Annotated in this window: 51 protein-coding genes and 1 tRNA gene (1 of these 52 only partly in view); 19 read left to right on the top strand and 33 right to left on the bottom strand. The window is 70.9% G+C overall.

Going from position 1 to position 56,757, the window contains the following annotated elements:
• Positions 1–234 carry the end of a hypothetical protein gene (locus L2C96_RS11975; RefSeq protein ID WP_237336196.1) on the top strand. Its footprint begins 693 nt before the window's first position, so 234 of the gene's 927 nt are visible here — the last part of the coding sequence; its start codon lies beyond the left edge, outside the window; it ends in the stop codon at positions 232–234.
• A gap of 3 nt (positions 235–237) precedes the next feature.
• On the opposite strand, the gene L2C96_RS44425 is transcribed toward L2C96_RS11975, so the two are convergent.
• The 3 genes from L2C96_RS44425 to L2C96_RS11960 are packed head-to-tail and all read right to left on the bottom strand — an operon-like array spanning position 238 to position 3,637.
• Positions 238–1,365, bottom strand: a complete 1,128-nt coding sequence (locus L2C96_RS44425) for a nucleotidyltransferase domain-containing protein (protein ID WP_272882427.1) — start codon at positions 1,363–1,365, stop codon at positions 238–240.
• A gap of 11 nt (positions 1,366–1,376) precedes the next feature.
• Positions 1,377–2,909 (bottom strand): right-handed parallel beta-helix repeat-containing protein, encoded by a 1,533-nt coding sequence (locus L2C96_RS11965; protein ID WP_237336195.1) that lies wholly within the window; start codon positions 2,907–2,909, stop codon positions 1,377–1,379.
• Between the two features lie 59 nt (positions 2,910–2,968).
• On the bottom strand, positions 2,969–3,637 hold the full coding sequence (locus L2C96_RS11960; RefSeq protein ID WP_237336194.1) for a phosphatase PAP2 family protein: 669 nt from the start codon (positions 3,635–3,637) through the stop codon (positions 2,969–2,971).
• A 393-nt stretch (positions 3,638–4,030) separates the two neighbouring features.
• Between L2C96_RS11960 and L2C96_RS11955 the strand changes: the two genes are divergently transcribed.
• Positions 4,031–4,837 (top strand): hypothetical protein, encoded by an 807-nt coding sequence (locus L2C96_RS11955; RefSeq protein ID WP_237336193.1) that lies wholly within the window; start codon positions 4,031–4,033, stop codon positions 4,835–4,837.
• On the opposite strand, the gene L2C96_RS11950 is transcribed toward L2C96_RS11955, so the two are convergent.
• The 16 genes from L2C96_RS11950 to L2C96_RS11875 all read right to left on the bottom strand — a co-directional run bounded on the left by L2C96_RS11950 (position 4,809) and on the right by L2C96_RS11875 (position 26,316).
• The gene (locus L2C96_RS11950) at positions 4,809–5,798 is read right to left on the bottom strand and encodes a GHMP family kinase ATP-binding protein (RefSeq protein WP_020417462.1); all 990 of its coding nucleotides are present in this window, start codon (positions 5,796–5,798) and stop codon (positions 4,809–4,811) included. The genes L2C96_RS11955 and L2C96_RS11950 overlap by 29 nt on opposite strands.
• The gene (locus tag L2C96_RS11945; protein WP_237336192.1) at positions 5,795–6,493 is read right to left on the bottom strand and encodes a nucleotidyltransferase family protein; all 699 of its coding nucleotides are present in this window, start codon (positions 6,491–6,493) and stop codon (positions 5,795–5,797) included. The genes L2C96_RS11950 and L2C96_RS11945 overlap by 4 nt, the downstream gene beginning before the upstream one ends.
• A complete protein-coding gene (locus tag L2C96_RS11940; RefSeq protein WP_237336191.1) occupies positions 6,490–7,602 on the bottom strand; it encodes an SDR family NAD(P)-dependent oxidoreductase in 1,113 nt (370 codons plus the stop codon). Before L2C96_RS11940 ends, L2C96_RS11945 begins: the two co-directional genes overlap by 4 nt.
• Complete coding sequence (locus L2C96_RS11935) at positions 7,599–8,729, bottom strand: glycosyltransferase family 4 protein (RefSeq protein WP_027932711.1); 1,131 nt, start codon at positions 8,727–8,729, stop codon at positions 7,599–7,601. Before L2C96_RS11935 ends, L2C96_RS11940 begins: the two co-directional genes overlap by 4 nt.
• Before the next feature lie 4 nt (positions 8,730–8,733).
• Entirely contained in the window at positions 8,734–9,921 is a 1,188-nt protein-coding gene (locus L2C96_RS11930) for an HAD-IIIA family hydrolase (protein WP_237336190.1), read from the bottom strand.
• Between the two features lie 67 nt (positions 9,922–9,988).
• A complete protein-coding gene (locus L2C96_RS11925) occupies positions 9,989–11,212 on the bottom strand; it encodes an O-antigen ligase family protein (RefSeq protein ID WP_237336189.1) in 1,224 nt (407 codons plus the stop codon).
• On the bottom strand, positions 11,212–12,693 hold the full coding sequence (locus L2C96_RS11920; RefSeq protein WP_237336277.1) for a right-handed parallel beta-helix repeat-containing protein: 1,482 nt from the start codon (positions 12,691–12,693) through the stop codon (positions 11,212–11,214). Before L2C96_RS11920 ends, L2C96_RS11925 begins: the two co-directional genes overlap by 1 nt.
• A 50-nt stretch (positions 12,694–12,743) precedes the next feature.
• Complete coding sequence (locus tag L2C96_RS11915) at positions 12,744–14,681, bottom strand: heparinase II/III family protein (RefSeq protein WP_237336276.1); 1,938 nt, start codon at positions 14,679–14,681, stop codon at positions 12,744–12,746.
• Positions 14,681–16,852 (bottom strand): bi-domain-containing oxidoreductase, encoded by a 2,172-nt coding sequence (locus tag L2C96_RS11910; RefSeq protein ID WP_237336188.1) that lies wholly within the window; start codon positions 16,850–16,852, stop codon positions 14,681–14,683. The genes L2C96_RS11915 and L2C96_RS11910 overlap by 1 nt, the downstream gene beginning before the upstream one ends.
• 9 nt (positions 16,853–16,861) lie before the next feature.
• On the bottom strand, positions 16,862–18,763 hold the full coding sequence (asnB, locus tag L2C96_RS11905) for an asparagine synthase (glutamine-hydrolyzing) (protein WP_020417471.1): 1,902 nt from the start codon (positions 18,761–18,763) through the stop codon (positions 16,862–16,864).
• Between the two features lie 2 nt (positions 18,764–18,765).
• On the bottom strand, positions 18,766–20,367 hold the full coding sequence (locus L2C96_RS11900; protein WP_237336187.1) for a Wzz/FepE/Etk N-terminal domain-containing protein: 1,602 nt from the start codon (positions 20,365–20,367) through the stop codon (positions 18,766–18,768).
• Positions 20,364–21,677 (bottom strand): YveK family protein, encoded by a 1,314-nt coding sequence (locus tag L2C96_RS11895; protein ID WP_237336186.1) that lies wholly within the window; start codon positions 21,675–21,677, stop codon positions 20,364–20,366. Before L2C96_RS11895 ends, L2C96_RS11900 begins: the two co-directional genes overlap by 4 nt.
• Positions 21,678–21,855: 178 nt before the next feature.
• Complete coding sequence (locus L2C96_RS11890; protein WP_237336185.1) at positions 21,856–23,034, bottom strand: glycosyltransferase family 4 protein; 1,179 nt, start codon at positions 23,032–23,034, stop codon at positions 21,856–21,858.
• Positions 23,024–24,340: a nucleotide sugar dehydrogenase gene (locus tag L2C96_RS11885; RefSeq protein ID WP_237336184.1), complete on the bottom strand. Its 1,317-nt coding sequence runs from the start codon at positions 24,338–24,340 to the stop codon at positions 23,024–23,026. The genes L2C96_RS11890 and L2C96_RS11885 overlap by 11 nt, the downstream gene beginning before the upstream one ends.
• A gap of 134 nt (positions 24,341–24,474) precedes the next feature.
• Positions 24,475–25,347 carry an LLM class F420-dependent oxidoreductase gene (locus tag L2C96_RS11880; protein ID WP_237336183.1) on the bottom strand — a complete coding sequence of 291 codons (873 nt, stop codon included), beginning with the start codon at positions 25,345–25,347 and terminating at the stop codon, positions 24,475–24,477.
• Between the two features lie 27 nt (positions 25,348–25,374).
• Complete coding sequence (locus L2C96_RS11875) at positions 25,375–26,316, bottom strand: YncE family protein (RefSeq protein WP_237336182.1); 942 nt, start codon at positions 26,314–26,316, stop codon at positions 25,375–25,377.
• Positions 26,317–26,458: 142 nt separating this feature from the next.
• On the opposite strand from L2C96_RS11875, the gene htpX reads away from it, so the two are divergent.
• Positions 26,459–27,325, top strand: coding sequence for a zinc metalloprotease HtpX (gene htpX / locus L2C96_RS11870; protein WP_020417478.1), 867 nt, complete (start codon positions 26,459–26,461; stop codon positions 27,323–27,325).
• A 160-nt stretch (positions 27,326–27,485) separates the two neighbouring features.
• Here htpX and L2C96_RS11865 read toward each other — a convergent pair whose 3' ends face one another.
• Positions 27,486–27,983: a hypothetical protein gene (locus tag L2C96_RS11865; RefSeq protein WP_237336181.1), complete on the bottom strand. Its 498-nt coding sequence runs from the start codon at positions 27,981–27,983 to the stop codon at positions 27,486–27,488.
• Positions 27,983–28,864, bottom strand: a complete 882-nt coding sequence (rfbA, locus tag L2C96_RS11860; protein WP_237336180.1) for a glucose-1-phosphate thymidylyltransferase RfbA — start codon at positions 28,862–28,864, stop codon at positions 27,983–27,985. The genes L2C96_RS11865 and rfbA overlap by 1 nt, the downstream gene beginning before the upstream one ends.
• 87 nt (positions 28,865–28,951) lie before the next feature.
• Here rfbA and L2C96_RS11855 point away from each other — a divergent pair, with 87 nt between their 5' ends.
• Genes L2C96_RS11855 through L2C96_RS11845 form a run of 3 tightly spaced genes read left to right on the top strand, consistent with a single transcriptional unit; the run spans position 28,952 to position 31,090 of the window.
• Positions 28,952–29,818 (top strand): alpha/beta fold hydrolase, encoded by an 867-nt coding sequence (locus L2C96_RS11855; RefSeq protein ID WP_237336179.1) that lies wholly within the window; start codon positions 28,952–28,954, stop codon positions 29,816–29,818.
• A 4-nt stretch (positions 29,819–29,822) separates the two neighbouring features.
• Positions 29,823–30,413: a TetR/AcrR family transcriptional regulator gene (locus L2C96_RS11850; protein WP_027935781.1), complete on the top strand. Its 591-nt coding sequence runs from the start codon at positions 29,823–29,825 to the stop codon at positions 30,411–30,413.
• An 11-nt stretch (positions 30,414–30,424) separates the two neighbouring features.
• Complete coding sequence (locus L2C96_RS11845; RefSeq protein ID WP_237336178.1) at positions 30,425–31,090, top strand: DsbA family oxidoreductase; 666 nt, start codon at positions 30,425–30,427, stop codon at positions 31,088–31,090.
• Here L2C96_RS11845 and L2C96_RS11840 read toward each other — a convergent pair.
• Positions 31,063–32,199: a sialidase family protein gene (locus L2C96_RS11840; RefSeq protein ID WP_237336177.1), complete on the bottom strand. Its 1,137-nt coding sequence runs from the start codon at positions 32,197–32,199 to the stop codon at positions 31,063–31,065. The genes L2C96_RS11845 and L2C96_RS11840 overlap by 28 nt on opposite strands.
• Before the next feature lie 197 nt (positions 32,200–32,396).
• On the opposite strand from L2C96_RS11840, the gene L2C96_RS44420 reads away from it, so the two are divergent.
• The 3 genes from L2C96_RS44420 to L2C96_RS11830 all read left to right on the top strand — a co-directional run bounded on the left by L2C96_RS44420 (position 32,397) and on the right by L2C96_RS11830 (position 36,741).
• Positions 32,397–32,525, top strand: coding sequence for a hypothetical protein (locus L2C96_RS44420; RefSeq protein WP_020417485.1), 129 nt, complete (start codon positions 32,397–32,399; stop codon positions 32,523–32,525).
• A 63-nt stretch (positions 32,526–32,588) separates the two neighbouring features.
• Positions 32,589–35,441 carry a lantibiotic dehydratase gene (locus tag L2C96_RS11835; protein WP_237336176.1) on the top strand — a complete coding sequence of 951 codons (2,853 nt, stop codon included), beginning with the start codon at positions 32,589–32,591 and terminating at the stop codon, positions 35,439–35,441.
• 148 nt (positions 35,442–35,589) lie between these two features.
• On the top strand, positions 35,590–36,741 hold the full coding sequence (locus L2C96_RS11830) for a lanthionine synthetase C family protein (RefSeq protein WP_237336175.1): 1,152 nt from the start codon (positions 35,590–35,592) through the stop codon (positions 36,739–36,741).
• 3 nt (positions 36,742–36,744) lie between these two features.
• On the opposite strand, the gene L2C96_RS11825 is transcribed toward L2C96_RS11830, so the two are convergent.
• Positions 36,745–37,236: a YajQ family cyclic di-GMP-binding protein gene (locus tag L2C96_RS11825; protein WP_017986513.1), complete on the bottom strand. Its 492-nt coding sequence runs from the start codon at positions 37,234–37,236 to the stop codon at positions 36,745–36,747.
• A gap of 116 nt (positions 37,237–37,352) precedes the next feature.
• Here L2C96_RS11825 and L2C96_RS11820 point away from each other — a divergent pair.
• A tRNA-Tyr gene (locus tag L2C96_RS11820) sits at positions 37,353–37,434 on the top strand.
• A 123-nt stretch (positions 37,435–37,557) separates the two neighbouring features.
• Here the strand turns inward: L2C96_RS11820 and L2C96_RS11815 are convergent.
• The 3 genes from L2C96_RS11815 to L2C96_RS11805 all read right to left on the bottom strand — a co-directional run bounded on the left by L2C96_RS11815 (position 37,558) and on the right by L2C96_RS11805 (position 39,685).
• Entirely contained in the window at positions 37,558–37,713 is a 156-nt protein-coding gene (locus tag L2C96_RS11815) for a hypothetical protein (RefSeq protein WP_237336174.1), read from the bottom strand.
• A 210-nt stretch (positions 37,714–37,923) separates the two neighbouring features.
• Positions 37,924–39,288 (bottom strand): AlbA family DNA-binding domain-containing protein, encoded by a 1,365-nt coding sequence (locus tag L2C96_RS11810; RefSeq protein ID WP_237336173.1) that lies wholly within the window; start codon positions 39,286–39,288, stop codon positions 37,924–37,926.
• 7 nt (positions 39,289–39,295) lie between these two features.
• Positions 39,296–39,685: a DUF262 domain-containing protein gene (locus L2C96_RS11805; protein WP_237336172.1), complete on the bottom strand. Its 390-nt coding sequence runs from the start codon at positions 39,683–39,685 to the stop codon at positions 39,296–39,298.
• 504 nt (positions 39,686–40,189) lie between these two features.
• Here L2C96_RS11805 and L2C96_RS11800 point away from each other — a divergent pair.
• The 3 genes from L2C96_RS11800 (at position 40,190) to L2C96_RS11790 (ending at position 43,030) form a co-directional block, all read left to right on the top strand.
• On the top strand, positions 40,190–41,707 hold the full coding sequence (locus L2C96_RS11800) for a molybdopterin-dependent oxidoreductase (RefSeq protein WP_237336171.1): 1,518 nt from the start codon (positions 40,190–40,192) through the stop codon (positions 41,705–41,707).
• A 114-nt stretch (positions 41,708–41,821) separates the two neighbouring features.
• The gene (locus L2C96_RS11795; protein ID WP_272882438.1) at positions 41,822–42,436 is read left to right on the top strand and encodes a fasciclin domain-containing protein; all 615 of its coding nucleotides are present in this window, start codon (positions 41,822–41,824) and stop codon (positions 42,434–42,436) included.
• A gap of 81 nt (positions 42,437–42,517) precedes the next feature.
• A complete protein-coding gene (locus L2C96_RS11790; protein WP_020417490.1) occupies positions 42,518–43,030 on the top strand; it encodes a F0F1 ATP synthase subunit B in 513 nt (170 codons plus the stop codon).
• Between the two features lie 532 nt (positions 43,031–43,562).
• On the opposite strand, the gene L2C96_RS11785 is transcribed toward L2C96_RS11790, so the two are convergent.
• The 4 genes from L2C96_RS11785 to L2C96_RS11770 form a co-directional block, all read right to left on the bottom strand.
• Entirely contained in the window at positions 43,563–44,150 is a 588-nt protein-coding gene (locus L2C96_RS11785) for a DUF3618 domain-containing protein (protein ID WP_237336169.1), read from the bottom strand.
• The gene (locus tag L2C96_RS11780; RefSeq protein ID WP_237336168.1) at positions 44,147–44,560 is read right to left on the bottom strand and encodes a phage holin family protein; all 414 of its coding nucleotides are present in this window, start codon (positions 44,558–44,560) and stop codon (positions 44,147–44,149) included. The genes L2C96_RS11785 and L2C96_RS11780 overlap by 4 nt, the downstream gene beginning before the upstream one ends.
• On the bottom strand, positions 44,557–45,195 hold the full coding sequence (locus tag L2C96_RS11775) for a hypothetical protein (protein ID WP_237336167.1): 639 nt from the start codon (positions 45,193–45,195) through the stop codon (positions 44,557–44,559). Before L2C96_RS11775 ends, L2C96_RS11780 begins: the two co-directional genes overlap by 4 nt.
• 241 nt (positions 45,196–45,436) lie before the next feature.
• Positions 45,437–46,636, bottom strand: a complete 1,200-nt coding sequence (locus tag L2C96_RS11770) for an IS110 family RNA-guided transposase (RefSeq protein WP_237336166.1) — start codon at positions 46,634–46,636, stop codon at positions 45,437–45,439.
• 874 nt (positions 46,637–47,510) lie between these two features.
• Here L2C96_RS11770 and L2C96_RS11765 point away from each other — a divergent pair.
• Both L2C96_RS11765 and L2C96_RS11760 read left to right on the top strand, forming a co-directional pair.
• Entirely contained in the window at positions 47,511–48,209 is a 699-nt protein-coding gene (locus tag L2C96_RS11765; RefSeq protein WP_237336165.1) for a phosphoethanolamine transferase CptA, read from the top strand.
• Entirely contained in the window at positions 48,206–50,245 is a 2,040-nt protein-coding gene (locus L2C96_RS11760; protein WP_237336164.1) for a bifunctional lysylphosphatidylglycerol flippase/synthetase MprF, read from the top strand. Before L2C96_RS11765 ends, L2C96_RS11760 begins: the two co-directional genes overlap by 4 nt.
• Here the strand turns inward: L2C96_RS11760 and L2C96_RS11755 are convergent.
• Positions 50,194–51,432, bottom strand: a complete 1,239-nt coding sequence (locus tag L2C96_RS11755) for a sensor histidine kinase (protein WP_237336163.1) — start codon at positions 51,430–51,432, stop codon at positions 50,194–50,196. The two genes, L2C96_RS11760 and L2C96_RS11755, sit on opposite strands and share 52 nt — an antisense overlap.
• The gene (locus tag L2C96_RS11750; RefSeq protein WP_020417498.1) at positions 51,429–52,085 is read right to left on the bottom strand and encodes a response regulator transcription factor; all 657 of its coding nucleotides are present in this window, start codon (positions 52,083–52,085) and stop codon (positions 51,429–51,431) included. Before L2C96_RS11750 ends, L2C96_RS11755 begins: the two co-directional genes overlap by 4 nt.
• Positions 52,086–52,202: 117 nt before the next feature.
• Between L2C96_RS11750 and L2C96_RS11745 the strand changes: the two genes are divergently transcribed.
• The 4 genes from L2C96_RS11745 to L2C96_RS11730 are packed head-to-tail and all read left to right on the top strand — an operon-like array spanning position 52,203 to position 55,634.
• Positions 52,203–52,709 (top strand): hypothetical protein, encoded by a 507-nt coding sequence (locus L2C96_RS11745; RefSeq protein ID WP_020417499.1) that lies wholly within the window; start codon positions 52,203–52,205, stop codon positions 52,707–52,709.
• Positions 52,706–53,776, top strand: a complete 1,071-nt coding sequence (locus L2C96_RS11740; protein WP_237336162.1) for an efflux RND transporter periplasmic adaptor subunit — start codon at positions 52,706–52,708, stop codon at positions 53,774–53,776. The genes L2C96_RS11745 and L2C96_RS11740 overlap by 4 nt, the downstream gene beginning before the upstream one ends.
• Positions 53,773–54,435 carry an ABC transporter ATP-binding protein gene (locus tag L2C96_RS11735; protein WP_237336161.1) on the top strand — a complete coding sequence of 221 codons (663 nt, stop codon included), beginning with the start codon at positions 53,773–53,775 and terminating at the stop codon, positions 54,433–54,435. Before L2C96_RS11740 ends, L2C96_RS11735 begins: the two co-directional genes overlap by 4 nt.
• Positions 54,432–55,634, top strand: coding sequence for an ABC transporter permease (locus L2C96_RS11730; protein ID WP_237336160.1), 1,203 nt, complete (start codon positions 54,432–54,434; stop codon positions 55,632–55,634). Before L2C96_RS11735 ends, L2C96_RS11730 begins: the two co-directional genes overlap by 4 nt.
• Before the next feature lie 45 nt (positions 55,635–55,679).
• Here L2C96_RS11730 and L2C96_RS11725 read toward each other — a convergent pair whose 3' ends face one another.
• Positions 55,680–56,621, bottom strand: a complete 942-nt coding sequence (locus tag L2C96_RS11725) for a threonine ammonia-lyase (RefSeq protein WP_237336159.1) — start codon at positions 56,619–56,621, stop codon at positions 55,680–55,682.
• Between the last annotated feature and the right edge of the window lie 136 nt (positions 56,622–56,757).

Here is a 56,757-nt window from a genome sequence, read left to right as displayed (position 1 = left end):
ATCGACGACTTCGACTTCACCGGCCGCGGCGACGAGATCCTCGCGGCGATCAACCAGGACAGCAAGCTCGTGCGGGTCGGCGCGGACGGCTCCGCGGAGACCCTCCTCGACGCCGGGGACGGCATGCAGGGCACCACGGCCGTCGTCGTGCGGGGAAGCCGGGTCTACGTGACCAACGGCGCCAACCTGGTGGGCGACGACTCGAACCTGCTGGTCGCCCGGCTGCGGCGCTGACCCTCAGCGCGTCCCGGTCGGCGAGCCCTTCCGAACCTCGCGCAGCGCGTAGGTGAAGCGGCTCAACGGGTTCCGGTGCCGGTCCGCCGTGTAGTCCGCGTCCGGGAAGACCAGCGCGCGCAGGTAGGCCGGCTTGTCGCGCCAGGGCAGGACCCGCAGGGTGGCCACGGCCTGCGCCGCGAACGTCTTGTCCGGCGTCGTGTGCAACCCCAGCCACGACTCGTCCCGCGGCGACGGCACGTAGGCCACCGCCCAGTGCGCCAGCGGGCCGGGGACCTTGATCCCCAGCAGGCGCACCGTGTCGGCCACCGCGGCGGCGACCACGGCCTCCGCGCCCCACGACCCGGCCAGCGCCAGCACCGGCCCCGGATCCACCACCCGCAGCATCTCCGCCACGTCCCGCAGTGAGCCGAGCCGCAGCGGCCAGTCGCCGAGGGCCGCGTGGTAGCAGGCGTGCAGGAACCGGTTCGGCGGCGACAGCGCCCGCACCGCTCGGCCGCCGATGGCGAACTCCTGCCCGCCGTCCCACACCGCGTCCAGGTCGACCCGCCGCCCCCACGGCCCGAGGACGAAGGTGCGGTGCAGGTCCAGCTCGTACCCGGCGGGCGGGCGCAACGTCATGCCCTTGTCGAAGCGCCGGTCGAACCCCGGCCGCGGCTCGGCGAGCGTGCGCTGGAACCCGGCCGTCCCCAGCACCGCGACGGTCCGGTCGATGTCCGCCGCGCGCACCATCACGTCCAGGTCGTTGAAGGACCGCAGCGCCGGATCGGGGTAGTCCAGGTGGGCCACCGCCGTGCCCTTGAGCACCCGCGCCTCGATGCCCGCCCCGTCGAGCAGGTCCAGGATCCGCAGCAGCTCGTGCTCCAGCACCAGCACGCGCATCTGGTTGGTGGCGTGCGCCGACTTCACCTCGCGTGCCTGCTCGCCGGTCGCCGGGAACGCGCCCGCGGTGATCGCCGCGGTCAGCAGCCCGGTCATCCGGTGCTTCCGCGCCGCCGCGAGCAGCCTCGGCCACTCCTCGGTGGCCACCGGTTCCGCCGGGAACGCCCGGTCACTCCCCGGCAGGCGGTACCCCGCCACGGCGAGCAGCGCCGCCGGGTACTCGCTCTCCGCGCACAACCTGCGTCCCATCCGCCCTCCGCTCATCCGAACGTGCTGCCCGCGTCCTGGTGGTACGGCGCCCCGGTCCACTGCGGGACCGGCACCGTCGTGCTCATGTCCGGGACCGTGAACCGCCACGGCCCGGTGTAGGTGTTGTCGTGCCAGCGGTTGCCCGCCGCGAACACGATGTGCCGCTGGATCACGTCGCCCTGGTACGGCGACCACTCCGGTGAGCTGCCGTAGTTGGACAGCAGCGCCATCCGCCCGCAGAACTCGACCGGGCATCCGCCGTCGACCGCGGCCGGGTCGAACCGGAAGGTGTTGCCGTGGATCTCCAGGTCCGAGGTCCACCAGCGGCAGTCGGTGTACAGCGGCTCGCGGGCGATCGCGGGCGGCGAGCAGACCGAGGTGTTCTCCGGGCCGACGATCAACGTGCAGTCGGCGGTGGTCGACGCGGACGAGTTGCAGAACCGGTCCGCGTTGGCCCAGGCCACGACGCCGCCCCAGTTGTTCTCCAGCAGGTTCCCGGTGACCTCGATCTTCGCGGTGCGGGCCGGGATCCGGGCGTCGCCGTCGGTCTCGGACAGGTAGATCGCGCCGGTCGGGAACGGGTCGCGCTCGCCGGCGAACTCGCGGCCGGTGCGCCACGCGTTGTCCCGCAACGTGTTGCCGCGGATCACCGCGTTGTAGGAGATCTCGTAGAAGATGCCGGTGCCGTCGTTGTCCTCGATGAGGTTGCCCTCGATGAGGAAGTCGTTGTTGTTCGTGTCGGCCCACACCGCGGTGCCGCGGTTGCCGTGGATCCAGTTGTCGCGCACGTCGGCGCCGTTGACCGCCCAGAACTTCATCGCGCCGGTGCAGCCGCAGCCGGGCAGCTGCGCCTCCCAGTCCTCGGTGTTGTTGCCGGTGAACTCGTTGCCCTCGACGACGAGATCGGTGATGCGGTTGCCGGACTGGTAGGCGTTCAGGCCGTACTGGCCGTTGTCCGCCAGGCAGTTCCCGGCGATGCGGTTACGCGCGCCCGCCATCAGCGCCGCGCCGCGGTTGCGGGTCAGGGTGTTGTGCTCGACGGTCCAGCCGTCGCCGGAGTCGTGGTTCACCACGCCCTCGTCGCGGGGCGCGACGAAGTTGCGGATCGTCAGGTGCCGGATCGTGACGCCGGTGGCGCGGCCGGTGATGGCGTACCGGTTGTCGCGGTTGCCGTCCAGCACCGCGCCGGGCCCGCCGAGCAGCGTCGCGCCCGCGCCGGGGCTGATCTGCGAGTACTCGCCGGGCGCGAGCGTGTGGACCCCGGGCGCGAACCAGTACGTCGCGCCCGGCGTGCTGAAGTCGAAGCCCGCGTTGCTGCCTGCCGGGACGACCACCGCGCCGGGCGGTGGCGAAGCCGGCCCGGCCAGCGCCGGGCTGCCGCAGACCGCGGCGGGCGGCGCGGGGGGAGCGGCCGGGGCGCCCTGCGCGGTCGGAACCACGGCCGGCGGGGCGGGATCGGTCGCGACGGCCGCGACGACGCCGGCGAGCGCGAGGACAGCCGCGGCGCCGAGCGCGAGCGGGATCGCCCGGCTCCTCGTGGTCATCACCCGCCCCCGTCCGTGAAGGTGTTCGTCTACGGAAGTCGCCGGGGCGAAAAGCGCCGTTACCCTCCGGCGTTCACACGATCGGCTACTCGATCGATCGCCAGCGCGGCGGCGACCACCACGGCCAGGGACGTGCAGAACCCGCCGACGGTGTCGGTGAGGTAGTGGACCCGGGACGCGGTCTGCGACCACGACATCGCCGCGCCGCACAGCACCGCCAGGCCGAGCACCAGCGGCAGCCCCGCGCGGCCGAGCCGGAACCGGTCGGCGAGCAGCAGCCCGACGACGATCCCGAGCGAGGTGACCAGCGCCGTGTGCCCGCTGGGGTAGGACAGGTGGTCACCGTTGATCGTCCGGTCCACCACGGGTTTCACCACCGTGGTGAGCACCCCCGTCGCGGCGGGCCCGGCGACGGCGAGCAGCGCGAGACGACGGCGTCGCGCGGCGAAGCAGATCACGGCGAGGACCACGACCAGCCCGGCGGCCCACCCGGGATCCCCCGCGGTGCCGACGGCCCACGAGACGTCGAACGACAACGACGGTTCGCGCACGCTGTCCCGCAACGCCTCGTACGCGCGCTGGTCGAGCGCGGTGCCGGTGACGTCACCGGTGAAGAGCACGCCGAGCACGACCGCCACGACCCCCGCGACAGCGGCGGCAGCCGCGAGCGGAACTCGCAGCGCGGGTGGGACGGCGGGCCGGGGGGTCTGCACGTTCGTCTGGTCCACGTGGGGAAGTCGCCGCCGATCGGCGGATTGTTTCCACCCGGCAGGCGGAAATGGTGAGCCGAATGCGTCACACGCCATTGTCGTAACATGGTTCAACGACCTTCCGACTTCTCCGCCGGGGAATGCGGAAAGCCTTCCGGGGCGCGGAGGGGTACTTCCTCGACTTCCGCGACACGGTCTGGACCCCTGGCCGTGACCTGCTCAGCGGCGAGAACCCGTACGATCCCGGCACCTACCTCGCGACGTACCCGTGGGCGCTGCCGATGTCGCTCTACATGCCGGCCTGGCTGACCCTCGCGGTTCCACTCGCGCCACTCCCTTACTTTTTTCGGTCGCCCTTTTCCAACTGCTGTCGATCGGTGTCGCCATTGTGATGCTGCGGATTCTGGCGAAATGGGCGCTGCCACACTTGGCTGGTATCCGGGTCGCGGCGCGATTTCCGTGCAACTGGGCAGCCTGCTCGGCGTGCTCGGCGCGGTGCTGATCCTCCGCTCACTGGCGACCGCGAAGCCCGGGGCAGGCTGGGGTGTCGCACTGGTCCTGATCAAGGTGCAGTTCGGCGTGTTCGCCCTGGCCGCGGCCGTCGGCGGGCGGCTGCGATCGGCCTGGCGCGGCGTGCTGTGGCTGGCCGTGGCGTCGGTTCCGGTGGTGGTCGCGTGCACCATCGCCGCCGGCGGTCCCGCCGGGTTCGTGCGGTCGGTTCTGCGTGACGTCGCGGTGCTCAGTTCCGATGCGGCGCCGACCGGGCTGAGCAACCCCGCCCAGCGGCGGTTCGACCTGCTCGGGCAGCTCGCGCGCTGGGGTCTGATCGAGCCGCCCGCGTGGTTGCAGATCGCGATTCCGCTGCTGGCGGTCGTGGCCGTCGTGTTCGTGGTGCGCGGCGCCAGGCGGCCGTTGACGGTGGCCGCGGGGACCACGACGGCGATGCTCATCGGCTTCTACCACGCGCCGTACGACCTGCTGGTGCTCTTCGTGCCGGTTGCGCTGGGCATCGGCATGGCGGTGCGCGGTGAGCTGACCCGCGCGACGGACCGCGTCGCGGTGGGCGCGCTCACGCTCGTCGTGCTGCACCTGCCCACCGTTTCGACGAAGCTGATCCCCGGCTTCGACGTGCGGCTCGCGGACGCCGTCGATCTGCTGCTCGTCGGTGTCGGGCTTGCCGCGGCCCTGGTCAGCTCCAGATGTCGCGGTGCACGTTGAAGATGATGCGGGACCCCAGCCGCTCCAGTTTGATCGGCAGTTCCTTCATCGTGGTGAGCCGGGCGCGCACCGCGTGCTGGTGTTCCAGCGGGCAGCTCACCAGCAGGAACCCGCCGCCGCCCGCGCCGGTCACCTTCGCCCCGGTCGCGCCCGCCGACAGCGCCGCGTCGACGGCCTCGTCGATCTGCTGGTTGGACACCCCGGACGCGAGCGAGCGCTTGGCCTCCCAGCTCTTGCGCAGCGCGGTGCCCAGCGCGGACAGCTCGCCGCCACGCAGGCCGTCCGCCGCTTCGCCCGCCAGGTCGCGCAGCTGCCCCAGCTGGGTGAGCTTGTTGCCGACGTTCGCGTTCTGCTCGCCCAGGATCGTGTTGGCGCTGCGGGTGATGCCGGTGAAGAACAACATCAGCTCGTCCTGCAGCTTCCGCCAGTCCGCGCGCGGCAGGTCGATCTGCTCGACCCCGACCGCGTCGCCCGGCCCGAACTGCAGGTCGCACAACCCGCCGAAGGCGGCCGCGTACTGGTCCTGCTTGCCGATCGGCTTGCGGCACCGGTCGATCTCGATCGCGCACGCCCGCTCGGCCAGCTCCTCGGCCGTCACCTGCCTGCCCTGGTAGGCGAACAACGCGTGCAGCAGCCCCACCGTCACCGACGACGACGACCCGAGCCCCGACCCGGCCGACGGGATGTCGGCGAGCGTGGTGATCTCCACGCCACTGCGCACCCCGGTCATGTGCATGGCCTCGCGCACCAGCTCGTGCTCGAGGTCCTCGACGCGGGAGACGATCTCCTTGCGCGAGTAGTTGACGTAGATCTCGTCGTCGAAGCGCTGCTTGACCACGACGTAGACGTACTTGTCGATGGCCGCGTTGAGCACCCGGCCGCCGTGTTCCCGGTAGTAGCTGGGCAGATCGGTCCCGCCACCGACGAGCCCGATGCGCAGCGGGGTCTGGGTGATGATCACGATGCTCGCCTGCCTTGCCAGACTTCGCGTGCCCTGGACAGGGCCGCGGGGGTGCCGATGTCGAGGAACCACGAGTCGCCGAGGGAGACCGCGCGGGCGCGCCCGACGAGCGCGGGCAGCAGGTCGTAGCCGATGTCCCGGGGCGGCGTGCCGATCAGGTCGAGCACGGCGGGGGAGAACGCGTACATCCCCGCGTTGGCCAGGTCGCCCGGCGGGTCGGCGGGCTTTTCCACGAACCCCGTCACCAGCCCGTCGTCGACCGTGAGGATTCCGCACTGCGTCGGATCGGGCGCCCGGAACACCGACAGCGTCGCGATGGCCCCGCCCGCGCGGTGCGCGTCGATGAGGACCCGCGGGTCGAAGTCGGTGAGGTTGTCCGCGTTCAGCGCCAGGAACATCTCCTCGCCCGCGACGAAGTCCCGGTTCGCCCGCAGCGTGCCCGCGCTGCCGAGCAGTTCCGGCTCCTCGACGGTGTGCACGACCGGACCGCCGTCGCGCCCGGCCAGGTGCCGCCGGACCAGCGGCGCGAGGTGGTGCAGGTTGACCAGCACCTCGTCCACCCCGGCGGCCGCGAGCGCGTCCAGCCAGATGTCCAGCATCGGACGGCCGCCGATCTCGACGAGGCACTTGGGGGTGTGGTCGGTCAGGGGCCGCAACCGCGTCCCCAGCCCGGCCGCGAGCAGGAACGCCTTCACGACCCCGCCTTGCGCACCACGCCGAGCGAGCGCATCTTGGCGTCCGCCTCGGCGAGGATTTCCGCCAGGCCCGGCATGTCCCGCAGCCACGCGGCGTACTCGGCGACCGAGTCCGCCGGGGTCCGCTTCGGGGACCAGCCCAGCTGCTTGAGCGCGTCGACGTCGGAGAGGATGTGCCGGGTGTCGCCGAAGCGGTACTCGCCGCTGATCCGCCCCGGCCGGTCCGAACCGTACTGCCGGCGCACCACCTCGGCGAACTCCTGCGTGGTGTATCCGGTCCCGCCGCCGACGTTGAACACGCGCCCTGCCGCGCGGTCGTCGGCGAGCACCAGCACGTTCGCGTCGACGACGTCGTGGATGTTGACGTAGTCGCGGATGTTCTGCCCGTCCTCGTACAGCGTCGGCGCGCCGCCGAGCAGGTAGTGCAGGTTGAAGATGCGGCACGCACCGGAGTAGGCGTTGTAGACCGACTGCCGCGGGCCCTGCACGATGCTGTAGCGCAGGGCGACGGTCGGGATGCCGTAGCGGCGCCCGAGGTTGACCGCCACGACCTCCTCGCCGTGCTTGGACATGCCGTAGGCGTTCTGCGGGTTGGCGACGCGTTCCGGCGTCGCCAGCACCTCGATCGGCTCGCCGCACACCGCGCAGCCGATGTCCCAGCGCGCGGCCCGCAGCGCGGACTCCGGGCGCATGTCCGGCGTCTGCTCGCCGTGCGCCGCGCACCGGTACAGCCCTTCGCCCATCGCGGCCTGCGAGGACGCCACGACGATCCGCTGCAGGTCGAGCTTCTCGGCGACCGCGATCTCGTAGATCATCGCGGTCGAGGTGACGTTGACGTCGGTGAACTTGGCGAAGTCCGGCAGGTAGTCCTGGTAGGCGGCGAAGTGGTAGACCGCGTCCACCCGGCGCAGCAGGTTGCGCACCAGGTCGCGGTTGCGCACGTCGCCCTCGTAGAACTCCACGCCGGGCGTGAGGTGGTTCGGCTTGCCGTCGCGGTGCACCGGCGCGGCCAGGACGTCCAGCACGATCACCTCGTGCCCCAGCTCGACGAGCCGGTCGCAGGTGTGCGAGCCGATGAACCCGGCACCGCCGGTGACCAGGATCCTCATCGGGCGTGCACCTCGCGGTACACGTCGAGCGTCCGCGCCGCGGTGGCCGCCCAGGTGAACTCGCCGGCGCGTTCCGGTCCGCGGGCGCGCAGCCGCTCGCCCTCCGGGCCGCAGGCCTTGACGATCTGGTCGGCGATCGAGTCCGCGTCCTTAGGGTCGGCCAGCAGCGCCGCCCCGCCCGCGGTTTCCGGCATCGCCGTCACGTTCGAGGTGACCACCGGGCACGCCGACGCCATGGCTTCCAGGATCGGCAGGCCGAACGTCTCGTTGTGCGACGGGTACACGAACACGTCCGCGGCGCGGTAGAAGTGCACCGTCTCCTCCAGCGGCACCCCGCCCACCCACACGATGTCGTCCGCCACGCCGAGCCGCGCGGCCAGCGCCTTGAGCTCGCCGACGTACTCGACGTCCCGGCCGGGTCCGACGACGACCAGCTGCCTGCCGCCGAGGTCGGACTTCGCCGCCGCGAACGCGCGGATCAGGCCCTCGCAGTTCTTGTACGGCCACAGCGACGACACGAACAACACGAAGTTCTCGCGCACCCCGTACCGCTTCGCGACGTGCGCGAACGCCTCGTCCCGGTCGCCGGGGTTGAACAGCTCGTGGTCGACCGCCTCCGGGATGAGCCGGATCTTCGCCGGATCCACCTTCAGGTACTGCTGCACCTCGTCGACCAGGCTGCGCGAGTTGAGGATGATCGCGTCGGCCAGCCGCGCGGTGCGCGGGTAGCTCAGCTGGCGGTACAGCCGCGCGGGCGGCGAGATCGCGTGCGGCGTCGTGTACGCGTGCAGTGTCTTGATGTGCACCACGAGTTTCGGCGCGGACTTCACGATCGGCGCCATCAACGTGTTCAGCACGTCGATCCCGCTCAGCGGCAGCCGCAGCGGCGAGTACAGGTGCTCCGACAGCGTGCGCAGGTTGCGCTTCTCGTTCGACCACGGGTAGGTGATGTAGCCGACGCTGCGGCCGTAATCGTGCGTCGGCCGCGACTTCGGGCTCACCATCAGGTGGAACGACTCGCCGTCGCGGAGCAGCCTGGTCATCTCGGGGATGACGCGGGTCCAGAACCAGTGCGCGCCCGACGGATTGAACGGGTCGTCGGTGAGCAGGTTGATCGCGACGCGCATGCGGTCAGAATGTCTGCGAGACAACGGCATCTGGGGTCATCCTCGACTGTCGGACGTACTGGGCCAGCAGGTGCATGCACGCCTGGTGGGCGTCTTCGACGACGCCGTAGTTGGCGGAGTCGACGTGGATGGAGACCTCGGCCCGGCGGCGGGCGGGCCCACCGGCGAAACCGGTGAGCGCGATGGTCGGCATTTCGTGCGCCGCCGCCCAGTCCAGCGCCCGCACGATGTTCGGCGAGCGGCCCGAGGACGAGATGACGATCAGCACGTCACCCGGCCGCGCCTGGGACTGCAACTGGTACTCGAAGACGTGCTCGTAGCCGAGGTCGTTGGCGATCGCGCTGAACAGCTCCACGTTGGTGCTCAGGCTCTGCACGCGCGTGGTGACGCCGGTGCCGTTGCGCACGCCCTTCACGTGGTCGCACTGCAGGTGGTTGGCGATCGACGCGGATCCGCCGTTGCCGCAGGCGAACACGGCCGAATCGCGGTCGTAGGCGGCGTTCAGGATCTTCGCCGCGCGGCTGACCTGCTCCAGGTCCACGGTGGCGAAGGCGCGCGCCAGCTCGGCGACGTAGGCGCCGCCGTAGGAGTCGGCCCGGTGGAACTTCGCGGCCGGGAACTTGGGCGCCTTTTGCTGCTCCGGCGCGGGTGCGGTGTCGCCGCCGAGGATGAACCGCACGGCGGCGGCGAGGTCGGGGAACGTGTCCACGCCCATCACGGCCGAGCCGGGCGGCCCGACGTGCAGCGGTTTCGCGCCGACGGCCCGCGCGAGCCCGACGTCGGCGGGGCTGTCCCCGACCACCCAGGACGCGGACAGGTCCAGGTCGAGCGCTTCCGCGGCGGCCAGCGCCATGCCCGGCCCCGGCTTGCGGTCGGCGCTGCGCCGGGCGAAGGCCTCCACGATGCCGTCCGGGTGGTAGGGGCAGAACAACCACAGGTCGACGTGCGCGCCGTGCCGCGCCATTTCGGCGATCATGTGCTTGTGGACCTGCTCCACGTCGGCGATGCCGTAGTACCCACGGGCGACGCCGGCCTGGTTGGTGACCACGGCGACCGGGATGCCGGCCCGGTTGAGCGCGGCGATCGCCGCGATGGACCCGTCGATGAACTCGACCCGGTCGACGGAGCCGACATACCCGCTGTCGACGATGATCGTGCCGTCGCGATCGAGCAGAACCCCTGGCTGGCTCACGGTTCGACCACCTCTCTGCGATGTCTTGAGGTCGCGCGCGGGCGCTGGTCCGTTACGGGTTCGCCGCTCACCGCGGTACCGTCCTTTGTGGAGTGCCGGCGAGCAGGCCCGCCGCGACCGCCAGGTGCAGCAGGTACGGGGAGGCGTCTCCGAGCCCGGCTTCGGTGTAGGAGGCCGCGAGGCAGTACGTGATCAGGAACAACGCGCACGCCCGCCCCGGCGACGGCGGGCGGGCGATGGCCACCACGACGAGGGTCACCAGGAACAACACGACGATCGTGGCGCCCAGGTAGCCCTGCTCGTGGTAGATGGCCAGCCAGCTGTTGTCGATGGGCAGGCCGTCGAAGGACTTGTTGGACAGCCCGGTCCCGAAGATCTCCTCGAACCAGGTGCGCGGGGTGGCCAGCAGCCGCTCCCACACCTTCGCGCGGCCGGTGAGGTTGCCGAAGTTCTCCGCGTCCTGACCGCGCAGGACCCAGGTCTGCAGCAGCGGCCCGAGCAGGACGGCGCCGATCCCGGCCACGGCGATGCCCCAGGCGAACGCCTTGCGCGCGCGCCCGCTGGTGAGCCACATCGACAGCATCGCGATGACGAGCCCGGCGACCAGGCCGAGGGTCGCCGTGCGGGTGTGGGTCAACACGAGCAGGACGATCGCCGGACCGGCGACCATGACCACGCTGCGCGTGTCGGTGAGCTTGTTGATCCACAGCAGCACGGCCAGCCCGGCGGCGATCGCCGCGTACTGCCCGATCTGCGTCGGCGTCAGCGGCCACAGCACGCCGGTGAGCCGGCCGTCGTTGAGTTCCGGCATCGCCAGGCCGGGGGAGATCACCAGGCCGACGGCGACGGAGACCAGCAGCGCGGTCAGCACCCTGATGTGCTGGCGGACGAACCAGATCGAGCCGTTCATCCACGGGCTGATCAGCCACAACGTCCCGACGAACAGCCCGAGCCGGGCGCACCGGAACAGCGAGCCGAGGCCGGACTCCATCCGCACGCTGCTCGCGAAGCTCGCCACCAGCAGCAGGCTGAGCAGCACCAGGAACGCGCTGGGCCGGATCTTCAGGCGCGGGTTGAGGATCAGGGCGAGCGCGAACGCGATGCCGACCGCGCTCATCGTGAGCGCCTGCGTGACCGGGCGCGGGATCGGGATGAGCGCCGAGACGCCCTGGGTGGCGAGGGTGTTGAAGATCAGCAGGGCCCAGATCGCGCCGAGGATCCGGAAGGTGCGCGGGCCGCGGGCGACGTCGTCCTCGTCGAGTGTCCATGGCCGGATTCCGGTGAGGCTCATCAGTTGCCGCCCCCTGCCGCGAAGGTGCTGCCGGCGTCCTGCCGGTAGGCCGGGCCCTGCCACTCGATCTGCTCGACCAGCCTGCTCGCGTCGTGCGCGACGAAGGTCCACGGCCCGACGTAGGTGTTGCCGGACCAGCGGTTGTTCTGGTCGAAGGTGATCGCCTGCGGGACCACGTCGCCCTGGTACGGCGACCAGTCCGGCGAGCTGCCGTAGTTGGACAGCAGCGCCATCCGCGCGCACATCGCCTGGCAGCCGATGTTGCGCGGGTTCACCTCGAACCGGTTGCCGTGGACCTGCACGTTCTGGGTCTTCCAGCGGCAGTCGGCGTGCAGCGGGTCCGTGTTGATGCCCGGCGGGGCGCACTTCGCGACGTCCCCGACGACGAGCGTGCAGGTGCCGGTGGACGTGTTGGCGGGGCTGTTGCAGAAGCGGTCCGCGTTCTCCCACAGCGTGACCCCGCCCCAGTTGTCCACCAAGTCGTTGTCGTAGATGTCGATCTTGTCGGTGCGGGCGGGCACGCGCGCGTCGCCGCCGGACTCGGAGATGTAGACGGCCGCGGCCGGGAAGTTGTCGTCGCGGTCGACGAACTCGCGCCCGCTGACCAGGTTGTTGCGCTTCAGCGTGTTGCCGCGGATGGTCGCGTTGTAGCTGGTCTCGTAGAAGATCGCGGTGCCGTCGTTGTTCTCGATGAGGTTGTTCTCGATCAGGAAGTCGTTGTTGTTGGTGTCGGCCCAGATGCCCGGCCCGCGGTTGTCGTGGATCCAGTTGCCGCGGATGTCGGCGCCGTCGACCTCCCAGAACTTCATCGCGCCGGTGCAGCCGCAGCCGTCGGGGTACTTGCTCTCCACGTCGTCGGCGTTGTTGCCGACGAACTCGTTGCCCTCCAGCACGAGATCGGTGACGTCGCCGCAGCAGGCGTTGAGCCCGTACTGCCCGTTGTCCTTGAGGCAGTTGCCCGTCATGACCTGGCGCGCGCCCGCCATCATCGCGGCGCCGCGGTTGTCGGTGAGCAGGTTCGACCGGATGACCCAGCCCGCGCCGGAGTCGTGGTTGACCACGCCCTCGTTGTCCGGCGCGTCGAACCCGGTCACCGTGAGGTGCTGGACGGTCACCCCGCTCGCCTTGCCGCTGAAGGCGTACCGGTTGGTGTGGCGCCCGTCGACGACCGCTCCCGGGGCGCCGGTGTAGGTGTTGCCGTCCTTCGGCGCGACCTGGTCGAACTCGTCGGTGCCGAGGGTGTGCGTGCCGGGCTGCAGCCAGAACGTGGTGCCCGGCGGGCTGGCCTTCGTCTTGGCCTGGAGGTCGCCCGGCACGGCGGCGTCGACGACGACCGCGCCGGCCGGCGGCTCCGCGGGGCCGGGCGGCAGGTTGCCGCACGCCCCGGAACCCGCGATTGCCGCGGTGGTGTCCGCCGGTTCCGGGGTGGGGGTGCACGCGAGCGCGGCCAGTGGCGCCAGGACGCCGAGGAACACCGCCACCCAGCGGGCTCGGGTCGTCGTTGGTGCGGGCACGGCGGGCAACCTCCCGGCTAGTCGGCGAAGCGCAGCAGTGTGGTGAGCGGGCCGGCGCGGCCGGTGAGCCCACTGCCGATCAGGGTCGTGGCCGGTTCGCGGCGGCCGTAGCCGGGCGAGTACCAGCCGAGCGGCGGGTCGGTCTGGCCGCGGTGCGCGGTCCAGGTGAGCGCCGCGGGAAGGTCGAGGATCGCCGCCCGGTCGCGGCCGCCCGCGGTCCACGTCAGCACCGCCGCGTTGCCGGTCAGCTCGGCGCTCACCCGCGGGCCGAGGTGGAACGCGAGCCGCGCCGGGTGGTGCCGGTCGTCGGTGATCTCGTCGGTGATCCGCAGTTCCCGTTCGGCCGGGTCGAGTTCGACGGTGCGCCGGTGCACGGCGGGCCGGTAGCCGTCGTGCTCGGCGGACCACCGCGCCACCCCGCCGCCGGGGCGGGCCAGCACGCGGGTGCGCGCGTGCCGCGTCCACAGGAACGGGCCGCCCGAAGTGGACTGGTCGGTGTCGTCCAGCTGCACCGTGTTGTGGCCGAGCGTGGACCGGAAGTACGCCCGCCACCCGGGTTCGCCGTGGTAGCAGTAGGTTCCCGGGTCGGCGAGAACGTCGACGCCGTCGTGCCGCACCTCGACCGACAACGCGTCGGCGTGCGCGTGCGCGGCGATGGACAGGAACCCGTGCGGGCCGCCGTCGCAGCGGCACCAGATCTCGCCGCGGCCGTCCCCGGCCGGGGTGCGCAGCAGGGTCAGCCCGGCGTCGGCGAAGTGGTCCGGTCGCGTGCGTGGCCGGTCCGCGGCCTCGAAGCGACGGGCGAGCGCGGTGAGCAGCGGCGTCCGGGCGTCCCCGCCGCGCGGGCTCGGCCACCAGTCCAGCCGTCCGAACAGGACGTCCCCGGTCGCCAGCAGCGACGACCACCGGTTGACCCCGGCGCCGTCGAGCACGAGCCCGTGCCCGTCGTCGCTGTCGCCCTGGCGCGGCGGGTGCAGCCGCACGTCGACGACGGCGGCGAGCGCGTCGGTCATCCGCAGCAGCGTCCGCCACAGCGAGTCCGGCGCCGCCGGGCCGGCCTCGATCGCCGCGGCCAGGCCCAGTTCCAGGACCAGGCCGTGGTACTCGGTGGCCAGCTCCCGGTTCAGGCCCGAGCCGAACGTGTTGGCCGCCAGGTGCTCGTCCAGCGAGCGCAGCGCCGCAGCCCGCCAGCCGGCCGATTCGGGGAACCACGGGAACGCGCAGGACGCGGCAAGCTGCCCGGCCGCCTCGGCGATGACGTGGTTGTTCGCCGATGACCCCCGGCTCGGGAAGGTGGCGAGCCACCGCTGGTGGTGCCAGATCTGGTGCAGCGCCTCGGGGTTGTCCTCGAACAGCCCGGGCGCGCCGGGCCAGCCGTCGAGCAGCCGCCGCACCCACACCCAGGACAGCAGCCGGATGCCCAGCTCGATCCCGCTGACCCAGTGCACGCTCGTCAGCGGCGCGTTCGCCGCCCACCACGACTTGAGGTGGTCGGCGACGCGCTCGGCGTAGCGGTCCTCACCGGTCAGCGCGTACGCGGTGGCCAGCACGGTGAGGTGCTGGTGCCGCGACGGCTCCCAGATCTGCTTGATGTCGCCGACGACGTCCTCGTGCCGGTAGGGGATGTCGAAGGCGAAGGTGTCGGCGGGCGCGTGCCGCCCGGTCTTCGGGTCGAACGACCAGTCCGGGCTCACCATGTCGTGCCGCCGCAGGCCGAAGTACTCGGCGCGGCCGTCGAGCAGCCGGTCCGCGGTCTCCAGCACGCGGGCCCGCGCGTCCGCCGGGACCTGCACGCCGTCGGGCAGCACGGCGGTGAACCGCCGGCCGGGCAGCGGCGCGGACGCCTCGGGCAGCGCGCGGCGCAGCTTGCGCCGGTTCAGCACGTCCGCCGCGCGGCCGGCGACCTCGCGCGGGCCCATCCGCGACAGCCGCCGCAGGTACCAGGCGGGGTCCATCATGACGTGGTTCCGATCTTGACCGGCACGCCGGTGGCCAGGCTGGTCTGCACCGCGAGCGTCGCGAGCGTGGTCGCGACCAGCGACTCCAGCGGCACCGGCATCGGCCCGCCCGAGGTCACCGCGGTGACGAACGCGTCCAGCTCGGCGTGCTGCCCCTTGTCGCGGCCCTTCGGCAGGCGCGAGCTGGTCCACCGCTTGCGCCCGTACACCGAGGCGCGCGCGAAGTCGTCGAACTTCAGCACCTTGCCATCGGCGACGACGTCCAGCGTCTCCTTGGGGAAGCTCGTCGAACCGCTGGTGGCGTAGCTGATGGTCGCGGTCGAGCCGTCCGGGTACCGCAGCACGACCTGCAGGTCCTGCTGGTCCGGCGTGGCGCAGGCGTAGACCGACACCGGGTCCGCGCCGAGCAGCCAGCTCACCGTGTCGATGAAGTGCCCGCCCTCGCCGGCGAACCGGGTGCCCTCGGAACCGGCCTGGTTGTACCAGCTGCCGTGCTCCAGGCGGCCCGCGTTCACCAGGTACCGCACCGACGCCGCGCCGATGCGCCTGCCGAACCGGCCGGTGGCCTCGTGCAGCAGCGGCGCGAACCGCCGGTTGAACCCGACCTGCAGCCGGTCGTTGCCGGACTCCTCGATCGCGCCGAGCACCTTGCCCAGCTCGGCTTCGCTGAGCGCCAGCGGCTTCTCCACGAACACCGCCTTGCCCGCCAGCAGCGCGCGGCGGGTCAGTTCGGCGTGCGAGCTGTGCCGGGTCACCACGAACACCGCGTCGATATCCGGGTCGGCGAGTGTGGCGTCCACATCGGTCGTGGCCCCGGCGAACCCGAACTTCCGCTTGGCGTTCGCGCCCGACAGCGCCGACGTTGTGACGACGCGGCGCAGCTCGACGTCCTCCCGTTCGGCCAGGTGCGGCAGCAGCATCGAGGACGCGTAGTTGCCCGCGCCGATGAACGCGGTCCGCACCTTGCCCATCCGCTGCGATGTGCGGATCGGCTCGCGCCGGGGGACTTCCGCGACGAGTGCGGGCTCCTCGGCGTCCTTGGCCACGTCGGGGTACCGGAAGAGAACGGCGACGGCCTTCAGCTCGCCCTCGTTGAGCCTGCGGTAGGTCTCCACGGCGGTCGAGAAGTCCGCGACGTGCGAGACCAGCGGCTCGACGTCGACCCGTCCGCGGGCGATCAGGTCGAGGAAGCACTCCAGGTTGCGGCGCTCGGTCCAGCGCACGTAACCGATCGGGTAGTCGCGGCCGTCCAGTTCGTACTCCGGGTCGTACCGGCCGGGGCCGTACGAGCGGGAGAACCGGACGTCGAGTTCCTTTTCGTAGTAGGCGTTCCACGGCAGGTCGAGGCGGCACTTGCCGATGTCGACCACCCGGCCGCGGTCGCGCGCCAGCTTCGCGGCCAGCTCGACCGGCTCGTTCGTGCTGCCGCCCGCGGCGAGGTACACCTGGTCGACGCCGTGCCCGCCGGTCAGCTCGCCGACCGCGATCTCCACGTCCCCGGAGCCGGGGTGGCCGCACACCGACGCGCCCAGCCGTTCGGCCAGCTTGCACCGCTCCTGGTCCGGATCCACGCCGACCACCCGCACGCCGGACGCGGCCAGCAGCTGCACGACCAGCTGCCCGATCAGGCCGAGCCCGATGACCAGCGCGACGTCGCCGAGCTGCGGCTCACCGCGCCGGACGCCTTGCATGGCGATCGCGCCGACGGTCGCGAAGGACGCGTGCCGCGGCGCGACCCCGGCGGGCACCCGCGTGTAGAGGTTCTTCGGCACCCAGTTCAGCTCGGAGTGCAGCGCGTGCTCGTTGCCCGCACAGGCGACGAGATCACCGACGGCGACGTCATCGATTCCGGGCCCGACCTCCTCGACCACACCGCACAGCGAGTAGCCGAGCGGGGTGTAGGAGTCGAGCCGGTTCATCACCTTGCGGTAGGTGGCGCCGACGCCGTTGGTCGCGACGCTCTGGACGACCTTCGCGACCTGGTCCGGCCGCGACCGCGCCTTGCCCAGCATCGACATGCTCGCCTCGGACACCTTCATCATCTCGGTGCCGGTGGAGATCAACGAGAACGCGGTCCGCACGAGCACGCCGCCCGGCTTGCACGCGGGCGCCTCGACGTCCAGCAGGGCCAGCTCGCCGCTCTTGTAGTTCTGTACGACCTGCTTCACCAGGGCTCCTTACGCTGCTCGCTCGGCCGCGCCGGCTTCGGTCGCGCTGCGGTACCAGTACTCCAGGGTCAAGACGTGCCAGAGGTGCTTGGACCGGTCCTCGCGGCCGGCGGCGTCCTCGTCGACCAGCCGCTGCAAGGCCTCGCGCCGCAGGAACCCGGACTTGACGAGGACACCGTCGTGCACGACCTCGCGCACCAGCGGCGCCAGATCGCGGCTCATCCACGCCCGCAGCGGGGCGCTGAACAGGCCCTTCGGCCGGTAGACGATCTCCTTCGGCAGGATCGACAGCGCGGCTTCCTTGAGCGCGGCCTTGCCCTGCCGCCCGGCGATCTTGCGGTTGCCGGGCAGGCTGAACGCGGCCTTGACCACCTCGACGTCCACGAACGGCACCCGCACCTCGGTGGAGGCGGCCATGGTGGAGCGGTCGGTGTAGGTCAGGTTCAGCCCCGGCAGGAACATCCGCGCGTCGGCGAGGCACATGCGGTTGACGAAGTCGTCGAGCAGGTTGTCGTGGTAGGTGTCGGCGTGCTCGGTGAGCACGTCGTCCACCGCGCCGGCGAGGTCGGGCGCGACCAGGCCGGCGAGCTCGTCCCGGTCGTACATCGTGTAGCTGCGCCGGAACGCGGTCTCCTCCGGCAGGGTCGCGAAGGACAGGAACCGCTTCGCGAAGCGGACCGACCGGAAGCCCCGCTTCGAGGTCGCCACCGGCAGCCGGTCCACAACGGACTCCAGCGGCGTGCGCACCGCGCCGGGGATCTTCTGGTAGCGCAACGCGATCAGGTTCGCCAGGTGCTTGCGGTAGCCGGCGAACAGCTCGTCCGCGCCCATCCCGGACAACATCACCTTCACGCCGGCCTCCCGCGCGGCCAGGCAGATCAGGTAGCTGTTGATGGCCGCCGGGTCGCCGATCGGCTCGTCCAGGTGGTAGGTCAGGTGCGGCAGCAGGTCCTGCACGTTCGGCGCGATCTCGATCTCGTGCAGGTCGACGCCGAAGCGGTCGGCCACGATCCGCGCGTACCGCAGGTCGTCCGGCATGGCTTCGAACTTCGCGTCCTCGGCGCGGAAACCGATGGTGTAGGCGGAGATCCCGGGGGAGTACTTGGCCGCCAGCGCGGTCAGGTAGCTGGAGTCCAGGCCGCCGGACAGGAACGTCGCCACCGGCACGTCGGAGAGCAGGTGCTTGCGGGTGGAGTCCTCGACGACCGCCGCCAGGTCGGCGGGCGGGCCGTGCCGGGCCTCGGTCGCGACGTCCCGCAGGATCCAGTACCGGCCGGTGTCCACCCGGCCGTTCGGGCGCATGCGCAGCCACGAGCCCGGCGGCAGCTTGCGTGCCTCGCGGAACGCGCACCGGCTGTCCGGCACCCAGTAGTAGAGCAGCGACGCGACCAGCGCGGTCTCGTCCACGTGCAGCCCGCCGATCTCGCCGGCGAGAGCTTTCAGCTCGGAGGAGAACGCGATCCCGTCGCCGCGGCGCACGTAGAACAGCGGCTTGATGCCGAGCTGGTCGCGGGCGAGGAACAGCTCACCGGTGCGCTCGTCGAAGATCCCGAAGGCGAACATGCCGCGCAGCCGCGGCAGGCACTCGACGCCCCAGCGCCGCCACGCCTCCAGCAGGACCTCGGTGTCGGAGGTGCCGCGGAACCGCACGCCTTTGCTCATCAGCTCGGCCCGCAGCTCGGGCGCGTTGTACAGCTCTCCGTTGTAGGTCAGCGCCAGCCCGCCGGAGACCATCGGCTGCGCGCCCGTCTCGGACAGGTCGATGATCGACAACCGGCGGTGGCCCAGGTGCACGTCACCGTGGTCGTAGCGGCCCTCGCCGTCCGGCCCGCGGTGGGCCAGGCGTTTGGTGAGCCGGTCGGTCAGCGGGCCACCGTCGGGCCAGCGGTAGGTTCCTGCGACACCGCACATGGTCAGCCTTCGCGATCGAGGGGCAGCTTGCCGTTCACGTGTGCCTCCGGGGCGTCGACCGGCGTGAACTGCTTCGTCGGCAGGTCGGCGTGCACCGGCTGGAGCGTCACGGTCTGCTCGCCCTTCCCGGCGGAGGAGGGGATCGGCGCGAACCACTTCGTCGGGTGGTCGTCGACGTTTGCGCTGCCGTTGGCGGGCCGCGCCTCGGCGAACGCGGCGCGGCCGCGCAGCGCGGTGTGCAGCCCGTCCCACAGCGTGCCGTCCGTGCGGTCCCGCGGATCCGGCGCGACGAGCACGATGCCGATGACCGGGATGCCCAGGTCGGCCAGCTGCCGCGCGACGGTGTGCAGCCACGCCGCGTCCGCCTTGCCCGCGCGGACCACCAGCACGGTTTCCGCGCCCAGCCGGCGCAGGTCGGTCCACGCCGTGCCCGGCGACACCGACCCGACCCCGATGCGGGCCTTCTCGGCCGCGCTGCCGTCGACGACCCGCACGCCCTCACCCGCCTCGCCGGACAGCGCGGTGACCTCACGGTGCGGTAGGTCGTCCACGACCACCACCGGGCCGTCCAGGTGCCGGGCCATGTCCAGCGCGAGCGTGGCGGCCACCCGCGGGCAGCCGAGTTCGAGGACGGACACGCTGCCGCTCTCGCCGACCGCGCGGGCCAGCGTCGCCGCGACCCGCTCCCGCTGCGCGGCGGCGCCTCCCCACGGCCCCCGCCGGGGCTTCGGCAGCTGCGCGATGACGGACGCGCCGAGGTGCGCGGCGATCTCCCGCCGCAGCAGCGGCCGGTCCCGCACCACGCTCATCACGGCGGCCAGGCCCAGCCCGGCGACGAGCCCGAACCCGAGCCCGATGCCCGCGTTGGTGACCAGCGGGGCGAGCGGGGATTCGACGACCGGACGTGGCGCGTCGACGATCTGCGTGCCCGCGGCCAGCTGCGGTGTGCCGATCTTCGCCTCGTTGGCCTGGTTGGTGAAGTCGGAGACCCGCGAGGTCAGGTCGGCGCGCCGAGCGTAGAGCGACTGCAGCTCGGCCGGGCCGATCTGGCTGTTGCGGCTCGCCGACGCGGCGATCTGCCGGTCGACCTCGGTCAGCTCGGTCTGGATCTGGTCGCGTTGCCCGAGCAGGGCCTGCGCTTCCGCGTCCGCCGCGGCCTGCATGCGCTGGCCGTGGTCGGCGATGAACGCGTCCGCCAGCGCCTGCGCCTTCGCGACCGCCTCGCCGTAGCTGCGGGCCGTGACCTGGAGTTCCAGCACGTTGTTGGTCAGCCCGGTGCCGGTGTAGGACTTCACGAACTTCTCCGGCGGCTCGGACGAGCCCAGCCGCTGCAGTGCAGCCCCGGCGATCCGGGTGGTCTCCAGGATGGCCACGTCGGTCTTGATGAGCGTGCCGCTGTCGTTCGGCGCGTCCTCGGCGTGCAGCACGAGCAGCCGGGTCACCGCGGTCGGCGGGGTCGGCGACACGACCGCGAGCGCCGCGCCCGCGAGCAGCCCCAGCACCGCGGCCGAGAGCCACAGGCGGCGCCGCCGGCGAATCGCGATCAGCACCCGCTGCAGGTCGAGCAGTGGCTGCGTGTTCTGGTTGCTGTCCGGTGTCGTCACGCTGAACCTGCCAATGCTTCGTCGCCTGCGGTCTTCGTGCCGCCCGGCTCGGGAACCGCGGCCGTGCGCTGGGCGACGACGACGCCGAGCACCCGCTGCCCCGCGTCGGCGGCGGCCTCGGTGATCGCGACGAGCTCCCAGCCCGTCCTGGTCCCGCTGGACACCACCACGAGGACACCGGCGGACTCGCGGTCGTCCGGCACCGTCGGCCGCTCGGGGTCGATCAGCGCCACACGCAGCTCGGGGCGTCCGCCGTGGCCGGCTGCGGCCAGCTGCGCGACCGCGGTCCTGGCCACCGGGTCGTCCTGCGCGGCCAGCACCAGCACCCGCGAGAACACGCCGGAGCCGTCACCGAGGCGGGAGAGCACGCGGCGGTACCGGATCTCGCGGCTGGCCGCGTCCGCGGAGGCGTTGAGCTCCGGCAGGTTCCACGGCTCGTCGGTCTTGAGCAGCCGGGCCCACCAGCGCCCCTCGTCGCCTGCCGGCGCGTGGTCCGGCGTCTCCGGCACGTCCACGCTGCCCAGCAGCGGCGCGCCGACCGCCGCCGAAATCTCGGCCTCGTTGCGCAACCGCCGGTCGGTGCGCGCGCCGACGAGGTGACCGAGCACGCCGAGCAGGAAGAACACGAGCGCGCCGCCCGCGACGAAGTGGATCATCGTCGGCGGCGCGGGGGAGGACGGCCGCTCGGCCGAGCCCATGACGACCACCTGCGCCTGGCGGCCGCCGCCGTCGAGCTGGTCGAGCTTGGCCATCGCCTCGGTCAGCGCCGTCCGCAGCGTCTCCAGCTGGGTGCGCACCTCGACGCTCTCCACCGTCACGCCCTGCACACGGCGGGACAGGTCGGTGATGCGGTCGTTGGTCTCCTGCACCTGGCGGCGCAGCGCGTCCTCCTGCTCCTGGCGGATCTGGCTGGCCGCGTCCGCGGTGCTGCCGATCAGCTGGGCGGAGTAGTTGACGTACTCCTTGGCGACCTGGTCGGCCAGCAGCTGCGCGTTTTCCGGGGTCTCCGCCTCGGCCGTGATCGCCACGATGTTGCCGTCGGCCGCGGTCGCGCTCACCGAGTCGTGCAGCTCGGATCCGGACACACCCCAGGCGAGTGCCTGCGCGGTGCGGTCCAGCACCACTGAGCTGGTCGCGATCTGCGTTTCGGTCATCAGCTCGCTGGAATCGGGCGCGCCCTGCAACAACACGTGCGAAGTCGTTCGGTAGCCGGGGGAGAAGATCAGCGACGCGCCGGCCCCCACCAGCGCGCCGAGGACGGCGAGGGCGGCGAGGACCCGCCAGCGGCGGCGCACGATCCTGCCGATCATGGACAGACGGACGGTGTCGTCGTTCAACGCCCCGGGCCCCCTCTCGTAAACATCGCCCGCCCGCGAACGGATGGGCTTTCACAAACCACGTCGCGGCGATTCCCGGATTGGTTACCGGCTTGTTCAAAACGCGACCAGGCGTTTTTCCGACGAGGATTCCGTTGTCCCGGTCGGGAATTCACCGACCGGTGGCGGCGTACGCTGCGAGCAACGCTTTCGCCGAATTGGCCCAGGACAACGGTCCCGCGACGCGTGCCGCGCCCAGCTCGCCCATGCGCTCGCGCTCGGCGGGGTCGTCCATCAGCCTCGCGGTCAGCTTGGCGAATTCCAGCTCGTCGTTGGCCGGCGCGTAAACCGCCGCCTCGCCCGCGGAAACCCGTGCCTCACGCAGGTCGAACGACACGATCGGACGGCTCATCGCCATGTACTCCATGATCTTGTTCATGGTCGACACGTCGTTGAGCGGGTTCAGCGGATCCGGCGCGAGGCAGACGTCCGCTGTGGACAGATAACGGACCAGGTCGGCGTCCGGTATGCGGCCGGTGAACTCGACCTGGTCGTCCAGACGGAGCTCTTTCGACAACGCGACCATCGCGTCGAACGCGTCCCCGGAGCCGACGAACACCGCGTGCCAGTCCGTGCGGCCCAGGTCGTCACGCAGTTTCGCGAGCGCGCGGAGGGCGTAGTCGACCCCGTCCTGCGGGCCCATCACGCCCAGGTAGCACAGCATGTTCGGCTTGCCGCGCTTGAGTTCCGGCTCCGGCGGCACCTGCCGGAACCGGTCCACGACCGGGGCGCTGCGGACCACGAACACGTCCTCGGGCCGCTTGCCGCCGCGGGTGAGCGCCACGTCGCGGTAGCTCTCGTTCGTCGCGATCACCACGTCCGCGGCCCGGTAGGTGGCCCGCTCCAGCGCGCACACGCCCCGGTAGAGGAGGTCCTTCCCGCGGTCGAAGCGCGACAAGTACAGCTCGGGCACCAGGTCGTGCTGGTCGAAGACGAACTTCGCGCCCCGCCGCTTGAGCATCCGCGCGACGAGGAAGAGCAGGTCGGGCGGGTTGCACGCGTGCACGACGTCGACCGGGCCGATCTTGCGGGCCAGCCGGAACGTGTGCCACAGCGCGGATCCGTACTCCTGCAGGTAACCGGCCGGCCCGCCGGTCGCCGCTTTCAGCGGGTAGCGGTGGATGCGCACGCCGTCGATGACGGCTTCCGGCTCGGTGTCCCGCTTCGTCCCCTGTGGACAGATGACGTGCACCTCCCACCCGGCGTCGCGCAGGGTGGTGCTTTCCTGCCAGACCCGCCGGTCGAAGGGCACGGACAGGTTCTCGACGAGGATCAGGGCTTTACCAGGCAAGGCCGACGTATCCTTCTTCGGTGCGGCGCACGGCGGCGTCGGGCAGGCGGACGAGGTCGATCAGCGTGCGGCCGCCCGCCCTGGGCAGCGCCGCGAGCACGGCCGGGTCGGTGCTGCCGACGAGGCACACCTCGGCGTGGTCGAGAACCTCGTCGACGGTGCCGGCGAGCAGCTGGCCGAGGTGCGGCAGGCGGCTCTCGATGTACTCGCGGTTGGCGCCCATCAGCCGCGACAGGCTGACGTTCGCGTCGTAGATCTTGAGGTCGTAGCCCTTGCCCAGCAGGCGTTCGGCGAGTTCGACGAGCGGGCTCTCGCGCAGGTCGTCGGTGCCCGGTTTGAAGGACAGGCCGAACAGGCCGATGCGGCGCTTGCCGGTGCGCGCGACCAGGTCGAACGCGCGGCGCAGGTGCTCCTCGTTGGAGGGCAGCACGTGCGACAGCAGCGGCACCGAAACGTCGGCGCGGTGCGCGGCGTAGACCAGGCCGCGCAGGTCCTTGGGCAGGCACGAGCCGCCGAACGCGAAGCCGGGCCGCAGGTAGGCGGGGCTGACGTTGAGCTTGCGGTCGGCGAGGAACACGTCCATCACCCGGTGCGAGTCCAGGCCGAGCGCGCGGCAGATCGCGCCGAGCTCGTTGGCGAACCCGATCTTGAGGCCGTGGAAGGCGTTGTCGGCGTACTTGGTCATCTCCGCGACCGGGATGGGCACGCGGAAGACGTCGCCGGGCAGACCCTCGTACAGCTTGGCGACGGCGTCCCCGCTGGCGGCGTCCAGCTCGCCGATCACCGTCTTGGGCGGGTCGAAGAAGTCCTTGACGCTGCTGCCTTCCCGCAGGAACTCGGGGTTCACCGCGACGCCGAAGTGCACGCCCGCGGTCAGCCCGGAGGCCTTCTCCAGGATCGGCACCAGCAGGTCGAGGCAGGTGCCGGGCAACATCGTGCTGCGGAATACGACCGTATGCCGACCGGTTTTGCCCGCGAGCGCGCCGCCGATCTCCTCGGTGACGCGTTCCAGGAAGGCGGTGGACAGGCTGCCGTTGGGCGCCGACGGGGTGCCGACGCAGACCAGCGAGATCTCGCTGCCCGCGATCGCCTCCGCGACGTTCGTCGTGGCCCGCAACGCGCCGCTGGCCACGACCGCGGCGGTGAGTTCGCCGATGCGTTCCTCGACCACCGGCGCTTTCCCTTGCCGGACAAGATCGATCTTCACGGGGTTGATGTCGACCCCGATCACCTGGTGCCCCTCGCCGGCGAGGCACGCGGCCGACACGCATCCGACGTAGCCGAGCCCGAAGACACTGATCCTCATGGAAATCCTCCCGCCGCCACCGGCTTGCCCCAGAGGTCGGCGGGCGGGCGGAGATCGTTACGGCGCCGGGCAGCTGGAAAACCGCTTACCCGGTGCGGTATCCGCGGGGAAGAAACCGCCCGGCGCGGCGCCGTTCACAGCGCTTCGGCGTAGGGGATGACGTCCTCGGCGAAGACGTCGATCAGGCGGAGGTCCGGAATTCCCGGTATCGAGCCGATCACGCCGTCGATCCCCAGCTCGGCCAGCCGGCTCAGTTCGGCCTTGAGGTCCCCGCTCTTCTCGCCGTCCGGGCCGATGTCGAGCGGGTGGTAGACGGTTTTGGTGATCTCGTCGTAATCGCGTCCTTCGGTTTCGCAATGCGCGCGCAGGACGTCGAGTTTGTGTTCGAGTTCCGGCCCGTTGAAGATGTTGCAGGCGTCGGCGTACTTCGCGACGAACCGCAGGGTCTTCTTCTCTCCGCTGCCGCCGACCATGATCGGCGGGTGCGGTGTGGACAGCGCCTGCGGGACGTTGAGCAGCCGCTCGGCCTCGATGTGCGCGCTGGAGAACGGGCCGTCGTCGTCCGACCACATCCGCAGCACGTACTGCAGGGTCTCTTCGAGCATCTGGAAGCGTTCCGCGGTCGGCGGGAACGGGAAGCCGAGGCCGCGGGACTCCTCCTCGTTCCAGCCCGCGCCGATGCCGAGCATGCCCCGGCCGCCGGAGAGGACGTCGAGGGTGGTGACGGCCTTGGCCAGCACGCCGGGCTGGCGGTAGAGGACGCCGGTGATGACGGTGAGCAGCTTGGCGCTCCGGGTGTGCGCGGCGAGGTAGCCGAGGGTCGTGTAGGCCTCGAGCATGTCGTTCTCGGTGGGGCCGACGCCGCGGATCTGGAAGAAGTGGTCCATCACGGCGAGGTATCCGAACCCGGCGTCGTCAGCGGCGCGAGCGACCTCGGCGAGTTCGCGGCCCAGAGCGGTGGGTCCGTTCGGCCAGGTGAAGTCGGGGATCTGCAATCCGAGTTTCATGGACTCCTGGTACCCGGTGCCGGGAATTCAGAATCCGGTGATCACGTGCAGGCGGTCGTGCAGTGGGTCGGTGACGTGCACAGCGCCGGTGCGCTGATCGACGGCAACCTGCCCCGGGTTGATGCCGAGCGCGAGCTCGCCGGTGATCTCGCCGCGGGCGCCGTCGATGCGGACGAGCCCGTCCGGGCCGCCGTTGGCGTACACGGTGTGGGTGGCCTGGTGCACCGCGACCGAGGACGCCTCGCTGCGCAGCAGGATCGTGCGGGTCTGCTCGCCGTCGATCACCGTCAGGTGATGGATGCCGGAATTCGCGACGTACACCGTGCCGGTGCCGTGGTGGACGGCGAGCCCGGCCGGCCCGTCCCCGACGGGGATGCTGGCGGTGAACTCGCCCGCGTCCAGGTCGAGGACCTCGACGGTGCCGGTGTGGAGGCCGGCGAAGTACCCGGTGCGCCCATCGATCGCCGCGCTGCTGAACCCCTGACCGGGGGCCTCGATGGTGGCCGCGAGCGCGCCCCGGAAGAGGTCGAGCACGCGAACGGCACCGGCCTCGCCGGAAGCGACATACAGTCGGTATGTATCCGCGTCGAGGGCGAGAGCCGCGGGTTCGGACCCGGACGCGACGACGTTGGTCACCCGCCCGCCGTCGAGGACCGCGGTGGTGCCCGGCGTGCGGTTGGCGACGTAGACCAGGCCGGTGCGCTCGTCGACGGCGAGGTCGGCCGGGACACCCCCGGTCGGCACGGTCGCTACGGTGCGCCCCTGGTCGATCACCGAAACCGTCCGGTCCGCCGTGTTCGCGACGTGGCAGACGCCGGTGACCGGGTTCACCGCGACCGCCTGCGGGCGCCGCCCGACCGGGATCGACGTCAGCAGGGGCGCCGCGCGGGCCGGGGACGGCAGCGCGAGCAGCACCGCGGTCGTGACCAGGCCGAACACCGTGCGGCGGCTGACCTCGGCGGCGCCCATGACCGACCTCCCCGCGATGTTTGGGGTACGCGGGTCGAACGGTAACCCGGAGTGCTCGCCGGCGCGCGCGGAGATCATGAAGGAACTTCACTTCCGTTTCGTGCGTTGGGAAAGCGAGTGTTGGTAAGGAGGCGCAGGGCACGTGCACAAGCACCAGAACGGGCTGAAGACCGCGCTGTTGCTCGGGTTGCTGAGTGCCATCATCATCGCGATCAGTTCACTGTTCGGGCGTGGCGCGTTGTTCGTGGGGCTCGCGCTCGCGCTGGGGATGAACGCCTACGCCTACTTCAAGTCGGACACGCTGGCGCTGCGCGCGATGCGGGCGCGGCCGGTGTCGGAGGCCGAGCAGCCGGTGATGTACCGGATCGTGCGGGAGCTGGCCACGTCGGCGCGCCAGCCGATGCCGCGCCTCTACGTGAGCCCGACCCCCGCGCCGAACGCCTTCGCGACCGGCCGCAACCCGCGGCACGCCGCCGTGTGCTGCACCACCGGCATCCTGGAGCTGCTGGACGAGCGTGAGCTGCGGGCGGTGCTCGGGCACGAGCTGTCGCACGTCTACAACCGCGACATCCTGATCTCGTGCGTCGCCGGTGCGCTCGCGAGCATGGTCAGCGTGCTGGCGAACCTGGCGATGTTCGCCGGCGTGTTCGGCGGCAACGACCGCGAGGGCAACAACCCGCTGGTGTCGCTGCTGATCATCCTGATCGGCCCGATCGCGGCCGGCATCATCCGGATGGGGGTCAGCCGCTCGCGCGAGTACCAGGCGGACGCGTCGGGCGCCGCGCTGACCGGCGACCCGCTCGGCCTGGCCTCCGCGCTGCGCAAACTGGAGTACGGCACCCGCCGGGCGCCGCTGGTGCCGGAGCCGCAGCTGGTCTCGCAGTCGCACCTGATGATCGCGAACCCGTTCCGCCCCGGCGAGTCGTTCTCCCGGTTGTTCTCCACGCACCCGCCGATCGAGGACCGCATCCGCCGCCTGGAGGAGATGGCCCGCCGCGGCCCGTTCTGATCGGCGAGCCGCCCCGTCGCGGTAAGCGGCCGAGTCCCCGCTGTGGGGTCGCGGCACCCGAGATCCCTCGGATCGAGGGCATCGTTCCAATGCCGGGCCGTGGCTTCGAGCGTCCCGGTCCTGACGCTCGAAGCCACGGCACCGCCGCGCGCGGCCCGCCCTAGCGGCGCTTCCGCTTGATCCGCTTTCCCAGCCCCATCGCGTGGTAACCGCTGCGCGGCTGGTCCGGATCCACGACCCACAGGATGTCCCGCGCGGTCTCGGCCTCGTGCTCGTAACCCACCTGCAGGATGGTCCACAGCCCGTTGCGCGCCTTGAGCCGGCAGTGCTCCCCGAGGTCGGCGGGCTGCCCGGCGTAGGAGTCGCCGGACACCAGCACCGCCAGCATGTCCAGGAACTCCACCCGCGCGAAGTCCGGCAGCGGCCCGGCCAGCGCGGCCAGGATGACCTCGACCGCCGGGACCGCCACCTCGAACAGGTTCCCGCTGATCTCCAGGTGGTTGTCCAGCCGCGCGCCGAGCGCTTCGCGTGGCTCGGCCGCCTCCAGGATCGTCTCGAACGTGCCCGGCAGGTGCGCGCCGCTCTGCCCGCAGCCGCACCGCAGCCGGCCCCAGTCGTGCCGCGCCAGCTCGGCGCGCACGAGCCTGCTGACCGCCACTAACCCACGGCCCCCGCGGCACGGGCGCACGCGACCACGTAGTCCCCGTACCCGGACTTCGACAGCTTCAGCCCGAGCGCGAGGCACTCCTCCGGATCGATGTACCCCATCCGCAGCGCGACCTCCTCCAGGCACGCGATTCGCACGCCGGTCCGGTGTTCGAGCACCTGCACGAACTGCCCGGCCTCCAGCAGCGAGTCGTGCGTGCCGGTGTCCAGCCACGCGAACCCGCGGCCCAGCTCGACCAGCTTCGCGCGCCCCTGCCGCAGGTACGTCAGGTTCACGTCGGTGATCTCCAGCTCGCCCCGCTGCGACGGGGTGAGGCCGCGCGCGATCTCGACGACCTGGTTGTCGTAGAAGTACAGCCCGGTGATCGCCTGGTTGGACTTCGGCCGCTCGGGCTTCTCCTCGATCGACACCAGCCTGCCGTCCGCGTCCAGCTCGCCGACGCCGTAGCGCTGCGGGTCCTTCACCGGGTAGCCGAACAGGACGCACCCGTCGAGCGCGGCGACCTCCTGCTGCATCCGCCCGGAGAAGCCCTGCCCGTAGAAGATGTTGTCGCCGAGGATCAGCGCCACGTCGTCATCGCCGATGAAGTCCGCGCCGATGACGAACGCCTCGGCGAGGCCGTTCGGGCTCGGCTGCTCCGCGTAGCTGAGCCGCAGCCCGAACTGGTCGCCGGAGCCGAGCAGGCGCTGGAAGTTGGGCAGGTCGGCCGGCGTCGAGATGATCAGGATCTCCCGGATCCCGGCGAGCATCAGCACCGAGATCGGGTAGTAGATCATCGGCTTGTCGTACACCGGCAACAGCTGCTTCGACACCGCCTGGGTGATCGGGTGCAGACGCGTCCCGCTGCCGCCCGCCAGCACGATGCCCTTCATGTCCCCAGCTCCTTCCGGATCGATCCGGAACCACCCTAGCGTGTCCCTCACTTCACATACATACTGTCTGTATGTATCTTCGGGAGCATGACTCGCTCACCAGCACTCGGGCCGGAAAAGCGCGTGACCCTCCGCCACGGTGACGTCCGCTACTTCGAACGCGGCGAGGGGCGGCCGGTCGTGTTCATCCACGGCGCCGTGGTCAACGCCGATTTATGGCGGCACGTCGTCCCGGATCTCGCCGAAGCCGGCTTCCGGTGCCTCAGCCTCGACCTGCCGCTCGGCGCGCACGAGGTCCCGCTCCGCCCGGACGCCGACCTCAGCCCGACCGGCATCGCCGACCTGATCGCGGACTTCCTCGACGCTCTCGACCTGCCGGACGTCCTCCTGGTCGCGAACGACACGGGCGGCGCCCTCACCCAGATCATGCTGTCGCGCCGCCCCGAGCGGGTCGGCAGCGTCGTGCTGACACCGTGCGACTGCTTCGACCATTTCCTCCCGCCCCTGTTCCAACCGCTCGTCCCGCTCGCCCACATCCCCGGCTCGATGCGCCCGGTCGCCGCGTTGCTGCAGGTCAAGGCCCTGCACCGGTTGCCGTTCGTGTTCGGGTGGGTGACCAAGTACCCGATCCCGGCAGCGATCGTGGAGTCCTACGTCCAGCCGGCCCACCGAAACGCCGCCATCCGTCGCGACCTGCGCAAGTTCCTCCGCGGCGTGCGCCCGAAGTACACGGTGGAAGCCGCGGAGAAGCTGCGTGCGTTCGACAAGCCGGTGCTGCTCGTGTGGGCGGACGAGGACCGGACCTTCCCGCTGCGCCTCGGCAAGCGCCTCGCCGCGACCCTGCCGAACGCGCGCCTGGTCGAGGTTTCCGACTCGTACGCCTTCGTGCCGGAGGACCAGCCGGCCGAGCTGGTGCGGCACATCCTGGCGTTCGCGGGTGTCATGGCAGATTAGGGGCGTGCGCCGTACGCAGGAAGAGCGATCCCAGAGCACCCGGGCCGCGTTGGTGGCGGCCGCCCGCGAGCTGTTCGCCGAGCGCGGCTACCAGGCCGTGCCCGCGGACGAGATCGTGCGCGCCGCCGGGGTGACTCGGGGCGCGCTCTACCACCACTACGGCGACAAGCAGGGCCTGTTCCGCGCCGTGTTCGAGCAGGTCGAGCTGGAGGTCACGGCCGAGGTCGAAGCCGCCACGAAGAACGCGCCGGACCTCGCCACCGGGCTGCTCTTCGCGCTCAAGGCCTTCCTCGACGCGTGCGAGCGCGCCGAGATCCGGCAGATCTCGTTGATCGACGCCCCGGCCGTGCTGGGCTGGACCACGTGGCGCGAGATCGAGGCGGAACACGGCCTCGGGCTGGTCATCGGCGTGCTGCGGGAGGCGGTCGAGCAGGGGCTGATCAAGCCGCTGCCGGTCGACGTGCTGGCCCAGCTCGTGCTCAGCGCCGTGAACGAGGCGGCGCTGATGATCACCCACGCGGACAACCCCGCCCAGGCCCGGTCGGATGCCGAGCAGGTACTCGCGACGTGGTTGATCGGCCTCCTCGCGGAATAACGCCGGGCCGCGTGGCGTTCGCCGGGATCGTGCAGGTGGAGATCTGGTCCGATGTCGTGTGCCCGTGGTGCTACCTCGGCAAGCGGCGCTTCGAGCGCGCGCTGGCCGGGTTCGAGCACCGTGACCAGGTCGAGGTGACCTTCCGGTCCTTCGAACTGGACCCGCGCGCACCGCGTGAGCCCCAGCCGAAGGCGGCGCTGATCGCCGCGAAGTACGGGATCAGCGAGGCGGAGTTCGCCGCGAACGAGGAGCGCCTGACGCAGCTCGCCGCGGCGGAGGGGCTGGAGTACCACCTGGACGGTGGTGTCATCGGCAACACGTTCGACGCCCACCGCGTGCTGCAGCTCGCCCGTGAGCGCGGCGTGCAGGACGCCGTCGCCGAGCGGTTGTTCCGCGCCTACTTCACCGAGCGGCGTTCGGTCTTCGACGAGGAGTCGCTCGTCGAGCTGGCCGCGGAGTCCGGGTTGGACGCCGACGAGGTCCGCCGGGCGCTGGCCGACGGCGCGTACGCCGACGAGGTCCGCGCGGACATCGACCAGGCCCGCGCGCTCGGCGCGAACGGCGTGCCGTTCTTCGTCTTCGACCGCCGTTACGGGGTGTCCGGCGCCCAGTCCACCGAGACCTTCGCGGCTGCGCTGGACAAGGCGTATCAGGACGCCGAGCCCTTGCCGAAGTAGATCTTGCAGACGTCGCCGTCGTAGTCGGCGGCCAGTTCGAGGACGTTGCGGCCGTCGTCCACCGGCAACAGCGACGAGCTGTAGTTCGGGCAGAAGTTGTTGTAGGCGCGCGGAACGTGCACCGGCGCGGGCAGTTCGTACCAGTTGCCCGCGCCGAAGTCGTCGTTGGCGAGCAGCACCTGGCCGTTGGACGGCAGCGGAGCGCCGGCGCGGTCGGTGTAGATCTGGCCGACCATCAGGAGCCGAACGCCGTTCGGTCCGCCGGGGAAAACCGCGACGTTGTGGGCGTGCTGGAAGTAGTTGCCGTTCGCCGTCACGACGCGGGTGCCCGGGTCGGCGGGGTCGCCGTAGTTGGCGCCGTCGGGTGAGATCTTGAAGTACGGGTCGCAGTAGCGCTCGCCGTAGTTGCAGATCTCGTAGCCGAAGTAGTAGCGGCCGTCGGGCAGTTTCCGCACGATCGGCATGCCCGGGCGGACGCGGTCGGGCGAGATCGCGACCGTGCTCTGCTTGGTGCCCCAGGTGACGCCGTCGGTGGACGCGACGCGGTTGAGCACCTGGCTGTGGCGTGGCGCCTCGGTTTCGTCGGCGTAGTGCATCCACAGTGTCCCGCCGGAGTCCACTGTGAACTCCGGCTCGAACACGCCGTCGTGGTTGTGCGAGCGGGCGGCTTCGGACAGGAAGCTCCAGTTCCGGCCACCGTCCGAACTGGACCAGATCCGGATCGACATGCGACGGCCCGCGCCGCCGTTCTGGCCGTAGGACGCCGCCCACAGCAGCGTGCCCGCCCGCAGCCGGCCGACTCGTCGCGGCAGTTCGTAGATGCTGCCGCAGCACTCGCCCTGCGCGCCCGCCGGATCGCGCACCTCGCCGATCTGTCGGAACGACGCGCCTTCGTCGGTGCTCTCGTAGATCCGCGCGAACGCGCCGCCGCCGTCCCAGCTGTTCACGGACGCGACGATCCGGCCACGCCGGAACGGCGCGTGTTCCAGGCGGATGACCCGGGGGTAGGCCCCGACACCGAGTTCGGTGCGCTGCGCCGCGTGCGCCGGAACCGTCAGCACGCCCGTCGTGGCCAGCAGCGTGAGCATCAGCGCGGCCATCCGGCGCATTGGTGCCTCCCCTTCACTCTCAGCAGCGGAATTAGACCACAGGGTGATCACCGGCCGGGCGGTGAAGGTGGGCAAAAGGCAACTTTGTAGCGCAATAGCACGTTAGAATCAACCTCTTGCTGGATCGTTGAACGATCCCCTACGTTCGGAAGGCAGTGGCACAAGCCACAGTTCACGACGAAGGAGAGGCAAATCCCGTGGAAAACCTTGCTCCCGAGGACTTCGACCTGGACCTCCGCATCTCGACTCCGGCGCAGGACGGGGACCTGCTGACGAACAAGTCGGGCTTCAGCGACATCTGCGCCACCCTGTGGCCGTCCTGCTGACCTGATCCCCGGGTGGCGGGTCCTGCGGGGGACCCGCCACCCGTCCAGCCGGGAGGCGAAGCGATGTTCACGTGTGCCGGCCCGGCCCTGCTGAGAGCGGCGGTGCGACCGCGCACGACAGGGCCGATCCCGCCGCTGGAGGTGCTCGCGGCGGACGAAACCCTGATGGAGGCGGTCGAAGCGGCCAGCCCCAGCCTGGCCCGCGACGTCCTCCGCGTGGTGCGCGGCGAACCGGTCAAGGACAAGGTCCGCCGGCGCAGCGCGCTCGCCCTCGCCAAGTACCACCTGCGCCTGACCGGCAGGCCGACGCCGTTCGGGCTGTTCGCCGGCGTCGCGCCCGTGCGTCTCGGCGACCAGCCGGAGTTGCGGATCGGGCAGCAGCACCGTCCGGCCAGCCGGACGGATGCCGAGTGGCTGGACGGGGTGCTGCGGCAGCTGCGGACCGATCCGGTGGTCCTGCCGCGGACGGTCCTGGTCGCCAACAACGTCAGCGTCGTCCGCGGTGATCGCCTCGTGCTGCCCGAACGGTACGAAGACGCGCATCGCCGGGAAGCTTCGATCCGGTTCACGCCGCTGGTGCGCGCGGTGCGGGAGATGACGCGCACGCCGGTTCCGTGGCCCGACCTGGTGGCGCAGTTGTGCCGCCGCTTCCGGCGCACCGGGTTCGATGGCGTGCTGCGGCAGCTCGTCGAGGTCGGGGTGCTGCTCACGGACCTGGACCCGCCGCCGGACTGCGTCGACCCGCTCGCCCACGTGCTCGGCCGGGTGCCTGACGGGCATCCGGTGCACGCGGAGTTGAGCGCGATCCGGCGCGAGTTGCGGGCCGCGGATGCGGCAGTGCCGGACCGTCGGGCGCGCCGGCGTGCGGTGGTGGCCCGGATGCGGGCGCTGCACGACACGGACGACGTCATCCAGACCGACCTGCGCCTGGACGTCTCGGCGACGTTGCCCGCCGAGCTCGGTGCGGAAGCCGCGCGAGCCGCGGATGCGTTGTGGCGACTGGGCTCCACGGCCGGACCGTCCTGGTCGGACTCTTACCGAGAGCGCTTTCTGGAGCGGTACGGCAGTGACCGCCTGGTGCCGGTGCTGGAACTGCTCGACGACACCCGCGGCCTCGGGCTGCCGTCGTTTTCGCCGGGTCCTTCGCGTCCCGGGCCCCGTGGCCTGATCGAGCACCTGCTCGCCGCGGCGCGCGAGGGGCGTGACGAGATCGCACTCGACGACGAACTGGTCGATTCGCTCGCCGAGGACCCGCCCGCGCGGCGGCCGGTGTCGATGGAGTTGTGCGCGGAGGTGCTCGCGCCCAGCTGGGACGCCTTGTGCGCGGGCGAGTTCCGGCTGGTCGTCGGTGAGAACCTGGGGTCGCCGCAGGCCGGGTCGACGATCGCGCGGTTCGCGCACCTGATGCCCGAGCTCGACGACGAGCTGACCGAGCTGGTCCGCGACGGCGCGCCTTCCGGTGCCGCGCAGGTGGCCTGCCGCCCGCGGACGATCCGGTCGGCGAACGTCGCGTCGGTGCCGCAGCGGCTTCCGGCGCGCATCCCGGTGAGCTGCGGCCCGGCGTACGCGGACGTTCCCGACCTGCGGCTGGACGAGCTGGCCGTGGGCGCGACGCAGGACGAGTTGTACGTCTTCGACCTGGCGTCCGGGCGGCGCGTGGTCCCGGTCTCCGGGTCGATGCTGAACCCGCGCAGCGGGCACGTCCCGCCGGTGGCGCGGTTCCTGCTCGAGCTGGGGGAGCAGGAGAACCCGTCGTGCCTGCCGTGGCGGTGGGGCGACTTGTCGACAGCTCCGGCGCTGCCGCGGGTCCGGTACGGCCGGACCGTGCTCGCGCCGGCTCGGTGGCTGCCCAGCCGGGAGATGCTGGACCCCTCGTCCGACTGGTCGGACGCCGTCCGGAGGTGGCGACAGCGGTGGGACGTGCCCAGACGGGTGCAGCTGACCAGTTCGGACAACCGGATCCCGATCGACCTGACGGACGACGGGCACCTCGCGGTGTTCCGCGCCGAGCTGCGGAAGACGCCGCGGCTGGTGGTGCAGGAGGTCCTGTCGCAGGGCGATGGCTGGCTGGACGGCCACGCGTGCGAGGTCGTGTTCCAGCTGTTCGGGGAGCGCCCCGCGGCCCGCCCGGCGCCGGTCACGCGGACCCGGTCCGAAATGCTGGATCTGCCGGGTGGCGACTGGTTGTACGCCAAGCTCTACGCGGGGGACGCGGCGCAGCGGCAGATCCTGCGGTCGCACCTGGCCGATCTCGTGGCGGATGTGGAGGACTGGCACTTCGTCCGGTATGCCGATCCTGATCCGCATATCCGGATCCGGTTCGCGGGCAAGCCGGGCACGCTGTGGACGACGTTGTTGCCCCGCCTGCACGCGTGGGCGGCCGGGCTGTGTGCGGACGGGTTGGCGTCCCGGCTGGTGCTGGACAGCTACGACCCCGAGGTCGAGCGGTACGGCGGCCAGGACGCGATCGCCGCGGCGGAGCGGGTCTTCCACGCCGACTCGCTGGTCGCGCTGGGGATGCTGGAGCGGGAGGCGGACGACCTGGCGGTGGCGTCGAGCGTGCTGGACCTGGTCCGGCATTTCGGACAGCCGTCGGAGGTCCTGGACTGGCTGGCGGCATCGGTGCCACTCGACCTGCGGCGACGCGTGCCCCGCGACCGGCGCGAGTCCCTCGCCGCGGCGATCGATGCCACCGGTCGTCCGTCACTGGACCAACCGTGGAGACACCGGAGCCGGGCTGTCGCGGACTACCTGAAGCGCCTGTCGCCGGAGCGGTACGGCCGGGTGGCGTTGAGCCTGGCGCACATGCACTGCAACCGCCTGTTCGGGATCGACCGGGCGCGGGAGCAGGAGGTGTACGCGCTGGTCCACGGGGCGCTGACGCTGCGACTGGACCGCGGGAAGCACGGCCGATGAGGGCCGCGAAGAGCGGTCAGCGCTGGTGGCCCGGCGGTCCCAGGGACCACGACTTCCGAGGAGGAGCGGTGAGCACTGCTGTCGCGATCCGGCGGGCGCGGCCCCAGGGGATCAACCGTCACCATCGCACGACTTCCGAGGAGGAGCGGTGAGCACAGCTGTCGTCACGCGGCGGGCGAGGGCTCAGGAGATCGCGTTGGAGGTGGGCGATCGCCTGCGCTCGGTGCGTGATCGCGGCCCTGGCCTGCTCGACGGCCACCCCGGCCTCGCGGTTCTGCACGCCGCACTGTCCGCCTGGGACCCTGCGCGGGCGGCGGTCGCTCATGCTCACCTGGCCGCGTCGGGCGAGGTCGCGCCGGAGGCGGTCGTGCCCGCGGTCCTGGTGCACCGGGCCGTGCACGGCGGCGGGTACGACGGGCTGCTGCGCAAGGCCGGCGCGGCGCTCGCGGAGGTGTGCGAGTCCTGGCCGCAGCGCGACCGGCCGGCCGCCGCGGACTACGACGTGATCACCGGGCTCGCCGGCAAGGGACGGTTGTTGCTCGCGCTCGGCGGCGACCGGTGCCTGACCGCGCTGGAGGGCGTGCTGGAGCGCCTGGTCGCGTTGACGCGGCCGGTGCTGGTGGACGGTCACGAGGTGCCCGGGTGGTGGTGCGCGCCGGAGCGGTACGCGGTGGACGCGGACCGCGAGCGCTACCCGCGGGGCGACTTCGACGCCGGCCTGGCGCACGGCATCAGTGGTCCACTCGCGCTGTTGTCACTGGCCCACCGGCACGGCCTCCGGGTGGCCGGGATGATCGACGCGATGCGGGTGGTCGTCGACTGGTTGTTGCGGTGGTCGTGGACGGACGAGTCCGGGGTGGGCTGGCCGTCGCGGGTGGGGTTCGACGCGCAGGTGCGGGGCTCGGCGGTGCCGGCGTCGCGGTCGGCGTGGTGTTACGGCACGGCCGGGGTGGCGCACGCGCTGCACCTGGCGGCCACCGAGCTGGGCGACGCGGGCGCGGCCGGGCTGGCGGTGGCCGCGATGCGCCGGCCGGGCCCGGCGGAGGGCCCGACCGTGTGCCACGGGGACGCCGGGTTGCTGCAGGTCAGCGTGCGGATGGGGGTCCCGGCCGACCGGATCGCCGACCGGGTCCTGGCCGCGTTCGACCCGTCGGCGCCGTTCGGTTTCCGGCACCGCCTGCACACCGGCGGGTGGGCGGACGAGCCCGGGTTGTTGCAGGGCGCCGCCGGGGTGGCGCTGGCGCTGGCGAGCTACGCAGGCAACCCGGCCCCGTGGGATGTCGCGCTGTTGCTGGCCTGAGGGTCAGCGGTAGTTGGTGAACTGCAGCGCGATGCCGAAGTCCTTGTCCTTCAGCATGGCGATGACGTCCTGCAGGTGGTCCTTCTTCTTGCCGGAGACGCGGAGCTGGTCGCCCTGGATCTGCGCCTGGACGCCCTTGGGGCCCTCGTCGCGGATCACCTTGGCGATCTGCTTGGCCTTGTCGGAGGCGATGCCCTGGAGGATCTTGCCGTTCACCTTGTAGGTCTTGCCGGACACCGCGGGCTCGTCGGCCTCGAACGCCTTCAGCGAGATGCCCCGCTTGATCAGCTTCTCCTTGAACACCTCGACCGCGGCCTTCACGCGCTCCTCGGTGTCGGCCTCGATCGTCACGGCTTCCTCGCCGGCCCAGGAGACCTTGGCGTTGACGCCGCGGAAGTCGAAGCGGGTGGAAAGCTCCTTGGCCGCCTGGTTCAGGGCGTTGTCGACCTCCTGCCGGTCGACCTTGCTCACCACGTCGAATGACGGATCCGCCACGTGTCCTACCTCGTCGTTTCGCTTGTCGGCTGACCACACCATAGCGCCGCCCCCACCCCCGTCGGAGGCCCGCCGGAGGGTTGGTAAGCTAGTCCCCGACCGGGACGCCCGGTCATGGCGGGTTGCCCGAGCGGCCAAAGGGATCTGACTGTAAATCAGACGGCACTGCCTTCGGGGGTTCGAATCCCTCACCCGCCACATCCCACGAAACGCCCCGTTGACCTGCGAAAACAGGTCGCCGGGGCTTTCTTCGTATGTGCGGTGGTGGGCAGTGCTGGGCCGTGCGTGACGGGTGCTCGCGGCAAAGGCGCGGCATACCGCTCAGCGGCCCTCCAGGGCCCTCTGGACGCGGTCCCGGGCGGCCTGCTCGCCCCCATCGAGGCACTTGGCGTAGACCCGCAGGAGCACGGACAGGCTGTGCCCGGCCCACTTGGCGACGCGGGTGGCCTCGACACCGCCGTTGAGCCACGTCGACACAGCGGCGTGCCGGAGGTCATATGGCCGCCCTGCCCGGGTACCGCTGCAATGGTCGGCCGTTTAGCGCGGTTCCGAACTTGGTCAGGTGCTCGTGCAGCAGTTTCGTGAGCGATGTCGCGCACGGGACGGTCTGGCCGCCGTCCTCGTCGCGATGCTTGAGCGAACCTTTTCCCCGGAACTGCTTACTCGACACGATCAGTTCGAGAGTTACTAGAACCTTCGGCCTATCTGCGCTGCTTCTCGCTGTCCAGTTGCCATTACAGTTTCGTCGCCACGGCGGAAGTACACGTCATCTCCAAAGAACGAAAGGTCCTTCTGGGGTGGCACCGAGATTATGATCAAACCAAGCCCGTAGTAGTCGTTGAAGTCGATGGAAGAGAGCACGTCATCCCGCAGCGGTTGGCTGAGCGGTGATTGCCGGACCGCGTTTTTCCAGCGAGCAAAGTACTCTTCAGGGCTTTCTTTTAGGGCTTTGGCCTCTCGTTTGACGCCCACGACCAAGCGTTGACCCACCCTGCGGGGTTCAACTCCGTCAAGAGCCCTTATGCGCGCCGCCGCCGAATCCTTGTCAGTGACACCGATAATGATCGATCCGGTGCGATCCTGCCCGTTATTGGCAATCGCGCAGATCGTCTTGAGGACTTTGTCGAAGACCCCATTGTCTATCTTTCTGGGCGACTTGAGTTCGAGGATCTCCTGCTTTAGCTCGTAGTGTGGCAACTCAATTTCCGAGCGCCGGATCACGACATCAATGTCTGTTGTCGAATGATTTGCCGAGTAGTCCCGTGGGCTGCCTGACACCAGATGTGGGAAGATTAGCCCCTTCACTGTATCGGCGTTCTTCCTTCGCTCAACCGAAGCGGTGGATTTGCGGCTCGTGTCGATCCGGCTGTAGAGACCGGAGATGGCCCTCTTGACCCCCGCGTAGTCTGCGATCTTCTTTTGACTGCCTATCAGTGCCTCGTGAAATGCAATCATGAGGATTGTAAAGACCGCCGGGAAAGGATTGGTACTCCTCCGCTCGAAGATGATGTTACGAAGTTTACTTGGTGTGCCCGCTTCGCAAACTTTGAGGAGTTCATCAATGCAATACTTGAGCTCCTGCTTGAAGCGGTCGGCTCCGTAGACATCGAGAGCATCGATGATTCTCTGGCTTTCCGCGCTATCTGCTTGGTAGATAGAATCGAGTGCCTCCTTGGAGCGCTCGATTAGTTGACCTCCAATGATGCTAGCAGCGATGTCTGCGAGACATTGCTCATCCATTGAGTCGCGGAGATCCGTCGAGCGAAGTATCCCTTGGTTTACCCAGAACACTTCGTCGGCGACGACCTCATAGCCGTGTTTTGTCATCGGAAGGTCAACACTAATGGACGGCATTTTATCAAGTCCGAGAATATCACTGGATGCGTCTCCGCGAATCTCGCACGCAAGCTCACGTACCAGTGTTGAGAAGTCATCCTGAACGCCTGCTTGTCGCCGCTCCTGGTCGCTAAGCCGATGACCGTACGTGTTGATCCGTGCGAATACGTCGTCGATCTCCTTCTCGGTTGCTCCTCGCATCACTGAGATCGCCAAGGAGTAGTCAAGAAATGTGCTGATTTTCGCGCGCGTTTAGTCTCTCGCCGTCCTCTTTTGGCTCGAACTTCTCTTCGTCGGCGCGGGTTTTGGCGGTCGGGAACTGTGAGATGTCAAAGAACTTTCCGTCGAGAGTTGGAAAGCTGGTCTCGATAAAGGAGACGAGAGTGTGGAGGCGCTGCAATCCGTCGATCACCTCGTAGTCGCCCGTATCGCGTTCGGCGAGAAGTATGGCTGGAACCGGATACTTCTGTAGGACCGACTCGACGAGCTTCTGCTTCTCGACCTGGGTCCACACCAGCTTTCGCTGGTATCTGCGGTTTACGTACAGGCGCCCCTCGCTGTACCACGAGTAGATGGACTGTACGGACTTCGGCTGCGAGTCGAGTTCGGCCACCTGATGACCTTGCCATAGCGATGACCGTAGTTCAACGCGTCGTGGGGCACTCAAACGACGAAGGCACGCTTACGTCAGAAATTGGCAAGATGCGTTGAGGGCTTGACGGAAAGCGCCCAAATGGTCGGGTCTCAGGACATGCCGCTTCCAGCGGCGACAAGTCGACGTGGTTACCCAAAACAGCGGAAAGCGATGCCTGTAGCGGCGGTCCTCGCCGCCAAGGGCCGAACCTCCCGCTCGAAGCGGGCGTGGTTCTGCCGGTTCACCGCTTCTGGAGCTTCAGTCGCAAGGCCCATTACGACGACACGGGCAACGTCCCGCCGGAGCCGGTCGCAGCGGGCGGGAGTTGTGGGCTCAACAGCTTCCGCACATTCACGACAAGATCAGCGATGCCTTTGGCGTGCCGCGGTGCCTGAACAAGCGGGTTGAGTGGCGGCGCCAGCGTGAGCGACCACCAGCCAAGACCGGACCAATACTCGCCCCCGGTGGCTGCGAATCGGGGGTATGGCTACTGCGACCACGAACACCCGGCCCGAGCGGCTGTCCCTCGTTCGCGCGGCGCTTTGTGGCGTGCTCGCGCTGGCTGCGGCCCTCGCGGCTGGGCATCTCGTCGCTGGGCTCGTCAACGGCAACGCGTCGCCGTACCTCGCGGTCGGGAACACCGCGATCGACCTGACTCCGTTGTCCCTCAAGGACTTTGCGGTACGTACATTCGGTACGTATGACAAGCTCGTCCTGCTCGTGGGGATGGGCATCGTCCTCCTGGTGGTCGCCGCGGGGGCTGGGGTCGCGTCGCGGCGGTCGGTTTGGCCGGGGGGCCTCGTCATCGTGCTGTTCGGGCTCGTCGGCGTCGCCGCGGTGGCCGCGCGGCCCGATCTGAACACGGCAGCGCTCGCCGCGCCCCTGGTCAGCCTCGTCGTCGGCGTCGGGGTGTTCCGCCTCCTGCACCGCGGCGCGCGCCACGACGCGTCGCGGCGGTCGTTCCTGCTCGTCGCGGGCGGGGCGGTCCTCGCGGGGGTCGGGGGACAACTGCTGGGCCGCACCCGCGACGCGGCGAGCTCCCGGGCCGCGGTTGGGCCTCTCGTGCCCGCCCGCACCGCGCCGGCCATCCCGCTCGACGCCGACTTCGCGCGCTTCGGCACACCGCCCTTCCTCACCCCCAACCGCGACTTCTACCGCGTCGACACCGCGCTCACCGTCCCGCAACTGCGCACCGAGGACTGGTCGTTGCGCCTCCACGGCCTGGTCCGCGCCGAAGAGCGCTACACCTACGCCGACATCCACGACCGCCCGCTCGTCGAGCGCACCATCACCATGACCTGCGTCTCCAACGAGGTCGGCGGCCCCTACACCTCCACCGCGAACTTCACCGGCGTCGACCTCGCCGACCTGCTCGACGAAGCCGGCATCCAGCCGGGCGCCGAGCAGCTTTTCGCCACCAGCGTCGACGGCTGGACCTCCGGCACGCCCGTCACCGCCGCGGCCGACCGCACCCGCGGCGCCATGCTCGCGCTCGGGATGAACGGCGAGCCACTGCCGTTGGAACACGGCTTCCCGGCCCGCCTCGTCATCCCCGGCCTCTACGGCTACGTCTCCGCCACCAAATGGGTCGTCGACCTCGAAGTCACCACCTGGCAGGCCCGCCAGGCGTACTGGCTGCGGCGCGGCTGGGCCGAACAGGCGCCGATCAAGACGCAGTCCCGCATCGACTTCCCCAAGGGCTTCGCGACCGTGCCGGCCGGGACGGTGCGCGTCGGCGGGATCGCGTGGGCTCAGCACACCGGCGTCGACCGGGTCGAGGTGCGGCTGGACAACGGCCCCTGGCAGGACGCGCGACTGTCCACAGAGGTCAACTCCGACACGTGGCGCATGTGGTACGCGGATCTGCCGGTCTCCCCAGGGTTCCACCAGGTCACCTGCCGCGCCACCGACCGCTCCGGTTACACCCAGACCCAGGACCGCGCGGGCACCGTGCCCGACGGCGCGACGGGCTGGCACGGAATTTCATTTACTGCCAACTGAACCCAATCCGGCGCGGAACCGGCCACGAATCCCGTGCACAAGCAGGAAACCCCGAATGGAGTGATTCTCGTGAAGACTGTTCGCATCGCCGGAGCCGGTTTCGCCGTCGCGGCAATGTTCTCGCTGGCGGCCTGCGGCACGGACAGCGAAAGCGCTTCCAGTGCGGCAGGCACGTCCATGGCGCCGTCGAGCGCGATGCCCGCCCCGATGTCCAGCAGCAACGGCGTCACCACCAATGCCGACGTGTTCGGCCCCGCGTGCGGCCAGCTGCCACAGGGCAACGCGCCGGGCAGCCTGGACTCGATGGGCCCGCAGCCGGTCGCCACCGCCGCGAGTACGAACCCGCTGCTCACCAAGCTGGTCGCCGCTGTCCAGGCCACCAACCTGGTCGACACGCTGAACAGCCAGGAAGCCATCACCGTGTTCGCCCCGGCCGACCCCGCCTTCGAAGCGCTGGGCGAGGCCAAGTTCACCGAGCTGGCCCAGAACCCGAGCCAGCTGGCGCCGATCCTGCAGTACCACGTCGTCCCGCAGCGCTACGACGCTTCCAGGCTGGAAGCCGCGGGCAGCGTGCAGACGCTGAACACCGCAGGCGGCCCGGTGAAGATCGAGGGTTCCGGCGGGAACATGACCGTCAACGGCGCCAAGGTGCTGTGCGGCAACATCCCGACCGAGAACGCGACCGTGTTCGTCATCGACAGCGTGCTCACCCCAGGCACCAACAAGTAAACGGGGAACGGGCCCGGCGGAATTCCACCGGGCCCGTTCTTCGGTTAGCGTGGAGGCCTGTCATCAACACTGGGGGTGGAGATGGGCATTCTCGACTCGGACCTGCCGGTCGCGCCGGACATCTTCGAATTGGCGCTCGGCCTGGTCGCGTTCCTCGTCCTGTTGTTCCTCCTCGCGAAGTTCGCGGTGCCGCGCTTCGAGGCGTTGTTCGCGGCGCGGGCGGAGAAGATCGAGGGCGGCATCGAGAAGGCCGAGCAGGCGCAGAAGGCGGCGGCCGAGGCGCTCGACCGCTACCGGGCCCAGCTCGCCGACGCGCGTGCCGAGGCGGCGCGGATCCGAGAGGAGGCCCGCGCGGAAGGCGAGCGGCTGCGTGCGGAACTCCGGGCGGAGGCGCAGGACGAGGCCCGGCGGCTGATCGCGCAAGGCGAGGCGGACCTGACCGAGCAGCGGGGCCGCGTCGTGGCCGAGATGCGGCCCGAGCTGAGGCGGCTCGCGGTGGAGCTGGCGGAGCGGATCGTCGGCGAACCGCTGGCGGACGAGGCGCAGCGGCGGGGCACGGTGGACAGGTTCCTGGCGGAGCTGGAGCGGCGGTAGGCCCTGGGCGGCTCGCGTTTGGTGGCGTTGGAGTGGCGATGGACGCCGGGCGGCACGGTGTCTGGCGGCGTTGGAGTGGCGGTAAGCACCGGGCGGCACGGTGCCTGGGGGAGCTGGGGCGACGGTAGGCCCTGGGCGGCTTGGTGGCTGGCGGAGTTGGAGTGGCGGTGGACGCCGGGCGGCACGGTGCGTGGTGGAGCTGGGGCGACGGTAGGCCTTGAGCGGCAGGGTGTCTCATGGAGCTGGTGCGGCCGGGCCCGGGCGGCATGGTTCCTGGCGGAGCTGTAGTGGCGGTAGGTCCCGGGCGGCATGATGACCGGTGGAGTTGGCGCGGCGTGGGCCCGGTCAGGGCATGATGTCTGGCGGAGTTGCAGCGTGAGCCCGGGCGGGCGCGGTGCCCGTCGGAGCTGGAGTGGCGGTGGGCCCGGGCGGCACCGGTACTTGGCCGAGCTGGCGCGGCGGTAGGCGCCGCACAGCCCTGGACAGCGCGGTGCCTGGTGGCCCCCGCCCACCAGGCACCGATCATGCCGGTCTACCGGTTCTGCGCCGTCTGCTTGACGTCCTGCGCCGCGGACTTGGTCTCGTCCGCGACGGTCGACGCGGCGTCGGTCGCGGTCGACCGCACCGACTGGACCGCTTCCTGCGCCGGCTCGCGCAGGTTCTCCTTCATGTCCTGAGCCACCGAGCCCATCTGACCCGCCATGCCCTGCGCCGATTCCTTGACCTGGCCGGCCAGCTCCCGCTCCGGCCTGCTCGCCGGGATCAGCGACGACACCAGCCACCCGGCCCCGAACGCGATCAGGCCCGCGGCCAGCGGATTGCCTTCGGTCTGACGCCGCACGGTCTGCGGCGCTTCCTGGACCTGTTCGGCGACGGTCGAAGCAGCTGTCGACGCGTTGTCCGCCGCCTGGTGCGCCCGGTCGGTGACCGACTGCACGCCGCTGGATGCGCTTCCCATGACCCGCTCCTTGAGGTTCTGCGCGAGACCCCGCGCGCGGTGCACCCGGCGGTGCACGATCCGGCTGGGATTGACCTTTTCGGCGAGCGCGTCCACATCGCTGCCGAGATTCCGTTGCGTGCCCTCGATCTCCTGGCGAAGGCGGTCGGGGTCCGTGGTCACGTTGTCCTCCTCATCTGGTCGGGCATCTGCTTGAGGCTGTCGACGGTCCGCTCGGGCACCGGATCAACGCGGCGCATCCGGCTGCGGCCCATGGCGTACAGCACGGCCGCGATCACGGCCCACACGCCGGCGACGATGAGCGCCGCCCAGCCCTGGTCCATCACGTTGGCCAGCGCCCACCACAGCGCGATCGACAGGAACAGCGCCACCATGTAACCGCCGAACCCGGCGCCGCCGAGCATGCCCGCGCCCTTGCCCGCCTGCTTGGCCTCGGCCTTCACCTCGGCCTTCGCGAGCTCCAGCTCCTGCCGCATCAACGTCGACAGGTCCTGCGAGATGTTGCTCATCAGCTGGCCGACCGACGCGTCGGCGACGTCCGGCCGCTGCCCGGGCGGTTGCGAATACGTCATGACGGCTCCAACCGGTGCTGCCCGCCGTAGCCGCCCTGCGTCTCCGGCATGGGAGTTCCGGCGGGGTAGGCGCTCTCTGTGGGATAAGCGGTGGTCGGTGGGTACGTGGCCGTTTCGGCCGGCGTGCCGGTCGCTTCCGTCGACGTGCGCGGTTGCGGTGCGCCACCGCTGCTCTGCTCACTCATGCTGGCGGCGACGCCCCTGGTCAGCCGGCCGGCGAGCAGTCCCGCGGCCGCCGCGCCGGCGAGGAACAGGCCGGGCTTGCGCCGCGCGAAGTTCCGCAGCTCGTCGACGAGGTCGCCCGGCTCCCGCGAATCGAGCCACGACGCCACTTTCTTCGCCCGCTGGGAAACCTCACGGACGAGGTCCTGCGCCATTCCGGAATCCGACTGCTCCGACATCCGGTCCAGCTGATCGGCGATCGAGTTCAGATTTCCGGCCGCTTTCTGCTGGCCGGTGCGGGCCTGTTCGCGCAATTGATCGACGCCCTGGTCCTTCAGGTTCCGCGCCTGCCGCTGCGCCTCGGATGCCACCTCTCTTGCTTGCTCGGCGGCGGTTCCGGTCACCTGACTGCCCGAATCCGCGGCTTGTTCACGCACGGCCTGCGGGGTCGAACTGCTGGTCTGCTGGGTCATTCCTCCTCCTCCACACTCGGTGCCGCGCGACTACCCGGCGCGATTCCCGGTAAACGAGGAAAACAATTCCGCTTCTCGGCGGGGAGCGTAAAAGTAAATCTCCGGAGCGGTAGCGTCCTGATCATGACGGAGGAGCTGGTCCGTGCCCGGCGCGGTGTCCGTGGTGTTCGCGGCGTGCGGGGCGGCGTTCGGGACGTGGCTCGCTCGGGTGCCCGCCCGGGGGGGTGTCCCTATGGGGTTGTCAAGCGGCGGCGGGCGTCGGGGCTGGGTGTCGGTAGTGGGTTTTGTTGCGGAGCATGGCGTAGATGACGTCGCAGCGGCGGCGGGCGAGGCAGATGAGTGCGGCGTTGTGTTTTTTGCCTTCGTCGCGTTTGCGCTGGTAGTGGGCCCTGCTGGTGGGGTCGTGCAGGGCGGCGAAGGCGGCCAGGAAGAAGGCGCGTTTGAGCTTGCGGTTGCCGGTGTGGGCGGGGTGTTCGCCCTTGATCGAGCTGCCGGAGCTGTGGGTGACGGGGGCGATGCCGGCGTAGGCGGCCAAGTGGCCGGAGCTGGCGAAGTTCGAGGCGTCGCCGATCTCGAGCAGGATGCGGGCGGCGGTCCTGACTCCGATGCCGGGCATCGAGGTCAGGACCCCGGCGAGAGGGTGCGCATCGAGTATCTCCTCAACTTCGGTGGCCAGCTGCGCCCGTTGCTGCAGCACAGCTCTCAGGCTGTCCGCCAGTCGCGGGAGCACCGTGTCCGCGGCAGCGGTGCCGGGAACGGTGACGGTTTGCTCGCCGAGCGCGGTCATGATCGCTTCAACGAGCTTGTCGCCCATGCGAGGTGCGTGGACCTTCGCGATCGCGGCGAGTTTGCGGCGCCCGGCCTTCGCGATGCCGGTCGGCCCTCCGCAACGCGACAGGATTTCCAGCACCGCCGGATGACTGATACGAGGTCCGATGGTGCGTTCCAGCGCCGGATGGATGCCGGTGAGCAGGCCGCGGATGCGGTTAACCAGGCGTGTGGCTTCGCTGGCCAGGTCGTCGTCGAAGCCGACCAGCACATCGAGCTCGGCCAGAGCTTCGTCGCCGACATCAACCGGGCGCAGCGCGTGAGGCAGCGAGCGAGCGGAGTCGGCGATGATGAACGCGTCCCGGGCGTCGGTTTTTGCCTTGCCGGGGTAGAGATCGGCGATGCGGCGCATCGCCAGACCAGGCAGGTAGGCGACCTGGTGTCCGGTCGCGCGGGCGACCGCGACCGGCAGCGCACCGATCGTGGCGGGCTGATCGACCACCACCAGCAACGGGCCATGCTGGGCGAGCTTGTCGAACAACGCCCGGAGTTTGGGCTCGCTGTTGGGCAGTGGCCCGTCATGCAGCCGCTTTCCGTCGGGGTCGAGACCGATCGCGTGGTGGGCGTCCTTACCGACATCGAGCCCGAGGAACACACCATAACTGCTGGTCATGCACGGTATCTTTCGCTCGTCGCGGGCGGCCGCCGGTCGGGCATCGATGGCCGGCACCCACGTTACGACGAGACCTACCCAGCGGTGGCCGTGTCCCTATCAGCGGTCCTTCGATGCCACCAGGCCCGGCGACACCACCCCCCGGATCATGGACTCGACTGGGGGCATCAGTCATACCGAACCTGGCGACCACAACTCCCTGCTCAGGAGCCACGAAAAAGGTAACGGGGGGCTGGTGTCGGCGGTGGTGGTGACCGCGGTGGTGGCGGTGCTGGCGCGTGGGGTCGGTGGGCGTGGAGTGGGGTAGGGGGTGGGAGTGGAGGCGGTTGGTGGAGTGGGGTCGGCTGAGGGGGCGGGGCGGCGCCCGCGGAGCGGGCGCGGTTTGCCGAGCGGAGTGAGGTGGGGGCGGGCTTGCGGATGGGGCGGGGCGTGCACGGTTGGTGGAGTGGAGTGGGGTGGGTTGAGGGTGCGGGGTGGTGGTGCGGCGCGGGCGCGGTTGGGGGAGCCGGATCGCGGCGTGGGGATGCGGATTGGTGGCTGCGGAGTGGGCTGGGGCTGAGGCCGGGGCGGGGCGTGCGCGGTGGTGGGGGGCGGTCGGCGGAGTGGGGTGAGCCGAGTTGCCCGCGGAGTGGGGGCGGTTTGCAAGGGGAGTGGGGTGGCGCTGCGGGGCGGAGCGGGTGAGGCTGGTTGCGATGGCGGCGTCCGCCCGCTCCCCGGCGCGGCGGCGCAGCCGGTTCGGTCCCTCGCGGGCCTCTTCGCGCGTTGGGAACTGCCCTCCCCAGCCGCCAGCCCGGTAGGTCTTTCGGCCCTAGTTGGTTCCTCCGCGCGGCCGCAGGCTGGGACTTCGGAGCGCCGTGGGGAAGGGGTGGCGGCCGTGACCGTCGAGTTGTTCGCCGGCGCCTCCACCGGCCTCGTGCTGTGGGTGGTCGCCGCGTTTGTCGTCACCTTTGTGGTCACCCGCGTGGTCGTGCGGATGATCCGCGCCGGGCGGGGGCCGTTCCGCGACACCAGCGTCGGGGACGTGCACGTCCACCACCACGTCTACGGCATCTTCCTCATGCTCCTCAGCGGCGCCGGCGAGTTCGTGTACCGGCCGGGGTCGCCGTGGGCGGAGGTCCTCGCCGTGGTCTTCGGCGCCGGTGCGGCCCTCACGCTCGACGAGTTCGCCCTCTGGCTGCACCTGGACGACGTCTACTGGGCCCGCGAGGGACGCAAATCCGTCGACGCGGTGCTCGTCGCGGCCGTCATCGGCGCCTTGCTCGTCCTCGGGGCACGCCCGTTCGAGGACACGGCCGACGAAGGGCGCGTGGCGTTCGCCGTCACCGTTCTCGCCCACCTCGTGCTCGCCGGCATCGCCATCTTCAAGGGCAAGATCGCCTCCGGGCTGATCGGGATCGCGGTGCCGTTCGTCGCGGTCGTCGCCGCCGTGCGGCTCGCCCGTCCGGGCTCGCCGTGGGCCCGCGCCCGCTACGACCCGGCACGCCTCGCCCGAGCCGAAACCCGCTTCCGCCGCAACCGCTGGGACGGCGTCAAGGACCTGCTGGCCGGAGCACCCACGGAGGGCCGGACATGACACCGCTCCGCCGCCTCCCCTTCACGCTCGCCTTCCTCGCGGCACTCCTGGTCACCGCCGTCGCCACCGGGAGCCTCTGGTCCCCGGTCGAGGACCGCGCCTGGTTCCCCGACATCGCGTTCGGCCTGCCCGCCTTCGAAGCCGGCCACTGGTGGACGCCCCTCACCGGGCCGTTCTTCGCGCTCACCCCGCTCTACTACCTGCCGGTCTTCCTCAGCTTCGCGTTGTTCACCGGCTTCGCCGAACTCCGGCTCGGCACGAGACGCACCATCGGCACCTTCGTGACTGGACACCTCGTCGCGGTTCTCGGCGCTGCCGGGGTCCTCCTCGCTCTCCGGGACGTCTCGTCGTGGGCGGCGGCCGTCGCCACGGTCCGCGACGTCGGACCGTCCGCCGGCGCCTTCGCCGCCATCACCGCAGCCACCGCGACCCTCCGCGCCCCCTGGCGCCTGCGCCTGCGGATCCTGCTGGTCGGCTACGCCGGGATCGCCCTGCTCTACAGCGGCACCCTGGCCGACGTCGAGCACTTCCTCGCCGTCGCGATCACCCTGCCGCTGTCGCCGCGGATCGCCGGGCCGAACCGCGTCCGGAATACCGGACAGCCCAGCCGTCGCGAATGGCGGCTGCTCGCCGCGTCCGGGCTGCTGGTCGTGGCCGCCGTCCGGATCGTCACGTGGTTCTTCCCCACGACCGGTCCACTCGGACCCACCGGCACCGACGACTCGTCCGCCGTCGAGGTCGTCGTCGTGATCGTGCTGGCCCTCCTCGTGATGCGCGGGCTCAGCCACGGCCGCCGGGTCGCGTGGTGGGCCGTGGTCGTCATCGCCGGGCTCGACATCCTGCTCACCGCGCTGGCCGGGGTCGCGCTGCTGGTCGCCACCGTCCTTGACGCAGTCGAAGCGGTCGACGACGTCCCGCTGGTGGTCACCGACAGCGTCTTCTGGCTCGGCTACCTGGTGCTGCTCGTCGCCGGGCGGCACGCCTTCCGCGTCCCGTGGCGGCCACGCACGGCCGACGGCGACCGGCAGCACGCCATCGAACTCGTCCAGCGCAACGGCGGCGGCACCCTGTCCTGGATGACCACCTGGCCGGAGAACCGCTACTTCCCGATCGCGCACGACGCCGGTTACGTCGCCTACCGCAAGCACGCCGGGGTGGCCGTCGCGCTCGGTGACCCGATCTGCCCGCGCTCCGACGGGGACGGCGCGGTCGCCGAGTTCGCCGAGAACTGCGACCGCGCCGGGCTCGTGCCGTGCCTGTTCTCCGCGACCGAACCGTCGGTCCGCGGCGCCGAGCGGCTGGGCTGGCGGTACCTGCAGGTCGCCGAGGACACCCTGATCGACCTGCCCGGCCTGGAGTTCAAGGGCAAGCAGTGGCAGCCGGCCCGCAGCGCGCTCAACCGCGCCGTCAAGGAGGGCATCACGTTCCGCCTGGTCCACCTCGCCGACGAGCCGCGCGCGGTGCTGCAGCAGGTGCGGGCGATCTCCGAGGAGTGGGTCGGTGACAAGGGCCTGCCGGAGATGGGTTTCACGCTCGGCGGGGTGGACGAGGCGCTGGACCGGCACGTGCGGGTCGGGCTCGCGGTCGACGACGACGGGCGCGTGCACGGCGTCACCTCGTGGATCCCGGTCTACGCCGGGGACGGCGAGATCGAGGGCTGGACGCTGGACGTGATGCGCCGCCGCTCGGACGGGTTCAAGCACGTCGTGGAGTTCCTGATCGCCTCCGCCTGCCAGGCCTTCCGCGACGAGGGCGCCCGCTACCTGTCGCTGTCCGGCGCGCCGCTCGCCCGCGCCGGAACCGAGGGGGACACGCGGATCCTCGACGCGCTGCTGGACAAGCTCGGCGCGGCGCTCGAGCCGTACTACGGCTTCCGCTCGCTGCACGCGTTCAAGGCGAAGTTCCGCCCTCGGTACGCGCCCATGTACCTGATCTACCGCGACGAGGCCGACCTGCCGCGCATCGGCGTCGCGATCGCCCGCGCCTACCTGCCGGACGCCGGCCTGCGCGACATCCCGAAGCTCGTCAGGTCCTGACCGGGCAGCCTCGCGGGCAGGCGCACGGTGACCACGAGCCCGCCGCCGTCCCGCGGCCGGGCGGTCACTTCGCCGTCGTGCGCGCTCGCCACCGAACGCACGATCGACAGCCCGAGCCCGGCGCCCTTCGCCGAGTCCAGCCGCGGCGCGGCGCGGCGGCGGAACGGTTCGAACAGCGCCGGGATCTCCGCGTCGGCCACCACCGGCCCGGTGTTGCTCACCTCGATCTCGACCACGTCGCCACGGGTGTGCGTGCCGACGTGGACCCAGCCGCCCGGCTCGTTGTGCCGGACGCCGTTCTCCACCAGGTTGTGCACCAGCCGTTCGAGCAGCAGCGCGTCGCCCAGCGTGGGGGCTTCGGCGGGCGAGTCGGTCACCGTCACGTCCGCGGCTTTCGCCTGGTCGGCGGTCTGCGCGACGACGTGCGTGACGACGTTGGCGAGGTCGAGCGGGAACCGCTCCACGACGTTCTCCGACTTCGCCAGCACCAGCAGCCCGCTGATGAGCCGTTCGTGCCGCGAGTTGATCTGCAGCAGCTTCTCGCCCAGCTCCTTGACGTCCGGCGACGCCGACCGGCGGTGCATCGCGACCTCGACCAGCGACCGGTTCAGCGTCAGCGGGGTGCGCAGCTCGTGCGAGGCGTTGGCGACGAACCGCCGCTGGCCGTCGAACGAGCGGTCCAGTCGCTCGACCATCGTGTTGAACGCCTCGGCCAGGTCCTTGACCTCGTCGTCCGGGCCGCGCAGCGTGATCCGCCGGTGCTGGCGCGGATCGGCCGACGCCGCGATCCGGCGCGCCGAGCCGGTGACGCCGTGCAGCGGCGCCAGCACCCGGCCCGCGACCAGCCAGCCGAAGCCGATCGCTAGCGCGCCGACCACGACCAGCGCGATCGTGCCCTGCACCAGCAGGGAGTGCGACGCGGCTTCGCGCAGCAGAGCGGCCTGCTCACGCGCGACGCGTTCGGCTTCGGAACCGATGAGCACGTCGTTCAGGTCGTTGGTCGTGATCACCGTGTCCGTCCCGGGTGCCGGGCCGACGCGGGTGAGCAGTTTGATCGTGCCGCGCCCCACCTGGGAGTTGAACAACGCGTAGGTGACCCCGAGCAGCACCACACCACCGGCCAGGAACAGCCCGCCGTAGATCAGGGTGAGCCGGGCGCGCAGGGTGATCCGCCGCGGCCGCCTCACGGGATCCGGTACCCGACGCCGGTCACGGTCTCGACCACCGGCGGGTCGCCGAGTTTGCGGCGCAGCTTGAGGATCGTGAGCCGGACCGCGCCGGTGAACGGGTCCGCGTTCTCGTCCCACGCCTTCTCCAGCAGGAACTCCGCGGACACGGTCGCGCCGTCGGCGCGCAGCAGCTCGGCCAGCACGGCGAACTCCTTTTTGGACAGCGGCACGTAGCGGCCGTCGCGGAAGACCTCGTGGCGCGCCGGATCGAGCGTGATCCCGGCGCGGCTGAGCACCGGCGGCGCGGCCGGGCGGGCGCGGCGGCCCAGCGACAGGATCCGCGCGGCCAGTTCCGGGAACGCGAACGGTTTCGCGAGGTAGTCGTCGGCGCCGATGGTCAGCCCGGCGACCCGGTCGGTGACCTCCGCTGCGGCGGTCAGCATCAGCACGCGCGTCGGGGACGACGAGGACACCAGCTCGCGGCACACGTCGTCGCCGTGCACCCCGGGCAGGTCCCGGTCCAGGACCACGACGTCGTAGTCGTTGACCGCCAGCCGGTCCAGCGCGCCGCCGCCGTCGTGCGCGACGTCCACCGCGTGCGCGTCCTCACGCAGCCACTCCGCGATCGCCTCGGCGAGCATCGGCTCGTCCTCCACCACCAGAACCCGCACCGGTCCAGCGTGACCGGCGCGGTGTTTCCTCGGCGTTAGCGATGTCGGAAACGCCCGGGAAATGCCGCGCCCCGTTTCATTCCCCTCCGTTCGTCCTCGAATGCGAAGGAGATCCTGATGCGCAAGATCCTGGCCGCGGTTCCCGTGGCCCTCGCACTGGCACTCGCCGGGTGCGGTTCCGACGGCGACGGCGGCAGCGGGGTGGCTTCCGCGGGTAGCGCCGCGAGCACCACCGCGGGCAGCACACCGACCATGGGCAACGGGGACATGGGGCTGAAGTACGCGCAGTGCATGCGGGAGAACGGCGTCCCGATGGAGGATCCGGTGGACGGCCGGATCACGCTCAAGCTCGACGGGTCGGTGCCCAAGGAGACCGTCGACAAGGCGCAGGAGGCCTGCCGCCAGTACAACCCGCAGGAGAACGGCGCCGCCAAGTCCGACCCGAAGATGGAGCAGGCCGCGCGTGACTTCGCGGTCTGCATGCGGGAGAACGGCGTCGAAGCCTTCCCCGACCCCGAGCCCGGCCAGAAGGGCATCCGCATCGACGGCCGCATGTCGCAGGACCCGGACTTCGAGCAGGCGTCGCAGAAGTGCCAGGAAGTGCTCGCGGGGGCGCGCGGATGACCGACGCGAGAACTCGCGGACGCGGGCGGCTGTACGCGGTCGTCTTCGTGCTGGTGGTGGCCGTCGCGGGCGGTGGGTACGTCGTCCTCGCGCGCGGCGACGACGGCACCGCGCCCGCCGCGGTGGAGCTGCCGCCGAGCACGGCGAAGGTCCAGCGGCAGACGCTCGACGACACCCAGACCGAGGACGGCGAACTCGGCTACGGCGCCTCGTCCACACTGGCCAACCGCCTGCCGGGCACCCTCACCTCGGTGCCGGACAGCGGCGCCGTGATCAGCCGCGGCCAGCCCGTCTTCCGCGTCGACGACAAGCCGGTGACGTTGATGTACGGCGCGATGCCTGCCTACCGGGCGCTCGCCGACGGCACCGAGGGCGCCGACGTGCGGCAGCTGGAGGAGAACCTCAGCGCCCTTGGCTACACCGGGTTCACGATCGACGACGAGTACAGCTCGGCCACCGCGGACGCCGTCCGGGAGTGGCAGGAGGACCTCGGCCTCGACGAGACCGGGGTCGTGGAGCTGGGGCGGGTCGTGTTCACGCCCGCCGAGATCCGGGTCGAAACGGTCGACGCGAGCGCCGGGCAGCCCGCGTCGCCGGGGCAGAAGGTGCTCTCCTACACCGACACGGCGAAGGCGGTCACGGTCGAGCTGGACCCGTCGGACCAGCGGCTGGCCCAGGAGGGCGCCGCCGTGCAGGTCACGCTGCCCGACGACCGGAAGCTGGCCGGGAAGATCACCGACGTCAGCACCGTGATCCAGCCGGCGAGCGGGCAGGAGGAGGCGCAGACCAAGGTCGAGGTCGAGATCGCGTTCGACGACCAGCAGGCCGCGGCGAGCTACGCCCTCGCGTCCGTCGACGTCACCTTCACCGCCGAGAAGCGCGAGAACGTGCTCACCGTGCCGGTCGCCGCGCTCGTCGCGTTGGCCGAAGGCGGGTTCGGTGTCGAGGTCGTGGACGGCGCCACCACGCGGTACGTGCCGGTGAAGACCGGGTTGTTCGCCGAGGGCAAGGTCGAGATCTCCGGCGACGGGATCGCCGAGGGCATGGTCGTTGGGATGCCGAAATGATCTCGCTGACCGACGTGACCAAGCGCTATTCGGGCGTGACCGCGCTGGCCGGCGTGTCGTTGCGGATCGAGCCGGGGGAGCTGGTCGCGATCGTGGGGCCGTCCGGCTCGGGCAAGTCGACGATGCTCAACGTGCTCGGCACGCTCGACCGGCCCACCTCGGGCAGCGTGCACATCGACGGCCACGACGTCGCGGCGCTGTCCGACGCGAAGCTGTCCGCGTTGCGGGCGCGGCGGATCGGGTTCGTGTTCCAGCAGTTCCACCTCGCCGCGGGCACCTCGGCGCTGGAGAACGTCGCCGACGGCCTGCTCTACACGGGCCTGCGCGCGGGGGAGCGGCGGCGCCGGGCGGCGGCCGCGCTGGAGCGGGTCGGGCTCGGGCACCGGATGGACCACGAGCCGCACGAGCTGTCCGGCGGGGAACGGCAGCGGGTGGCGATCGCGCGGGCCGTCGCGGGTGACCCACCGCTGCTGCTGGCCGACGAGCCGACCGGCGCGCTCGACTCGGCGTCCGGTGCCGGGGTGATGACGCTGATGCGGGAGCTGAACGAATCCGGCACCACGGTCGTGATCATCACGCACGACCGGGACATCGCGGCGTCGCTGCCGCGGCAGGTGCGGATGCGGGACGGCCGGGTCGTCGAGGAGGTGACGCGATGACCACCGCGTTGTCGCCGGCCCGGATGTGGCCGCGGGACGTCGTCAAGGTCGGCGCGGTCGGCCTGCGGACACGTCCGACGCGTGCGTTCCTGTCCGCGCTGGGGATCGCGATCGGCATCGCGGCGATGGTCGCGGTGGTCGGGATCTCGTCGTCGTCGCGGGCCGAGCTGGACCGGACGCTGGCGGCGCTCGGCACCAACCTGCTCACCGTGTCACCGGGCACCACCCTGACCGGTGAGGAGGCGCAGCTGCCGGAGACGGCGGAGGCGATGGTCGCGCGGATCGGGCCGGTCGAGTCGGTGTCGGCGATCGCGCGGCTCGGTGAGGCGAAGGTCTACCGCACGGACAAGATCCCCGAGGCGCAGACCAACGGGCTCGCCGCCTACGCGGCCCGGCTGGATCTCCCGGCGACGACCGGTGCGCGGGTGCGCAGCGGAACCTGGCTCAACGAAGCCACGAGCGGTTATCCGGCGGTCGTGCTCGGTTCGTCCGCGGCCGAGCGGCTGGGCATCTCGCGCGCCGGGCCGGATATGCAGGTGCTGGTCGGCGGGCGCTGGTTCACGGTCGTCGGGATCCTCGAACCGGCCCCGCTGGCGCCCGAGCTGGACTCGGCCGCGCTGGTCGGCTGGGAGGTGGCGGCGAGCGAGCTGCGGTTCGACGGGCTGCCCACCACGATCTACACGCGGTCGCAGGACGCGCAGGTCCCGGCGGTGCAGTCGGTGCTCGGCGCTACCGCGAACCCGGCCGCGCCGAACGAGGTGGAGGTGTCGCGACCGTCCGACGCGCTCGCCGCGCAGCAGGCGGCGGGCGAGGCGTTCACCGGGCTGCTGCTCGGGCTGGGCGCGGTGGCGCTGCTCGTCGGCGGGGTCGGGGTGGCGAACACGATGGTGATCTCGGTGCTGGAGCGGCGCGCGGAGATCGGCCTGCGGCGCTCGCTGGGTGCGACGCGCGGGCAGATCCGCACCCAGTTCCTCGCCGAGTCGCTGTTGTTGTCCGCGCTCGGCGGGCTCGGCGGCGCCGTGCTGGGGAGCTTGGTGACGGTGGGCTACGCGATCGCCCAGTCGTGGCCGGTGGTGGTGCCGCTGTGGGCGGTGGCCGGCGGCGCCGCTGCGACGCTGGTGATCGGCGGGATCGCGGGGTTGTACCCGGCGATCCGCGCGTCGCGGCTGTCGCCGACGGAGGCGCTGGCGACGCCGTGAGCGGGCCGGGTGCCGTCCGTCGGGGGCGGCACCCGGCTGTCTCGCTCAGCCGAGCAGTTCGCGGAAGCGCTCGACGCCGATGTTGCCGCCGGAGAGGATGACGCCGACCCGGCCGGTGAAGCCGCCCTTGAGCAGCCCCGCGAGGGAGGTGGCGCCACTGGGTTCGAGCACGATCTTGAGCCGCTCGAACGCGAACCGCATCGCCTCGCGGATCTCGTCGTCACTGACCAGGACGATGTCGTCGACCAGGCGCTGGTTGACGGAGAAGGTCAGCTCGCCAGGGATGTCGGCGGCGAGCCCGTCGGCGATGGTGCGCGCGACGGGGATCCGGACGCGTTCGCCCCGCTGGAGGGACTGGCGGGTGTCGTCGGCCTGCTCGGGCTCGACGCCGACCACCCGGATGCCGGGGTGCAGGCCCTTGGCCGCGGTGGCGCTGCCCGCCATCAGCCCGCCGCCGCCGATCGGGGCGATGAGGGTGTCCAGCTCGCCGGTCTCGTCGAGGAGTTCCAGCGCGGCGGTGCCCTGACCAGCCATGATGTGCGGGTGCTCGTAGGGTGGGATTAGGGTCAGGCCCCGCTCCTCGGCGAGCTGGTTGCCCATCGCGACGCGGTCGCCGGTGTAGCGGTCGTAGGTCAGGACCTCGGCGCCGTAGCCGCGGGTGGCGTCCATCTTGGACGACGGGGTGTCCTCGGGCATCAGGATGACGGCCTTGCTGCCGGCCAGTTTGGCCGCGAGGGCGACCGCCTGGGCGTGATTGCCGGACGAGTAGGCCGCGACGCCCTTGCTGAGCTGCTCGGGCGTCAGGTGGGAGATCGCGTGGTAGGCGCCGCGGAACTTGAAGGCGCCGATGCGCTGGAAGTTCTCGGCCTTGAGGAACGCGGTGGTGCCGGTGCGCCGGTCGAGGGTGGAGGACGTCAGGACAGGAGTCCGATGAGCGACACCGTCGATCCGCTTGGCGGCGCTCCTGATGGCTTCGAGATCGAGCATGGACCCATCTTATACGAGCTGTCCAGCGCCTAGACAGTTCGTCAAGAACCACGACAATCGCAAGCCGGCAACGCAACGCCACCGACTACCCCAACCAGACCTCCCCCGCCCCCGATCCACAGCCGATCTTTAGTCG

The sequence above is a fragment of the Amycolatopsis tucumanensis genome, assembly GCF_021654135.1.
GTDB classification, from domain to species: domain Bacteria; phylum Actinomycetota; class Actinomycetes; order Mycobacteriales; family Pseudonocardiaceae; genus Amycolatopsis_E; species Amycolatopsis_E tucumanensis.
The sequence above is the reverse complement of the archived record's forward strand: the minus strand, read 5'-3'. Positions and strand labels throughout refer to the sequence as shown.

Bases quoted from the DNA above. Each gene is read 5' to 3' on its own strand.
- L2C96_RS44425 (WP_272882427.1), bottom strand. From the start codon at position 1,365: ATGGGACGCAGGTTGTGCGCGGAGAGCGAGTACCCGGCGGCGCTGCTC.
- L2C96_RS11965 (WP_237336195.1), bottom strand. From the start codon at position 2,909: ATGACCACGAGGAGCCGGGCGATCCCGCTCGCGCTCGGCGCCGCGGCT.
- L2C96_RS11955 (WP_237336193.1), top strand. From the start codon at position 4,031: ATGGGCGCTGCCACACTTGGCTGGTATCCGGGTCGCGGCGCGATTTCC.
- L2C96_RS11940 (WP_237336191.1), bottom strand. From the start codon at position 7,602: ATGAGGATCCTGGTCACCGGCGGTGCCGGGTTCATCGGCTCGCACACC.
- L2C96_RS11935 (WP_027932711.1), bottom strand. From the start codon at position 8,729: ATGCGCGTCGCGATCAACCTGCTCACCGACGACCCGTTCAATCCGTCG.
- L2C96_RS11925 (WP_237336189.1), bottom strand. From the start codon at position 11,212: ATGAGCCTCACCGGAATCCGGCCATGGACACTCGACGAGGACGACGTC.
- L2C96_RS11915 (WP_237336276.1), bottom strand. From the start codon at position 14,681: ATGGACCCCGCCTGGTACCTGCGGCGGCTGTCGCGGATGGGCCCGCGC.
- asnB (WP_020417471.1), bottom strand. From the start codon at position 18,763: ATGTGCGGTGTCGCAGGAACCTACCGCTGGCCCGACGGTGGCCCGCTG.
- L2C96_RS11895 (WP_237336186.1), bottom strand. From the start codon at position 21,677: ATGATCGGCAGGATCGTGCGCCGCCGCTGGCGGGTCCTCGCCGCCCTC.
- L2C96_RS11885 (WP_237336184.1), bottom strand. From the start codon at position 24,340: ATGAGGATCAGTGTCTTCGGGCTCGGCTACGTCGGATGCGTGTCGGCC.
- L2C96_RS11880 (WP_237336183.1), bottom strand. From the start codon at position 25,347: ATGAAACTCGGATTGCAGATCCCCGACTTCACCTGGCCGAACGGACCC.
- L2C96_RS11875 (WP_237336182.1), bottom strand. From the start codon at position 26,316: ATGGGCGCCGCCGAGGTCAGCCGCCGCACGGTGTTCGGCCTGGTCACG.
- rfbA (WP_237336180.1), bottom strand. From the start codon at position 28,864: ATGAAGGGCATCGTGCTGGCGGGCGGCAGCGGGACGCGTCTGCACCCG.
- L2C96_RS11855 (WP_237336179.1), top strand. From the start codon at position 28,952: ATGACTCGCTCACCAGCACTCGGGCCGGAAAAGCGCGTGACCCTCCGC.
- L2C96_RS11840 (WP_237336177.1), bottom strand. From the start codon at position 32,199: ATGCGCCGGATGGCCGCGCTGATGCTCACGCTGCTGGCCACGACGGGC.
- L2C96_RS11835 (WP_237336176.1), top strand. From the start codon at position 32,589: ATGTTCACGTGTGCCGGCCCGGCCCTGCTGAGAGCGGCGGTGCGACCG.
- L2C96_RS11800 (WP_237336171.1), top strand. From the start codon at position 40,190: ATGGCTACTGCGACCACGAACACCCGGCCCGAGCGGCTGTCCCTCGTT.
- L2C96_RS11795 (WP_272882438.1), top strand. From the start codon at position 41,822: ATGTTCTCGCTGGCGGCCTGCGGCACGGACAGCGAAAGCGCTTCCAGT.
- L2C96_RS11790 (WP_020417490.1), top strand. From the start codon at position 42,518: ATGGGCATTCTCGACTCGGACCTGCCGGTCGCGCCGGACATCTTCGAA.
- L2C96_RS11780 (WP_237336168.1), bottom strand. From the start codon at position 44,560: ATGACGTATTCGCAACCGCCCGGGCAGCGGCCGGACGTCGCCGACGCG.
- L2C96_RS11775 (WP_237336167.1), bottom strand. From the start codon at position 45,195: ATGACCCAGCAGACCAGCAGTTCGACCCCGCAGGCCGTGCGTGAACAA.
- L2C96_RS11770 (WP_237336166.1), bottom strand. From the start codon at position 46,636: ATGACCAGCAGTTATGGTGTGTTCCTCGGGCTCGATGTCGGTAAGGAC.
- L2C96_RS11760 (WP_237336164.1), top strand. From the start codon at position 48,206: ATGACACCGCTCCGCCGCCTCCCCTTCACGCTCGCCTTCCTCGCGGCA.
- L2C96_RS11745 (WP_020417499.1), top strand. From the start codon at position 52,203: ATGCGCAAGATCCTGGCCGCGGTTCCCGTGGCCCTCGCACTGGCACTC.
- L2C96_RS11740 (WP_237336162.1), top strand. From the start codon at position 52,706: ATGACCGACGCGAGAACTCGCGGACGCGGGCGGCTGTACGCGGTCGTC.
- L2C96_RS11735 (WP_237336161.1), top strand. From the start codon at position 53,773: ATGATCTCGCTGACCGACGTGACCAAGCGCTATTCGGGCGTGACCGCG.
- L2C96_RS11730 (WP_237336160.1), top strand. From the start codon at position 54,432: ATGACCACCGCGTTGTCGCCGGCCCGGATGTGGCCGCGGGACGTCGTC.
- L2C96_RS11725 (WP_237336159.1), bottom strand. From the start codon at position 56,621: ATGCTCGATCTCGAAGCCATCAGGAGCGCCGCCAAGCGGATCGACGGT.